The 55,571-nt window shown below is 37.3% G+C and carries 67 protein-coding genes and 1 pseudogene (2 of these 68 running past the window's edge); 45 read left to right on the plus strand and 23 right to left on the minus strand.

Annotation, left to right across the window (positions count from 1 at the left end; genetic code table 11):
• The 3 genes from J4051_RS09105 to J4051_RS09115 all read right to left on the minus strand — a co-directional run.
• Positions 1-1,429: the 5' portion of a SusD/RagB family nutrient-binding outer membrane lipoprotein gene (locus J4051_RS09105; protein WP_208233566.1), read on the minus strand. 161 nt of this gene lie to the left of the window's left edge; 1,429 of the gene's 1,590 nt are visible here — the first part of the coding sequence; it begins with the start codon at positions 1,427-1,429; its stop codon lies off the left edge, out of view.
• 3 nt (positions 1,430-1,432) lie between these two features.
• The gene (locus J4051_RS09110; RefSeq protein WP_208233567.1) at positions 1,433-4,621 is read right to left on the minus strand and encodes a SusC/RagA family TonB-linked outer membrane protein; all 3,189 of its coding nucleotides are present in this window, start codon (positions 4,619-4,621) and stop codon (positions 1,433-1,435) included.
• Between the two features lie 265 nt (positions 4,622-4,886).
• Positions 4,887-6,572: a BamA/TamA family outer membrane protein gene (locus J4051_RS09115; protein ID WP_208233568.1), complete on the minus strand. Its 1,686-nt coding sequence runs from the start codon at positions 6,570-6,572 to the stop codon at positions 4,887-4,889.
• 174 nt (positions 6,573-6,746) lie between these two features.
• On the opposite strand from J4051_RS09115, the gene rpsL reads away from it, so the two are divergent.
• From rpsL to eno, 34 genes are all read left to right on the plus strand, one after another.
• Positions 6,747-7,121 (plus strand): 30S ribosomal protein S12, encoded by a 375-nt coding sequence (rpsL, locus tag J4051_RS09120; protein WP_027126027.1) that lies wholly within the window; start codon positions 6,747-6,749, stop codon positions 7,119-7,121.
• 93 nt (positions 7,122-7,214) lie between these two features.
• Entirely contained in the window at positions 7,215-7,691 is a 477-nt protein-coding gene (rpsG, locus tag J4051_RS09125; RefSeq protein ID WP_208233569.1) for a 30S ribosomal protein S7, read from the plus strand.
• 3 nt (positions 7,692-7,694) lie between these two features.
• Entirely contained in the window at positions 7,695-9,821 is a 2,127-nt protein-coding gene (gene fusA / locus J4051_RS09130) for an elongation factor G (protein WP_208233570.1), read from the plus strand.
• An 11-nt stretch (positions 9,822-9,832) separates the two neighbouring features.
• Positions 9,833-10,138: a 30S ribosomal protein S10 gene (rpsJ, locus tag J4051_RS09135; protein ID WP_129018480.1), complete on the plus strand. Its 306-nt coding sequence runs from the start codon at positions 9,833-9,835 to the stop codon at positions 10,136-10,138.
• A gap of 218 nt (positions 10,139-10,356) precedes the next feature.
• The gene (rplC, locus tag J4051_RS09140; RefSeq protein ID WP_208233571.1) at positions 10,357-10,971 is read left to right on the plus strand and encodes a 50S ribosomal protein L3; all 615 of its coding nucleotides are present in this window, start codon (positions 10,357-10,359) and stop codon (positions 10,969-10,971) included.
• Positions 10,971-11,600: a 50S ribosomal protein L4 gene (gene rplD / locus J4051_RS09145; protein WP_208233572.1), complete on the plus strand. Its 630-nt coding sequence runs from the start codon at positions 10,971-10,973 to the stop codon at positions 11,598-11,600. Before rplC ends, rplD begins: the two co-directional genes overlap by 1 nt.
• 6 nt (positions 11,601-11,606) lie before the next feature.
• Positions 11,607-11,897, plus strand: a complete 291-nt coding sequence (gene rplW, locus J4051_RS09150) for a 50S ribosomal protein L23 (RefSeq protein ID WP_146893505.1) — start codon at positions 11,607-11,609, stop codon at positions 11,895-11,897.
• A 10-nt stretch (positions 11,898-11,907) separates the two neighbouring features.
• Positions 11,908-12,735, plus strand: a complete 828-nt coding sequence (rplB, locus tag J4051_RS09155; protein ID WP_208233573.1) for a 50S ribosomal protein L2 — start codon at positions 11,908-11,910, stop codon at positions 12,733-12,735.
• Positions 12,736-12,745: 10 nt separating this feature from the next.
• A complete protein-coding gene (gene rpsS, locus J4051_RS09160) occupies positions 12,746-13,024 on the plus strand; it encodes a 30S ribosomal protein S19 (protein WP_040248524.1) in 279 nt (92 codons plus the stop codon).
• Positions 13,025-13,032: 8 nt separating this feature from the next.
• Positions 13,033-13,440, plus strand: a complete 408-nt coding sequence (gene rplV, locus J4051_RS09165) for a 50S ribosomal protein L22 (RefSeq protein ID WP_163517580.1) — start codon at positions 13,033-13,035, stop codon at positions 13,438-13,440.
• Positions 13,441-13,448: 8 nt separating this feature from the next.
• On the plus strand, positions 13,449-14,180 hold the full coding sequence (gene rpsC / locus J4051_RS09170) for a 30S ribosomal protein S3 (RefSeq protein WP_208233574.1): 732 nt from the start codon (positions 13,449-13,451) through the stop codon (positions 14,178-14,180).
• 19 nt (positions 14,181-14,199) lie between these two features.
• Entirely contained in the window at positions 14,200-14,625 is a 426-nt protein-coding gene (gene rplP / locus J4051_RS09175) for a 50S ribosomal protein L16 (protein ID WP_208233575.1), read from the plus strand.
• 12 nt (positions 14,626-14,637) lie between these two features.
• Positions 14,638-14,829, plus strand: a complete 192-nt coding sequence (gene rpmC / locus J4051_RS09180; protein ID WP_027126039.1) for a 50S ribosomal protein L29 — start codon at positions 14,638-14,640, stop codon at positions 14,827-14,829.
• A gap of 18 nt (positions 14,830-14,847) precedes the next feature.
• Positions 14,848-15,105 carry a 30S ribosomal protein S17 gene (gene rpsQ / locus J4051_RS09185; RefSeq protein ID WP_013869035.1) on the plus strand — a complete coding sequence of 86 codons (258 nt, stop codon included), beginning with the start codon at positions 14,848-14,850 and terminating at the stop codon, positions 15,103-15,105.
• 2 nt (positions 15,106-15,107) lie between these two features.
• Positions 15,108-15,476, plus strand: a complete 369-nt coding sequence (rplN, locus tag J4051_RS09190; RefSeq protein WP_129018488.1) for a 50S ribosomal protein L14 — start codon at positions 15,108-15,110, stop codon at positions 15,474-15,476.
• A gap of 51 nt (positions 15,477-15,527) precedes the next feature.
• A complete protein-coding gene (gene rplX, locus J4051_RS09195) occupies positions 15,528-15,842 on the plus strand; it encodes a 50S ribosomal protein L24 (RefSeq protein WP_208233576.1) in 315 nt (104 codons plus the stop codon).
• Positions 15,843-15,844: 2 nt separating this feature from the next.
• On the plus strand, positions 15,845-16,396 hold the full coding sequence (gene rplE, locus J4051_RS09200; RefSeq protein WP_208233577.1) for a 50S ribosomal protein L5: 552 nt from the start codon (positions 15,845-15,847) through the stop codon (positions 16,394-16,396).
• Positions 16,397-16,399: 3 nt separating this feature from the next.
• Positions 16,400-16,669 carry a 30S ribosomal protein S14 gene (rpsN, locus tag J4051_RS09205; RefSeq protein ID WP_208233578.1) on the plus strand — a complete coding sequence of 90 codons (270 nt, stop codon included), beginning with the start codon at positions 16,400-16,402 and terminating at the stop codon, positions 16,667-16,669.
• Positions 16,670-16,859: 190 nt separating this feature from the next.
• The gene (gene rpsH / locus J4051_RS09210; RefSeq protein ID WP_208233579.1) at positions 16,860-17,258 is read left to right on the plus strand and encodes a 30S ribosomal protein S8; all 399 of its coding nucleotides are present in this window, start codon (positions 16,860-16,862) and stop codon (positions 17,256-17,258) included.
• 12 nt (positions 17,259-17,270) lie between these two features.
• Complete coding sequence (gene rplF / locus J4051_RS09215; RefSeq protein ID WP_208233580.1) at positions 17,271-17,813, plus strand: 50S ribosomal protein L6; 543 nt, start codon at positions 17,271-17,273, stop codon at positions 17,811-17,813.
• A 10-nt stretch (positions 17,814-17,823) separates the two neighbouring features.
• Positions 17,824-18,180 (plus strand): 50S ribosomal protein L18, encoded by a 357-nt coding sequence (gene rplR, locus J4051_RS09220; RefSeq protein ID WP_208233581.1) that lies wholly within the window; start codon positions 17,824-17,826, stop codon positions 18,178-18,180.
• A 6-nt stretch (positions 18,181-18,186) separates the two neighbouring features.
• On the plus strand, positions 18,187-18,711 hold the full coding sequence (gene rpsE, locus J4051_RS09225) for a 30S ribosomal protein S5 (protein ID WP_129018495.1): 525 nt from the start codon (positions 18,187-18,189) through the stop codon (positions 18,709-18,711).
• Between the two features lie 11 nt (positions 18,712-18,722).
• Positions 18,723-18,905, plus strand: coding sequence for a 50S ribosomal protein L30 (rpmD, locus tag J4051_RS09230; protein ID WP_208233582.1), 183 nt, complete (start codon positions 18,723-18,725; stop codon positions 18,903-18,905).
• 100 nt (positions 18,906-19,005) lie between these two features.
• A complete protein-coding gene (gene rplO, locus J4051_RS09235) occupies positions 19,006-19,458 on the plus strand; it encodes a 50S ribosomal protein L15 (RefSeq protein ID WP_208233583.1) in 453 nt (150 codons plus the stop codon).
• A gap of 13 nt (positions 19,459-19,471) precedes the next feature.
• A complete protein-coding gene (secY, locus tag J4051_RS09240; RefSeq protein ID WP_208233584.1) occupies positions 19,472-20,818 on the plus strand; it encodes a preprotein translocase subunit SecY in 1,347 nt (448 codons plus the stop codon).
• A 7-nt stretch (positions 20,819-20,825) separates the two neighbouring features.
• Complete coding sequence (gene infA / locus J4051_RS09245) at positions 20,826-21,041, plus strand: translation initiation factor IF-1 (RefSeq protein WP_027126052.1); 216 nt, start codon at positions 20,826-20,828, stop codon at positions 21,039-21,041.
• An 82-nt stretch (positions 21,042-21,123) separates the two neighbouring features.
• On the plus strand, positions 21,124-21,240 hold the full coding sequence (gene ykgO / locus J4051_RS09250) for a type B 50S ribosomal protein L36 (protein WP_008269159.1): 117 nt from the start codon (positions 21,124-21,126) through the stop codon (positions 21,238-21,240).
• Between the two features lie 2 nt (positions 21,241-21,242).
• A complete protein-coding gene (gene rpsM, locus J4051_RS09255; RefSeq protein WP_208233585.1) occupies positions 21,243-21,617 on the plus strand; it encodes a 30S ribosomal protein S13 in 375 nt (124 codons plus the stop codon).
• A 105-nt stretch (positions 21,618-21,722) separates the two neighbouring features.
• A complete protein-coding gene (rpsK, locus tag J4051_RS09260; RefSeq protein WP_208233586.1) occupies positions 21,723-22,112 on the plus strand; it encodes a 30S ribosomal protein S11 in 390 nt (129 codons plus the stop codon).
• 175 nt (positions 22,113-22,287) lie between these two features.
• Entirely contained in the window at positions 22,288-22,893 is a 606-nt protein-coding gene (gene rpsD, locus J4051_RS09265) for a 30S ribosomal protein S4 (RefSeq protein WP_208233587.1), read from the plus strand.
• A gap of 20 nt (positions 22,894-22,913) precedes the next feature.
• Positions 22,914-23,906 carry a DNA-directed RNA polymerase subunit alpha gene (locus tag J4051_RS09270; protein ID WP_208233588.1) on the plus strand — a complete coding sequence of 331 codons (993 nt, stop codon included), beginning with the start codon at positions 22,914-22,916 and terminating at the stop codon, positions 23,904-23,906.
• A 141-nt stretch (positions 23,907-24,047) separates the two neighbouring features.
• Positions 24,048-24,536, plus strand: coding sequence for a 50S ribosomal protein L17 (gene rplQ, locus J4051_RS09275; RefSeq protein ID WP_208233589.1), 489 nt, complete (start codon positions 24,048-24,050; stop codon positions 24,534-24,536).
• Positions 24,537-24,687: 151 nt separating this feature from the next.
• On the plus strand, positions 24,688-25,791 hold the full coding sequence (gene carA / locus J4051_RS09280) for a glutamine-hydrolyzing carbamoyl-phosphate synthase small subunit (RefSeq protein WP_208233590.1): 1,104 nt from the start codon (positions 24,688-24,690) through the stop codon (positions 25,789-25,791).
• Between the two features lie 214 nt (positions 25,792-26,005).
• Complete coding sequence (gene eno / locus J4051_RS09285) at positions 26,006-27,301, plus strand: phosphopyruvate hydratase (protein ID WP_208233591.1); 1,296 nt, start codon at positions 26,006-26,008, stop codon at positions 27,299-27,301.
• 101 nt (positions 27,302-27,402) lie between these two features.
• Here the strand turns inward: eno and J4051_RS09290 are convergent, their stop codons facing one another.
• Entirely contained in the window at positions 27,403-28,155 is a 753-nt protein-coding gene (locus J4051_RS09290) for a DUF481 domain-containing protein (RefSeq protein ID WP_208233592.1), read from the minus strand.
• A 250-nt stretch (positions 28,156-28,405) separates the two neighbouring features.
• Here J4051_RS09290 and J4051_RS09295 point away from each other — a divergent pair, with 250 nt between their 5' ends.
• Together J4051_RS09295 and J4051_RS09300 are read left to right on the plus strand one after the other, a co-directional pair.
• Entirely contained in the window at positions 28,406-29,692 is a 1,287-nt protein-coding gene (locus tag J4051_RS09295) for a citrate synthase (protein ID WP_208233593.1), read from the plus strand.
• A gap of 64 nt (positions 29,693-29,756) precedes the next feature.
• The gene (locus J4051_RS09300; protein WP_208233594.1) at positions 29,757-30,671 is read left to right on the plus strand and encodes a dimethylarginine dimethylaminohydrolase family protein; all 915 of its coding nucleotides are present in this window, start codon (positions 29,757-29,759) and stop codon (positions 30,669-30,671) included.
• 662 nt (positions 30,672-31,333) lie between these two features.
• Here the strand turns inward: J4051_RS09300 and J4051_RS09305 are convergent.
• The 6 genes from J4051_RS09305 to rsfS form a co-directional block, all read right to left on the minus strand.
• On the minus strand, positions 31,334-31,600 hold the full coding sequence (locus tag J4051_RS09305; protein WP_208233595.1) for an acyl-CoA-binding protein: 267 nt from the start codon (positions 31,598-31,600) through the stop codon (positions 31,334-31,336).
• Positions 31,597-32,250, minus strand: a complete 654-nt coding sequence (locus tag J4051_RS09310; RefSeq protein WP_208233596.1) for a phosphatidylserine decarboxylase family protein — start codon at positions 32,248-32,250, stop codon at positions 31,597-31,599. The genes J4051_RS09305 and J4051_RS09310 overlap by 4 nt, the downstream gene beginning before the upstream one ends.
• Complete coding sequence (locus J4051_RS09315) at positions 32,240-33,061, minus strand: phosphatidate cytidylyltransferase (RefSeq protein ID WP_208233597.1); 822 nt, start codon at positions 33,059-33,061, stop codon at positions 32,240-32,242. The genes J4051_RS09310 and J4051_RS09315 overlap by 11 nt, the downstream gene beginning before the upstream one ends.
• A gap of 79 nt (positions 33,062-33,140) precedes the next feature.
• Positions 33,141-33,746 (minus strand): LUD domain-containing protein, encoded by a 606-nt coding sequence (locus tag J4051_RS09320; RefSeq protein WP_208233598.1) that lies wholly within the window; start codon positions 33,744-33,746, stop codon positions 33,141-33,143.
• Between the two features lie 108 nt (positions 33,747-33,854).
• Positions 33,855-35,873: an ATP-dependent zinc metalloprotease FtsH gene (gene ftsH, locus J4051_RS09325; protein ID WP_208233599.1), complete on the minus strand. Its 2,019-nt coding sequence runs from the start codon at positions 35,871-35,873 to the stop codon at positions 33,855-33,857.
• Positions 35,874-35,883: 10 nt separating this feature from the next.
• On the minus strand, positions 35,884-36,255 hold the full coding sequence (rsfS, locus tag J4051_RS09330) for a ribosome silencing factor (protein ID WP_163517551.1): 372 nt from the start codon (positions 36,253-36,255) through the stop codon (positions 35,884-35,886).
• Between the two features lie 95 nt (positions 36,256-36,350).
• Between rsfS and J4051_RS09335 the strand changes: the two genes are divergently transcribed.
• Positions 36,351-37,082: a biotin--[acetyl-CoA-carboxylase] ligase gene (locus J4051_RS09335; protein WP_208233600.1), complete on the plus strand. Its 732-nt coding sequence runs from the start codon at positions 36,351-36,353 to the stop codon at positions 37,080-37,082.
• Here the strand turns inward: J4051_RS09335 and J4051_RS09340 are convergent.
• Positions 37,079-37,474, minus strand: a complete 396-nt coding sequence (locus J4051_RS09340) for an SRPBCC family protein (RefSeq protein WP_208233601.1) — start codon at positions 37,472-37,474, stop codon at positions 37,079-37,081. The two genes, J4051_RS09335 and J4051_RS09340, sit on opposite strands and share 4 nt — an antisense overlap.
• A gap of 121 nt (positions 37,475-37,595) precedes the next feature.
• Positions 37,596-38,240 (minus strand): orotate phosphoribosyltransferase, encoded by a 645-nt coding sequence (pyrE, locus tag J4051_RS09345; protein ID WP_208233602.1) that lies wholly within the window; start codon positions 38,238-38,240, stop codon positions 37,596-37,598.
• A gap of 124 nt (positions 38,241-38,364) precedes the next feature.
• Here pyrE and J4051_RS09350 point away from each other — a divergent pair, with 124 nt between their 5' ends.
• On the plus strand, positions 38,365-38,946 hold the full coding sequence (locus J4051_RS09350; RefSeq protein ID WP_208233603.1) for an NUDIX hydrolase: 582 nt from the start codon (positions 38,365-38,367) through the stop codon (positions 38,944-38,946).
• Positions 38,947-39,025: 79 nt separating this feature from the next.
• Here J4051_RS09350 and J4051_RS09355 read toward each other — a convergent pair whose 3' ends face one another.
• Positions 39,026-40,759, minus strand: coding sequence for a M14 family metallopeptidase (locus tag J4051_RS09355; protein WP_208233604.1), 1,734 nt, complete (start codon positions 40,757-40,759; stop codon positions 39,026-39,028).
• A gap of 102 nt (positions 40,760-40,861) precedes the next feature.
• Here J4051_RS09355 and ctlX point away from each other — a divergent pair, with 102 nt between their 5' ends.
• Positions 40,862-41,797: a citrulline utilization hydrolase CtlX gene (ctlX, locus tag J4051_RS09360; RefSeq protein ID WP_208233605.1), complete on the plus strand. Its 936-nt coding sequence runs from the start codon at positions 40,862-40,864 to the stop codon at positions 41,795-41,797.
• A 319-nt stretch (positions 41,798-42,116) separates the two neighbouring features.
• Here ctlX and J4051_RS09365 read toward each other — a convergent pair whose 3' ends face one another.
• Complete coding sequence (locus tag J4051_RS09365; RefSeq protein ID WP_208233606.1) at positions 42,117-44,180, minus strand: tetratricopeptide repeat-containing sensor histidine kinase; 2,064 nt, start codon at positions 44,178-44,180, stop codon at positions 42,117-42,119.
• Between the two features lie 423 nt (positions 44,181-44,603).
• Here J4051_RS09365 and J4051_RS09370 point away from each other — a divergent pair, with 423 nt between their 5' ends.
• Positions 44,604-44,810, plus strand: coding sequence for a hypothetical protein (locus J4051_RS09370; RefSeq protein WP_208233607.1), 207 nt, complete (start codon positions 44,604-44,606; stop codon positions 44,808-44,810).
• A 3-nt stretch (positions 44,811-44,813) separates the two neighbouring features.
• On the opposite strand, the pseudogene J4051_RS19130 reads toward J4051_RS09370, so the two are convergent.
• The 3 genes and pseudogenes from J4051_RS19130 to J4051_RS19140 all read right to left on the minus strand — a co-directional run.
• A pseudogene (locus tag J4051_RS19130) lies at positions 44,814-45,110 on the minus strand (glycosyl hydrolase 53 family protein); the annotation flags it as partial.
• Between the two features lie 67 nt (positions 45,111-45,177).
• Positions 45,178-45,549: a glycosyl hydrolase 53 family protein gene (locus J4051_RS19135; RefSeq protein ID WP_208233609.1), complete on the minus strand. Its 372-nt coding sequence runs from the start codon at positions 45,547-45,549 to the stop codon at positions 45,178-45,180.
• Positions 45,486-45,941 (minus strand): glycosyl hydrolase 53 family protein, encoded by a 456-nt coding sequence (locus tag J4051_RS19140; RefSeq protein ID WP_208233610.1) that lies wholly within the window; start codon positions 45,939-45,941, stop codon positions 45,486-45,488. The genes J4051_RS19135 and J4051_RS19140 overlap by 64 nt, the downstream gene beginning before the upstream one ends.
• Positions 45,942-46,260: 319 nt before the next feature.
• Between J4051_RS19140 and argS the strand changes: the two genes are divergently transcribed.
• The 5 genes from argS to J4051_RS09410 all read left to right on the plus strand — a co-directional run bounded on the left by argS (position 46,261) and on the right by J4051_RS09410 (position 51,736).
• Complete coding sequence (gene argS / locus J4051_RS09390) at positions 46,261-48,039, plus strand: arginine--tRNA ligase (RefSeq protein ID WP_208233611.1); 1,779 nt, start codon at positions 46,261-46,263, stop codon at positions 48,037-48,039.
• Positions 48,040-48,261: 222 nt separating this feature from the next.
• Positions 48,262-49,590, plus strand: coding sequence for a signal recognition particle protein (ffh, locus tag J4051_RS09395; protein ID WP_208233612.1), 1,329 nt, complete (start codon positions 48,262-48,264; stop codon positions 49,588-49,590).
• A 79-nt stretch (positions 49,591-49,669) separates the two neighbouring features.
• Positions 49,670-50,041, plus strand: a complete 372-nt coding sequence (locus J4051_RS09400; RefSeq protein ID WP_208233613.1) for a four helix bundle protein — start codon at positions 49,670-49,672, stop codon at positions 50,039-50,041.
• A gap of 54 nt (positions 50,042-50,095) precedes the next feature.
• A complete protein-coding gene (locus J4051_RS09405; RefSeq protein WP_208233614.1) occupies positions 50,096-50,971 on the plus strand; it encodes a bifunctional 5,10-methylenetetrahydrofolate dehydrogenase/5,10-methenyltetrahydrofolate cyclohydrolase in 876 nt (291 codons plus the stop codon).
• A gap of 30 nt (positions 50,972-51,001) precedes the next feature.
• Positions 51,002-51,736 (plus strand): YwaF family protein, encoded by a 735-nt coding sequence (locus J4051_RS09410; RefSeq protein ID WP_208233615.1) that lies wholly within the window; start codon positions 51,002-51,004, stop codon positions 51,734-51,736.
• 10 nt (positions 51,737-51,746) lie between these two features.
• On the opposite strand, the gene J4051_RS09415 is transcribed toward J4051_RS09410, so the two are convergent.
• The 6 genes from J4051_RS09415 to J4051_RS09440 all read right to left on the minus strand — a co-directional run.
• Positions 51,747-52,172 carry a VOC family protein gene (locus J4051_RS09415; protein WP_208233616.1) on the minus strand — a complete coding sequence of 142 codons (426 nt, stop codon included), beginning with the start codon at positions 52,170-52,172 and terminating at the stop codon, positions 51,747-51,749.
• Between the two features lie 3 nt (positions 52,173-52,175).
• Entirely contained in the window at positions 52,176-52,361 is a 186-nt protein-coding gene (locus tag J4051_RS09420; protein WP_208233617.1) for a hypothetical protein, read from the minus strand.
• Between the two features lie 70 nt (positions 52,362-52,431).
• On the minus strand, positions 52,432-53,193 hold the full coding sequence (gene rluF, locus J4051_RS09425; RefSeq protein ID WP_208233618.1) for a 23S rRNA pseudouridine(2604) synthase RluF: 762 nt from the start codon (positions 53,191-53,193) through the stop codon (positions 52,432-52,434).
• Positions 53,194-53,211: 18 nt separating this feature from the next.
• Complete coding sequence (locus J4051_RS09430; RefSeq protein WP_208233619.1) at positions 53,212-54,039, minus strand: alpha/beta hydrolase; 828 nt, start codon at positions 54,037-54,039, stop codon at positions 53,212-53,214.
• An 18-nt stretch (positions 54,040-54,057) separates the two neighbouring features.
• Positions 54,058-54,426: a cupin domain-containing protein gene (locus J4051_RS09435; protein WP_208233620.1), complete on the minus strand. Its 369-nt coding sequence runs from the start codon at positions 54,424-54,426 to the stop codon at positions 54,058-54,060.
• A 194-nt stretch (positions 54,427-54,620) separates the two neighbouring features.
• A protein-coding gene (locus tag J4051_RS09440) for a YitT family protein (protein WP_208233621.1) crosses the window boundary here: on the minus strand, positions 54,621-55,571 show its 3' portion. The gene runs 21 nt beyond the window's last position; the window shows 951 of its 972 coding nt (coding positions 22-972); the start codon falls outside the window, past its right edge; its stop codon occupies positions 54,621-54,623.

Here is a 55,571-nt window from a genome sequence, read left to right on the forward strand (position 1 = left end):
ATGAAGCTTCTCCGGCTGCTGCCGCTTGTGCAGGTGATAAAGTGTAAGTTTCATCTGGCAGGAATAAAATTGTCGAATTTGGATAGCCAGTTCTTCTGAATTCCGCATACGCTTGGTGTCCTTGCATATAAAGTGCGACGTATTTTTGATTCAGTACATTTTCTTCATTTGCAGGTGGTAAATTGGCCACAAATGTAGCGATATCTCCAGCTGGCACGTTCCATTTTTCCATCGAAGCAGTTACTGCTTTCTCATAGTTTTCTTGGGCAAAACCATTGAGTTCAGAAAGTAAAAATTCAACTTCAGAATATTCCATTAATACTTCCCTGAACGTTGGGCTTAAAACATCACTGCTTGGAAATGAATAAAGGTCAAAACCAATTCTATTGACGTTTCCGTAAGCATAAGGTACCCCAACGTAATCTGAGTAATTCGTACTCGCTGGATAAGTGGCATCCTTGATGGATTGAATGCTGGCACTAATTGGTGCAGCCATACTGAATAAACGTGGGTCTGGCCCAAAATTGCCGGTGACACCTTTCATAAGGTCAACAAATGGCGCAGAAACTCCAAAGTCAGTTCTATCGATAAACGCTTTCCACATTGGGTTTTCGTTTCCTCCAACATTGTCGTAGAATTGAGCGGCACTATCATTATTGCTCGTCATAACTCCATCGGCAATTGCAGCAGTTATAGCTGCATCAGCAGTACTGGCATCCACCTCTTTAAGCATTGTAGCAACTCTTAGGATTAAAGAGTTTGCAAATCTTTTCCACTTGGTAGCATCACCATTAAAAATATTATCACCATTGGAAAATACTGGTGCATTGACATTGATCATATCTGCTGACTCACGAAGTTCTTTTAAAATATCAGCATATATTTTTTCTTGTGAAGCAAAAACCGGAGATAAAATGTCATCTACTTGTAATGCCTCAAATTCTGGATCGTCAGATCCATAAGACCAGTAAGGTACATCACCAAAGGTGTTGGTGTGCTGGTGAAAAATATAAGCCAACATGATTCTTGAGGCTGCTATTTGATTATCATTGTCTCCGAGAGCTGCTGCTTCAGTTTTAGTGTCCTCATTAGTGTTGTATTCTATGATGGTCTTTAAATCTGTCGCTACTAAATAGGCCACATTGTACAAACCAGAAGCTGAGGTTTCACGGTATAAATACCGATCTTCATCAGCATAACTGTTCTGTGCCCAATATTCCATCCAATTCAATGTAAGTCGACCATGATTGAACGCGTCTCTCGAAGCAGAAAGATACTGTTCTGTGGCATGATTGAAAATGGTATTGGTGGGTACCTGTTCAGGACTGTTGTTATTAACATTTGCGTCCTCAATTCCTTCACCACATGATGATACCAGAGAAAACCCTGTCATCAGTGCTAATATTCCTATATATTTTATCTTTTTCATCGTTTAAAATTTTATTTCTAAGTTAAGACCGTAAGTTCTTGTAGATGGTAATGAACCACCTTCTGAGCCTTGAATATTACCACTACCTGCAGTTGCAACTTCAGGATCGAAGTTGTCGTTATCTAAGCCCCATGTGAAAAGATTTCTTCCAAATGCACTAAGTCTTAAAGAGGCAATATCTTTGGTCCAAGATTTTGGGAATGTGTACCCAAGTGTTACTTCTCTTAATTTAACGTAATCGGCGTCAAACACGTTTAAAGCGTCTGCTCCAAAGTAGTAATCAGTTCCCCATCTTTGTGCACTCACTGAGTTTGTGTTTGCTGCTGTATTGCTAACTGTATAATTACCTTCAGCATCATAAGTTACCGTACCTGTAACACCTTGAAGAACGACACCGTCTTCGCGAATATTGTTGGCAGCTGTACTCTCGGCAATACCAGAGTAGTGGCTCCACAAGTTTGTTAAAGATCTGTATTTACCTCCTTTTTGAATATCAATTAAAAAGCTAAAGTTGAAGTTCTTGTAAGTGATGCTGTTTCTGAAGCCCATGTTATAATCAGGCAATACAGAACCCAAGTTTTGAACAGTTTTAGTTTCTTGATAAAGTCCATTTGATCCCACTACGCGGTTTCCGTTATCATCATAAACAAAATCGGTACCTCTAATGACACCGTAAGGTTCGCCAACAACAGCATTTAATGTGACACCGTTGAAAGGGAAACGTGCGAGTTCGAGAGAATTTACGCCTGGTAATAGTTCTAAAAGCTTGTTTTTGTTTTTTGAAAAATTCCAAGTTACTGTCCAATCAAAATCATCCGTTCTTATCGGAGAGACGTTAAGTAAGACTTCAATACCTTTGTTTTCCAATTTACCAGCATTCGCAACTGTCGAGGTATATCCTGTAGCAGCGTCAACTTGAACTGGAGTAATCAAATCTTCAGTAAGTTCGTCGTAATAAGTGATGTCAAAGTTGATTCTGTTGTTAAGAAAGCCCATTTCCAGACCCACTTCCCAAGTAGTCTTGTTTTCAGGTTTTAGATTTGGATTGTTGTTCTTGCTTGGTTGGGAAAAACGAGGTTCTCCGTTAAATACCGGTCTGTCATCAAAAACATTCCTTAATTGGTAAGGATCAGTGTCACTACCTACTTCAGCATAACCCCCTCGTACTTTACCAAAGGCAAGCCAGTTGGCGTTAATTAGCTGAGAAAAAACAACACTACCAGATACTGAAGGGTAAAAGAAAGAGTTGTGTGCCGCCGGAAGTGTGGACGACCAGTCATTACGTCCTGTTACAGTTAAATAATACGTGTTATCGTACCCAAAGGATGCAGATCCAAAGACACTCTCAATCTTTCTTTCAGAATCGTAGTCGTTTACGAAAGGGTTTGACTTAGAGTTGCTAATATTGTAAATGCCATCTACTACAAGACCGCCGTTGGTTTCTCCAGATAATGAGTGGTATTCATTAACTCTTTTGTTGGCACCAACAAAGGCGTTAATGTTTAATTTATCGTTTATGAAATTATTGTCATAATGGAGTAAAGCTTCGTAATTAATCTCTGAGAAATCACGATCAATTTCGTAGTAACCAGACTCTCCTTGAGATCCTATTGCGGTTCTATCACTTCTTCTATCATCATAGTTGTCGGTATAAATTTTACCTGTTACGAAAAGTTCGTCAGTAAAATTATACTTCAATCCTACATCTCCAAAATACCTTGACCTTTTATCTTGTGAAGTGTTTTTATTTATCGTCCAATACGGGTTGTCTGTGTATCTTACAGTAGCATCATTATATGCTGTTCTGTTCCAAGAACGCTGAGTTCCATCAGGTAGCATATATTTTTTTAAACGCTCCATATCCAATGATGTTTGGCCAAATTGGAAAAACTGCTGAATGACACCAGCACCAGTATAACCAATTGAAGGACGATTGAAACCATCAGTTACCGTAAAGTTAATACCGGCATTGACTTCTAATCTATCGGTGATTTTTGCAGACCCATTAAAGTTTAATGATGTTTTGTCAAGTGATGAATTAGGTACAATTCCCGTTTGTTGTGTATTGTTAATCGATAACCTCATTTGAGATTTTTCAGATCCAGTTGAAAAAGCCACACCATTATTATAGGACATCCCTGTATTGAAGAAGTCCTCGCGGTCATATTTAGGATATACCCATGCACGCGGATTCAAATAATCTTCTGGAAATTCAGGATCAAATGCATCCCAATGTAATACTCTACGATTAGGATCGTAAGCTGGTCCCCATGATTCATCGGTGGCGTAATCTACAATGTCGTAGGTTTGTCCATTGATGGTCGCTTGTGCAAAATCTGAGGCTCCACTACCTCCACCGTAAAGTTTTTGAACTTTCGGGATGATGCTGATAGACTCAAAACTGATTCCAGAGTTGAATGTAATTTCAGATTTACCTGATTTACCTGATTTGGTAGTAATAAGAATCGCTCCATTGTTTGCTCTATTACCGTATAATGCTGCTGCAGCACCACCTTTAAGAACGTTCATGGAAGCAATGTCATCAGGGTTGATATCAAAACCAGTATCTCCATAATCGACACCTCCGCCTCCAGTTTGAGTTCCAGTAGAATTATAGTTACTGTTATCCAATGGGATACCATCTACTACAATTAATGGACGGTTGTTTTGGGTGATCGAACCGATACCTCTTAGAACAATTCGCGTTGAACCTCCTAAGTTACCTGATGGCGAACTGATTTGAACACCTGCGACTTTACCGCTTAAAGCGCCAAGTGCATTTGCGTTTCTCGACTCAACGAGTTCTTCACCAGCAATTTGTTGGGTAGAATACCCCAATGATTTTTTCTCTCTCGAAATACCCAATGCCGTTACAACTACTTCATCAAGCATTGCAGCGTCTTCCTGCATAGTAACGTTAAGTGTATTTGACGCCCCAACGGTAATTTCTTGGGATTTTAGCCCGATATAGGTGAAAGAGAGAACATCACCTGTATCAGCATTAATGGAGTATTTTCCATCAAAATCTGATTGTGTACCTGTTGTGGTTCCCTTTACAATAATGTTAACTCCGGGAAGCGGCAGACCTGACTGGTCCGTTATGGTTCCCGAAACCACTTTGTCTTGCGCATACAACGTATGTGCGACTAACACTACCAAGAGTGTTAGAATTACACGAAATTGTGTTCTCATATTTAAATTAATTTGAATTAGCCTGGTTCAAAAGTCCTAATAAAAAGTTAAAAAACCAATTAAAACTTCGGGGAATTTTAAATTAATCTAAATAAAATTATTTACGGTATTGATCTTCAAAGATTTATATTAACTAAATCGATTGAGATAGTACGTTTCGATTACATTGAAGAGAGGAGGGGCTTGATAATGATGTTTTTTTATAGAACATTTGGTTCAAACGAAGCTGGATCAAATCAAGAAGAAATTTTACAGTAAGAAAATATTAAAAAGTTGCCGACAGACTGATATGAATTTTAGAATTTGACAGCTTAATACTTTGATTTTCTGAACTGCCATTACTATAGTTCAATTTAAAAAGCCCAGCTTGTGTGAGCACTCCAAATCCAAAACCTAATCCTAAGAGTTTGCTTTTCAGATCAAGGATCTGATTTTCGTAATAGGCGAGGTCGATAATGGAATTAACATAGAGATTGCTCGAGACTTTATATCGATACTCTGTATTGAATACGGCATATAAATTGGCTGTCAAGCTATTTTCTTCAAAGCCTCTTATGGAGTTAATCCCCCCAAACCGAAATAATTCGTTTTCAATATATGTATCCGAATCTAAAATCGCAGCACTGACCTGACCATAAATACTATTCCTGAGATTAAGATTGACTATTTTAAAACTGTTCAATTCCAGTTTAGTTTGTGATTGACCAATGTCTTCAATGGTTCTTTTGCCCATTCCCGCAGATATGTCAAACTGAAAGTTGACAGGAAACAACTTATCATAGCGTTGTGGTCTTATATGAATATAACTGAGGTTGTAAAATGTCGATTTAAAATCGTTAATAGTCAAATTAAGGTTGTCCAATAAATTGGTAGATGCCTGTGTATTGATGCCCAATGCCAGGCTGTTTTTTGGATCGAATTGATAATCCATTTTGGCAAACTGGGTTGTGGTAACAAAAGAAGAATCCTTTTTGAAAATATTGAGGCCCAGTTGCAACCCTATTGGAGACCCAAATAAATAGGGAAGTTTTGCTTTGACATCAAAAGTCTTTTGCTCACTTTCGTCACTTTTATAGAGCAATCGGAGTGATTCACCGTAATTGAGATTGTTGATCAGGTGGAGATTGAGGTAGCCATCAAACTCTAGTTTATCGGTATCGGTGTTTGTGCCAAAACCCAAGAATCCATCAAACGTATTGCTTTTTTGTTTTTCTACATATATATATAGTAAGGTCGAATCTTTAGTGAAAAGTATTTCAGGATCTTTTATTTGGGCGGCAAACTGTAAATTCTCTAAAGCCTCCGTTTTTTCTCTTATGGTTTTTAAATTGAAGGCTTGCTTGCTTTTAATCTTTAGGTAGCGCTTTACATAAGGTTTTGGGAATTTATCGTAGCCTTTAACAATAACGGTATCGATTGTTCTTTGCAGTTGTGCTACAATGTTTAAGTCGGCATATAAAACACCTGCCTCTTTTCTGATATTGGTAAGTTGAAGTTTAGAAAAAGGATCTCCTGTGTTTGCAATCTCAGCGTTCAATGTTTTAAGGGATGCTTCCAGGGAATTAATTTCAACTTCGAAATAGTTTTCCGTGATGACATTTGATACTAATTTCAGGATTTTTCGATTAAAACCAGTGTCAAAATGAATTCTGGCCGTTGTATAGCGTTTGCCTAAAATATATGTGGCGACAAAAGATGAGTCGTTGACTTTTTTTAAATCGAGAAACTCACTTTCCAAATAACCTAAATGGGATAAGGAATTTGCTATTGAATTGACCTCCAATTCAAGTGAATTAAAGTCGCTAAACCTCTGTTGGTAGCCCAAAGCGTCAAGTATGATTGTTGCATCCTCATTGGCCCCGAGAGCTTTTAACTCTAAAGATTGAGCTAAAAGGTTTGAAGTGGATAGCCATCCGACAAGAAATATGAAAGCGGTTGTTTTTAAGGTCATGTTAAGCTTAAACATCTTCAAAGCTAACGGAAATTTTTGTCTAAAAATATGTACTATGTTAAATAAATGGTCAAAGATTTAAAAATTAATCACTTTACATTTGAAAAAAAGAAATTATTTTCTACCTTTGCAGCCCTCAAAAGCGAGGAGTAAAATAAATTTATATAGAAATATATGCCAACAATTTCACAATTAGTACGAAAAGGAAGAACCAAAATAACCAAGAAGAGTAAATCGGTTGCCCTTGATTCGTGTCCACAAAGACGTGGTGTGTGTACTCGTGTTTACACGACGACACCTAAGAAACCTAACTCAGCAATGCGTAAGGTAGCAAGGGTTCGTTTGACAAACGGAAACGAGGTCAACGCATACATCGGCGGCGAAGGTCACAATCTACAGGAGCACTCGATAGTATTGGTTAGAGGTGGAAGGGTAAAAGATTTGCCAGGAGTTAGATATCACATCGTTCGTGGTGCCTTAGACACCGCAGGTGTTACAGGTAGAACACAACGTAGATCTAAATACGGAACAAAACGCCCTAAAAAGTAAAACAAGTTAGGTGTTATGAGTTATGAGTTATGAGTGCGTTTGCCTCAATCTCTAACCTCTGACGACTAATAACTAAAAACTTAAGAAGAAGACATGAGAAAAAGAGCAGCAAAAAAGAGACCGCTTTTACCAGATCCACGTTTTAACGACCAGTTAGTAACTCGTTTCGTTAACATGATGATGTGGGATGGAAAGAAGTCTGTGGCATTTAAAGTATTTTATGATGCAATTGACATTGTAGAATCAAAGAAAACTGACGAAGAAAAAACAGCCTTGGAAACATGGAAAGATGCTTTATCTAACGTAATGCCTCACGTAGAAGTACGTAGTCGTCGTGTTGGAGGTGCAACATTCCAAATTCCAATGCAGATTCGTCCAGACCGTAAAGTATCTACAGCCATGAAATGGATGATCAGTTACTCACGAAAAAGAAATGAAAAATCTATGCCAGCAAAACTTGCAGCTGAAATTTTAGCCGCAGCCAAAGAAGAAGGTGCTGCCGTTAAAAAACGTATGGATACACATAAAATGGCAGAAGCTAACAAAGCATTCTCACACTTTAGATTCTAAAACATGGCAAGAGACTTATTACTTACAAGAAATATAGGAATTGCAGCACATATTGATGCTGGAAAAACAACAACAACAGAACGTATCTTATTTTATACCGGTGTCAACCATAAATTAGGTGAAACTCACGAAGGATCATCTACTATGGACTGGATGGAGCAAGAAGCAGAGAGAGGTATTACCATTACTTCAGCTGCAACGACTTGTGATTGGGTATTTCCAAAAGAAAATGGAGAGCCAACAGAAGATGCTCAAAGCTATCACTTTAATATTATTGACACTCCAGGTCACGTTGATTTTACGGTTGAAGTAAACCGTTCATTACGTGTTCTTGATGGCTTGGTGTTCTTGTTTAGTGCAGTTGATGGTGTTGAACCGCAATCTGAAACTAACTGGAGACTTGCCGATAACTATAAAGTTCCAAGAATTGGGTTTGTTAACAAAATGGACCGTCAAGGTGCCAACTTTTTAGAGGTTAACAAACAGGTTAAAGAAATGCTCGGATCTAATGCAGTGCCAATTGTATTGCCTATTGGAGACGAGGGTGATTTTAGAGGTGTTGTTGATTTAGTGAGAAATAGAGCTGTAGTTTGGCACGATGAAAACTTTGGTGCTACTTATGATGTGGTGCCTATTCCTGAAGAGATGAAGGAAGAGGTTCGTGAATACAGAGCTTTATTAATAGAAGAAGTAGCGAGTTACGACGAAAACTTATTAGAGAAATTCATGGAAGATGAAGACTCTATTACAGAAGTAGAAGTACATGCTGCATTAAGAGCTGCCGTTATGGATATGGCCATTATCCCAATGATATGTGGGTCATCATTCAAAAACAAAGGAGTTCAATTTTTATTGGATGCTGTTTGTCGCTACCTACCTTCTCCAATGGATAGAGAAAGTGTAATTGGAGTCAATCCAGATACGGAAAAAGAAGAAAGACGTAAACCAAGTGTGAAGGAGCCATTTGCTGCTTTGGCATTTAAGATTGCTACAGATCCTTTTGTAGGTCGTTTGGCATTCTTTAGAGTTTATTCTGGACGTTTAGATGCTGGTTCTTATATCTTGAACAACCGTTCAGGTAAAAAAGAACGTATCTCACGTATCTACCAAATGCACTCCAACAAGCAAAATGCACTTGATTATATCGAGGCAGGAGATATTGGAGCTGCAGTAGGATTTAAAGATATCAAGACTGGTGATACCATGTCTGATGAAAAACATCCAATTGTTTTAGAGTCTATGGACTTCCCAGATCCAGTTATTGGTATCGCTGTGGAACCAAAAACTAAAGCTGATGTTGATAAAATGGGTATGGCTTTGGCTAAGTTGGCTGAAGAAGATCCAACGTTTACAGTAAGAACTGATGAGGCATCAGGACAGACGATTATTTCTGGAATGGGTGAGCTTCACTTAGATATTATTGTTGACCGTATGCGTCGTGAGTTCAAAGTTGAAGTCAACCAAGGTGCACCACAAGTTGAATATAAAGAAGCTATTACCAAAGCGGCACAGCACAGAGAAGTTTATAAAAAACAATCTGGTGGTCGTGGTAAGTTTGCTGATATCCAATTCACATTGGAGCCAGCTGATGAAGGTAAAGTAGGATTGGAGTTTATTTCTGCTATTAAAGGTGGTAACGTTCCTAAGGAATTTATCCCATCTATTGAAAAAGGATTTAAACAAGCTATGGTCAACGGCCCATTGGCAGGCTACGAAGTTGATGCTATGAAAGTAACATTGACAGATGGTTCTTACCATGATGTCGATTCTGATCAACTATCATTTGAATTGGCTGCAAGAATCGGATTTAGAAATGCTGCAAAAGCTGCTAAAGCTGTGATCATGGAACCAATCATGAAAATTGAGGTGATCACACCAGAAGAAAACATGGGTGACATTGTAGGAGATTTGAACCGTCGTAGAGGACAAATGAGTGACATGGGTGACAGAGCTGGAGCTAAAACTGTTAAAGCAACTGTGCCATTATCTGAAATGTTTGGTTATGTAACTACATTAAGAACATTGTCTTCAGGTCGTGCAACATCAACAATGGAATTTTCACATTATGCTGAAACACCTTCTAATATATCTGAAGAAGTGATTAAAGCAGCTAAAGGCGTCGAAGCTTAAATTATAAGAAAATGAGTCAAAAAATCAGAATAAAGCTAAAATCATACGATCACAGTTTAGTAGACAAATCTGCTGACAAGATTGTGAAAACAGTAAAAAGTACAGGCGCAGTTGTAACGGGACCAATTCCATTACCAACACACAAGAAAATTTTCACTGTACTACGTTCTCCACACGTCAACAAGAAAGCTAGAGAGCAGTTCCAATTAAGTTCATACAAAAGACTTTTGGACATCTATAGTTCTTCATCAAAAACTATTGATGCTTTGATGAAGCTTGAATTGCCAAGTGGTGTAGAAGTAGAGATCAAGGTATAGAGACGCAATTTTTTGCGTCTGAACAAAGAAAGGCGCAATGCATCGCGCTTCAACATGTCCTAAGCTGCGGGCGAGGGAAAAACGGTAAAAATACATTCAGGGCTGAAGTATTTTCGGCCCTGAGTATTTTGGATCCGTACGGACAAGTCGCGACTTGTCCGTACAAGCAAGCAAAAATTAAATAGTAAGTAATTAATAATAATCAATAAATAATAATTATGTCTGGGTTAATAGGAAAAAAGATCGGTATGACCAGCATCTTTGATGAAAACGGGAAAAACATTCCTTGTACAGTAATCGAAGCTGGACCATGTATCGTTACCCAAGTCAGAACCGAAGAGGTTGACGGGTATAGTGCTCTTCAACTTGGTTTCGATGACAAGACAGAGAAAAGCGCCACAAAAGCTGAAGCAGGTCATGCTAAGAAAGCCGGTACTTCTGTTAAAAGAAAAGTCGTTGAATTCCAAGGGTTTGGAGGAGATTACAAATTAGGTGATGCTATCACTGTAGAACATTTCATCGAAGGTGAATATGTTGACATTGCAGGTACATCTAAAGGAAAAGGATTTCAAGGTGTCGTTAAGCGTCACGGATTTGGTGGTTCAGAAATGACCCACGGTCAGCAAAGTATGGGTAGAGCTCCTGGTTCTGTTGGTGCAGCTTCTTATCCTGGAAGAATATTCAAAGGAAAGAAGATGGCCGGAAGAATGGGTGGCGAAAGAGTGAATGTTGAAAATTTAAGAGTTTACAAGGTAGTTCCTGAAAAGAACTTATTGGTGGTCAAAGGATGTGTTCCTGGTCATAAGAACTCTTATGTAATTATTCAGAAATAATGAAAGTAGCAGTTGTAGATTTAAACGGAAAAGACACGGGTAGAAAGGTTGAGCTTTCTGCAGATGTGTTTGCTATTGAGCCTAATAATCATGCGGTTTACTTAGATGTTAAGCAATTTCTTGCTAACCAACGTCAAGGAACGCATAAGGCTAAGGAAAGAGCAGAAATCTCTGGAAGCACACGTAAGATAAAAAAACAGAAAGGTACAGGTACTGCACGTGCAGGATCTATCAAGTCTGGAATTTTTAGAGGTGGTGGACGAATGTTTGGTCCAAGGCCAAAAAACTATAGCTTCAAATTGAACAAAGGCCTTAAGCGTTTAGCGCGTAAATCAGCCTTAACAATGAAAGCTAATGACGAGGCAATCGTGGTAATGGAAGACTTCAATTTTGACTCCCCAAAAACCAAAAACTTCACTAACGTATTGAAAGCGTTGGGTGTTGAGAATAAAAAGTCTTTGTTTGTGTTGGGAGCGTCAAATAATAATGTATATTTGTCCTCACGTAATTTAAAAGGTTCTGACGTTATAATGAACTCAGAATTAAGCACTTACAAGATTTTAAATGCAAACAAATTAATCCTTTTGGAGAGCTCTTTAGAAGGAATTGAATCGAATTTAAGTAAATAAGGAAACATGAGCATCTTAATTAAACCTATAATCACTGAAAAAGCGACAGCTAATAGCGAGTTAAATAACTGCTATAGCTTCCAAGTGAATACGAAGGCGAACAAGGTTGAAATAAAAAAAGCGGTGGAAGCTGCTTATGGCGTTTCCGTTGAAAAAGTTCGTACTATAAATGTCCGTCCAGATAGAAGAACCCGTCACACAAAGACAGGTATTCAAAATGGTAAAACAAATGCTGTCAAAAAAGCAATTGTACAACTGGCGGAAGGGGAATCTATTGATTTATACACTAACATGTAATTAAAGACAAATGTCAGTAAGAAAATTAAAACCGATCACACCAGGTCAGCGATTTAGAGTAGTAAATGGTTATGACGCCATTACTACTGATAAGCCGGAAAAGAGCTTGCTCGTTCCGAACAAAAGATCGGGTGGTAGAAACAGTCAAGGAAAAATGACCATGCGCCAAATTGGTGGAGGTCATAAAAGAAGGTATCGTATCATCGATTTCAAACGTAACAAAACTGGAGTTCCAGCAGAAATTGCATCTATCGAGTACGATCCAAACAGAACGGCATTTATCGCTCTTTTGAATTATCAAGATGGTGAGAAACGTTACATTATTGCTCAAGCTGGTATGAAAGTAGGGCAGAATGTAGTTTCTGGAACTGAGAATATTGCTCCAGAAATTGGAAATGCAATGACATTGAAGCATGTACCGCTTGGTACTATTATTTCATGTATTGAATTGCGTCCGGGACAGGGAGCTATTATGGCAAGAAGTGCTGGTTCATTCGCCCAATTAATGGCGAGAGATGGAAAATTTGCATCCGTGAAATTGCCTTCTGGCGAAACACGTTTGATTCTTGTAGAATGTATGGCGACAATTGGCGCGGTATCTAATCATGATCATCAATTGATTGTCTCTGGTAAAGCAGGTCGATCAAGATGGTTAGGAAGACGTCCACGTACAAGACCGGTAGCAATGAACCCTGTCGATCACCCAATGGGTGGTGGTGAAGGACGTGCTTCAGGTGGTCATCCAAGATCAAGAAACGGAATTCCAGCTAAAGGTTATAGAACACGTACTAAAACCAAAGCGAGCAACAAGTATATTGTAGAACGTAGAAAGAAATAATTGAGATAATATGGCACGTTCATTAAAAAAAGGACCTTACATCCATTATAAATTGAGTAAAAAAGTTGAAGAGAATGTAGCTTCAAATAAAAAGACGGTAATCAAAACGTGGTCTAGAGCCTCTATGATTTCACCAGATTTTGTTGGACAAACAATCGCTGTTCACAATGGTCGTCAATTTGTACCAGTTTATGTAACTGAGAACATGGTAGGTCACAAGTTAGGAGAATTTTCACCAACCCGATCTTTTAGAGGTCACGCAGGTGCAAAAAATAAAGGTAAAAAATAAGTAGAGCTATGGGAAGTCGTAAAAAACAAATGGCAGACGCTATTAAGGAAGAAAAAAAGCACATCGCTTTTGCTAAACTTAATAACTGTCCTACATCACCGAGAAAAATGCGCTTAGTTGCGGATTTGGTTAGAGGACAAAAAGCTGAGATGGCTCTAAATATCTTAAGATTTAGCCCGAAAGAAGCATCTCGTCGTTTAGAGAAGTTGGTGCTTTCAGCAATTGCCAATTGGCAAGCAAAAAACGAAGATGCAAGCATTGAAGATGCTGACTTGTTCGTTAAAGAGATCAGAGTAGATGGTGGCGCAATGTTGAAGAGACTACGTCCAGCACCTCAAGGTCGTGCACACAGAATTAGAAAACGTTCCAACCACGTGACCGTGGTTATTGGAGCAAAAAATAACACACAAGCTTAAATAGAGATATGGGACAAAAGACAAATCCAATCGGAAATCGTTTAGGAATTATCAGAGGATGGGAATCTAACTGGTATGGTGGCAATGATTATGGAGATAAACTTGCTGAAGACGACAAGATTAGAAAATATATCCATGCTCGTTTATCTAAAGCAAGTGTGTCGAGAGTAATTATTGAGCGTACGCTTAAACTTGTAACCGTTACTATCACAACTGCAAGACCAGGTATCATTATCGGGAAAGGTGGTCAAGAGGTAGACAAGTTAAAAGAAGAGCTTAAGAAAATTACTGATAAGGAAGTTCAATTGAACATCTTCGAGATCAAGAGACCAGAATTGGATGCCTTTTTAGTGGCATCTAGCGTTGCTCGTCAAATCGAGAATCGTATTTCTTACAGACGTGCCATCAAGATGGCTATTGCTGCAACAATGCGAATGAATGCTGAAGGAATCAAGATTCAAATTAGTGGTCGTTTAAACGGTGCTGAAATGGCACGTTCTGAGCACTACAAAGAAGGAAGAATTCCATTATCGACGTTTAGAGCCGATATTGATTATGCTTTAGTTGAGGCACATACTACTTACGGTAGATTGGGTGTTAAAGTGTGGATCATGAAAGGTGAAGTATATGGTAAAAGAGAGCTTTCACCGTTAGTTGGTTTATCCAAAAAACAAGGTGGCAAAGGAGGATCTGATTCGCCAAGACGTGGTGGGAATAACAAGGCCCGACGTAGAAAGTAATTTTTAAAGTAAAAGAAAAATGTTACAACCTAGAAAGACAAAATTCCGTAAGCAGCAAAAAGGCCGCATGAAAGGAAATACCGGTAGAGGACATGAACTTTCAAATGGAATGTTCGGAATAAAATCGGTACACGAAACGGGAATGTTTTTAACATCTCGTCAAATTGAAGCAGCTCGTATTGCAGCTACACGTTATATGAAAAGAGAAGGGCAACTTTGGATCAAAATATTTCCAGACAAGCCTATCACCAAGAAACCTCTTGAAGTACGTATGGGTAAAGGTAAAGGTGCTGTAGAATATTGGGTAGCGGTAGTAAAACCTGGTAGAGTTATGTTTGAAGTAGGTGGCGTGCCAATAGACGTTGCAAAAGAAGCATTACGTTTGGCAGCTCAAAAATTACCTGTAAAAACAAAATTCCTAATCGCCAGAGATTACGGTGTTTAATATATAGATATTATGAAGCAATCAGAAATTAAACAGCTTTCTACAGCTGAATTACAAGATAAGTTAGGTGAAACTAAAAAGAGTTATGCTGACCTGAATATGGCTCATGCTATCTCACCGTTAGAAAATCCGATTCAATTACGCAACGTGAGACGTTCTGTAGCAAGAATTGCAACCGAATTAACTAAAAGAGAAGTACAATAATTTGTATTCCGCTGAAAGATGGAAAAAAGAAATTTAAGAAAAGAACGTATAGGAGTTGTAACTAGTAACAAAATGATGAAATCCATCGTTGTTGCCGAAGTTAAAAAAGTAAAACATCCTATGTATGGAAAATTCGTGTTAAAAACGAAAAAATACGTTGCACACGATGAGACAAATGACTGTAACATTGGAGATACGGTAAAGATCATGGAAACAAGACCTTTAAGTAAATCTAAATGTTGGAGACTAGTAGAAATAATTGAAAGAGCTAAGTAATTATGTTACAACAAGAATCAAGATTAAAAGTAGCTGATAACACTGGAGCAAAGGAAGTATTGACTATCCGTGTTCTAGGTGGTACTAAAAGAAGGTATGCTTCTCTAGGTGACAAGATAGTTGTTTCTGTAAAAGATGCAACACCTAATGGTAACATCAAAAAGGGAGCTGTTTCTACAGCTGTTGTTGTACGTACCAAAAAAGAGGTAAGACGCCCAGACGGATCATATATCAGATTTGATGATAACGCTTGTGTACTTTTAAATCCGCAAGGAGAAATGAGAGGCACGCGTGTTTTTGGACCTGTAGCAAGAGAACTTCGTGATAAGCAATTCATGAAAATTGTATCATTGGCACCTGAAGTGCTGTAAAGACGCAGAATGTTGCGTTCCAACAGCTAAGCATTTCAAAAAAAGATAAAGATGACGACAAAGTTTAAAATAAAAACAGGAGATACAGTACAAGTCATTGCCGGAGACCATAAAGGTACAGAAGGTAAGGTTGTAAAAATCTTAAAGGAAAAAAACAAGGCAATCGTTGAAGGCGTGAACATGGTTAAGAAACATACTAAACCAAGTGCACAAAGTCCTCAAGGTGGCATTGTAGAGAAAGAAGCACCTATTCATATTTCCAACCTATCACTTTTGAACAAGAAAGGTGAAACAACACGTGTTGGTTATAGAATGGAAGGTGATAACAAAGTGAGATTTTCTAAAAAATCAAATGAAGTAATTTAGTTATGGCATATATTCCAAGATTAAAACAAGAGTATAAGGAAAAAGTAATTTCCGCTCTTACAGAAGAATTCGGATATAAGAACGTAATGCAAGTTCCTAAACTTCAAAAGATAGTATTATCAAAAGGAGTGGGTGCTGCAGTTGCCGATAAAAAATTAGTAGATCATGCAGTGGACGAATTGACTAAAATTTCAGGTCAAAAAGCGGTTCCTACAGTATCTAAAAAAGATATCGCATCGTTTAAATTACGTAAAGGTATGCCAATTGGCGCTAGAGTTACATTACGCGGAGAGCAAATGTATGAATTCCTAGACCGTTTGGTGACATCAGCATTACCACGAGTAAGAGACTTTAACGGTATTAAAGCTAAAGGCTTTGACGGTAGAGGAAATTACAACTTGGGTATTACTGAACAAATTATATTCCCAGAGATTGATATTGATAAAGTCAACAATATTTCTGGAATGGATATTACCTTTGTGACTTCAGCTGATACAGATAAAGAAGCAAAATCGCTATTAACAGAATTGGGTTTACCTTTTCAAAAGAATTAAGATATGGCTAAAGAATCAATGAAAGCCCGTGAGGTGAAAAGACAAAAAATGGTAGCTAAGTATGCTGAAAAACGTAAAGCTTTAAAAGAAGCTGGCGATTATGAAGGCTTACAGAAATTACCAAGAAATGCATCACCTGTACGTTTGCACAACCGTTGTAAATTGACCGGAAGACCAAGAGGGTATATTCGTACTTTTGGGGTTTCTCGTGTGACGTTTCGCGAAATGGCAAACCAAGGCTTGATACCAGGTGTGAGAAAAGCATCTTGGTAAAAACGCAATGCCTTGTGTTTCTGACACAAGCAATGGCCTTGCGTTTTTAACACAATGCGATTCATCGCATTGTAGAGATGCGATAAATCGCATCTTAGATGTTCAACATTTTATTTGCACATCTTAGTAAGAGTATAAACTGGGCAAAGGTTTGGAGAGAACCAAAAACCAAGTCCGCAATTTAATATAAATGAATACAGATCCAATCTCAGATTATCTAACGCGGGTTAGAAATGCAGTTATGGCCAACCACAGAGTTGTTGAAATACCTGCATCCAATCTAAAAAAAGAAATCACTAAAATATTATTCGACCAAGGATATATTTTAAGTTACAAGTTTGATGACTCTTCAGTACAAGGCACTATCAAGATAGCCCTTAAGTACAACAAAGAGACTAAAGAACCTGTTATCAGAAAAATTCAAAGATTAAGTAAACCAGGTTTACGTAAATACGCAAGCTCAAGTGAAATGCCAAGAATCCTTAACGGACTTGGAATTGCAATTGTTTCTACTTCTCACGGAGTAATGACAGGAAAGCAAGCGCATCGAGCGAATGTTGGTGGTGAGTTATTGTGCTACGTTTACTAAAAAAGGGAAGATATGTCAAGAATAGGAAATAATCCAATAGCAATCCCAGAAGGGGTTACAGTAGACGTCAAAGACAACGTAATTACCGTAAAAGGTAAGTTGGGTGAATTAGCTCAAGAATTTTCAAACGTTGAAATTACAGTTAAAGATGGTGAGGTGTCAGTTGCACGTCCATCAGACAGTAAAGAAGCAAGAACTAACCATGGTCTTTACAGATCATTGGTTAATAATATGGTACACGGCGTATCAGAAGGATGGACCAAACAATTGGAATTGGTAGGTGTAGGTTATAGAGCCACAAACCAGGGACAAAGATTAGATTTGGCTTTAGGGTTCTCTCATAATATCGTTTTATCAGTAGCTCCTGAAGTTACAGTAGAGACGATTTCTGAAAAAGGAAAGAATCCAATCGTAAAGTTGACTTCACATGACAAACAATTGGTAGGACAGGTAGCAGCGAAGATTCGCGGATATAGAAAACCTGAGCCTTACAAAGGAAAAGGAATCAAGTTTGTAGGAGAAGAATTAAGAAGAAAAGCAGGTAAATCAGCATAATCGTTTAGTTATGGCATTGACAAAAAATCAAAGAAGATTAAGAATAAAAAGCAGAATCCGAAAGGTTATTTCTGGAACAGAAACGAGACCTCGTTTGGCTGTATTTAGAAGCAATAAAGAAATTTATGCTCAAATTATAGACGATGTAACTGGTAATACTATTAGTGCTGCATCTTCAAGAGATAAAGATATTAGTTCTGCAAAAGGAACCAAATCAGAAATTGCTGCCCTTGTTGGGAAAGCGCTTGGTGAAAAAGCATTGAAGGCTGGTGTAGAAACAATCTCTTTTGATAGAGGTGGTTATCAATATCACGGAAGAGTAAAATCGTTAGCAGAAGGTGCTAGAGAAGCAGGACTAAAATTTTAAGACATTATGTATCGAAAATATAAAAACGCAGAATTAGTAAAGCCAAGTGGTTTAGACCTTAAAGATCATCTTATAGGGGTTCAGAGAGTTACTAAAGTTACTAAAGGTGGTAGAGCATTCGGTTTTTCAGCTATTGTTGTAGTTGGAGATGAAGCAGGTGTTGTTGGACAAGGTTTAGGGAAATCTAAAGATGTTGCAACTGCAATTGCAAAAGGAATAGAAGATGCCAAGAAAAACTTGGTAAGAATTCCACTTCTTAGAAAGACTTTACCTCACGAACAAAAAGGTAAGTACGGCGGAGCACGAGTTAATATTATTCCAGCTACCGAAGGTACTGGAGTTATTGCTGGTGGAGCTGTAAGAACGGTTTTGGAGGCAGTTGGTATCCAAGATGTATTATCAAAATCTCAAGGATCTTCAAATCCTCATAACGTAGTTAAAGCAACTTTTGATGCCTTGTTACAATTGAGAAGCGCAAAATCTGTTGCTAAGGATAGAGGAATTTCACTTGAGAAAGTATTTAACGGTTAATCAATACAATAATGGCAAAGATTAAAGTAAAAAAAGTAAAGAGTGCTATCAACCGTACGCTACAACAAAAGAGAATATTGGAATCTTTAGGTTTGCGTAAAATGAATCAGGTTGTTGAGCATGACGATACGCCAAGTATCCTTGGAATGATTAATAAAGTTCAACATTTAGTTTCTGTAGAAGAAATAAATTAACAATATGCTTTCAATTTTATTAAAGGTTTAATGAATTATTCAATCTGACCTTAATATAAAATAGAATTGAACAGATTAAACAAAATAATACAGCATAACAATGGATTTAAGTAATTTAAAACCGGCTGAAGGGTCAGTTAAAAATCAAGGAAAAAGAATAGGTAGAGGACAAGGTTCTGGAAAAGGTGGTACCGCAACTCGTGGTCACAAAGGTGCTAAGTCACGTTCTGGTTATTCTAAGAAAGTAGGATTTGAAGGAGGGCAAATGCCACTTCAAAGACGTGTGCCTAAGTTTGGATTTACAAATATCAATCGTGTGGAATATCAAGGTGTGAACCTCGATAAATTACAGCAGTTGGTGGATGATAAAGTCATTAAGGACACTGTTGATTTGGTGACACTTTTAGAACTAGGTATTGTGAACAAGAATGATCTTGTTAAAATATTAGGTCGTGGTGAATTAACATCAAAATTAACCGTAACTGCTCATAAATTTACTGCTTCAGCAAAAGCTGCTATTGAAGCTGCAGGAGGAGAAGCTGTAACTTTATAAGATTGTTTAGAGGATGAAATTTATAGAGACTTTAAAAAATGTTTGGAAAATAACAGAACTAAAAGATAGAATCATGCTTACGCTTGGTCTACTTTTAGTTTATCGTTTTGGTGCTCAAGTCGTTTTACCAGGTATTGATGCAAGTCAATTGGGTGAGTTGGCCAGTAATACGGATCAAGGTATTTTAGGGCTTCTTAATGCCTTTACAGGTGGAGCTTTTGCAAATGCTTCTGTATTTGCCTTAGGGATCATGCCATACATTTCAGCTTCAATTGTTGTTCAATTAATGGGTATTGCAATTCCTTACCTTCAAAAATTACAGAAGGATGGAGCGAGTGGCCAAAAGAAGATAACTCAAATTACACGTTGGTTGACCATCGCTATCTGTTTGGTGCAAGCACCTGGATACTTGGCAAGTTTACCAGCTTTGGGTATTCCTACATCAGCGTTTTTATTGGGAACAGGAACGATGTTCTATGTGTCTTCAGTAATTATATTGGTTACAGGGTGTGTCTTTGCAATGTGGTTGGGTGAAAAGATTACCGATAAAGGTATTGGTAATGGGATCTCATTATTAATTATGGTTGGTATTATTGCCCGTATGCCTGCATCTTTTGTTCAGAATTTTGCTTCAAGAGTAGAAGGTGGTGGAAACGGTGGAATGATGATGGTATTAATTGAATTGGTAATTTGGTTTGTGATCATTTTACTATCGATCATGTTGGTCATGGGTGTTCGTAAGATTGCCGTCCAATATGCACGTCGTACTGCCTCTGGTGGATACGAAAAGAATGTGTTTGGATCAAGACAATTTTTACCATTAAAATTGAACGCTTCTGGTGTAATGCCAATTATCTTTGCACAGGCAATTATGTTTGTTCCTACTTTAATTGGTAAAGGATTAGGTGAAGGTCCTGTTGGACAATGGTTACAAACTAATTTCAATGACTTTTTTGGTCTTTGGTACAATATAGTATTCGGATTGTTGATTATCGTATTTACGTATTTCTACACCGCGATTACTGTACCAACCAATAAAATGGCAGATGATTTAAAACGTAGTGGTGGTTTTATACCTGGTATTAGACCAGGAACTGAAACTTCTGAATATTTAGATAAGATAATGTCTCAAATAACCTTACCAGGTTCTATATTTTTGGCAATGATTGCTGTGTTCCCAGCGGTTGTAGTTAAACTGATGGGCGTACAGGATGGTTGGGCATTGTTCTTTGGTGGTACATCATTACTGATTATGGTAGGAGTGGCAATTGATACCATGCAACAGGTGAATTCATACTTATTGAACAAACACTATGACGGCTTAATGAAAACCGGCAAAAATAGAAAAGCAATAGCTTAATATTATTATGGCAAAACAAGCAGCAATAGAACAAGACGGATCAATTATTGAAGCATTATCAAATGCTATGTTCCGTGTAGAATTAGAAAATGGACACATTGTAACTGCGCATATTTCTGGTAAAATGCGTATGCACTACATTAAATTGTTACCAGGAGACAAAGTAAAATTGGAAATGAGTCCTTATGATTTATCAAAGGCTCGCATAACATACAGATATTAGATTGCGGATTGGCAATTTGGGGTTTCAATTATGAAATCAACAATCGTTAATCATCAATCGTTAATTATTAATCATTTATAAAATGAAAGTAAGAGCATCAGTTAAAAAAAGAAGTGCCGATTGTAAATTGGTGCGTCGAAAAGGAAGACTTTACGTCATTAACAAAAAGAATCCTAGATTCAAACAAAGACAAGGATAGATATGGCAAGAATTGCAGGTGTTGATATACCAAAACAGAAAAGAGGAGTAGTCTCTTTAACTTACATCTATGGGATAGGTGCAAGTAGAGCAAAAGATATCTTAGCCCAAGCTAAGGTTGACGAAAGCACAAAAGTTCAAGATTGGACTGATGATGAAATCAGTAATATTCGTGAGGCCGTAGGCGCTTTTACTATTGAAGGCGAATTACGTTCTGAAATTCAATTAAACATTAAGCGATTAATGGATATTGGATGTTACAGAGGTATTCGTCATAGAGTTGGACTTCCATTAAGAGGTCAGCGTACTAAAAACAACTCTAGAACTAGAAAAGGTAGAAGAAAAACTGTTGCTAACAAGAAAAAAGTAACTAAATAATAACAAGACATTAGTCATTAGTAATGAGACGTTAGATGAATCTGTCTGAAATGTAAAAGTCTAGGATTCTAACAACTAAAAGCTAACAACTATAAACTAAAAATTATGGCAAAGTCAAGTACAAAAGTTAAAAAACGTAAAGTTATTGTTGAAGCAAATGGAGAAGCGCATATCGCTGCCTCATTCAACAACATCATTATTTCTTTGACAAACAAAAAAGGTGATGTCGTTTCTTGGTCATCAGCTGGTAAGATGGGCTTTAGAGGTTCTAAAAAGAACACTCCGTATGCAGCTCAAGTAGCCGCTGAAGATGCTGCAGCTGTAGCAAGAGAAGCTGGACTAAAGAAAGTAAAAGTTTATGTAAAAGGACCAGGTAACGGAAGAGAATCTGCTATCCGTTCCATCCATAATGCAGGAATTGAAGTAACAGAAATTATTGACGTTACACCAATGCCACATAACGGATGTCGTCCTCCAAAACGTAGACGTGTATAATTTATACGCCAAATAGAATTAATATCAATCACATAATGTGGTTGATATTAGTTTTTTATGTGTAAATTTGCAAACTGAAAAAAAATAATAATCAAGTATCAACGAGAGATCACTGTTTATCGAAGGATAGATTAAGACCTTAATTCATAAACACTCTCATAATTTAATTTAAGAAATGGCAAGATATACTGGTCCTAAAACTAAAATAGCCCGAAAATTCGGTGAAGCTATTTATGGAGATGATAAAGCTTTCGAGAAAAGAAACTATCCTCCAGGTCAACACGGTGCAAACAAGCGTCGTGGAAAAAAATCTGAATATGCTCTCCAGTTAATGGAAAAGCAAAAAGCTAAATATACTTATGGTATTTTAGAAAAGCAATTCAGAAACATGTTTAAAAAAGCAACTGCTGCACGAGGTATTACTGGTGAAGTATTGTTACAATTATGTGAATCTCGTTTGGATAACGTGGTTTACAGATTGGGATTGTCGCCTTCACGTAGTGGTGCGCGTCAATTAGTTTCTCACAGACATATCACTGTTAACGGAGATATTGTGAACATTCCTTCTTACCAATTAAAAGTTGGTGACGTCATTGCTGTAAGAGAAAAATCGAAATCTCTTGAAGTCATTCAAAATGCATTGTCTAATTCTAGCAACGTGTATGAGTGGATGACATGGAACAGTGAAACTAAACAAGGTACTTATGTTTCAATTCCTGAAAGAGTTCAAATTCCAGAAAATATCAACGAGCAATTTATCGTCGAATTATACTCTAAATAATAACTGATACAAAACGCACTATGGCAATATTAAATTTTCAAAAGCCCGACAAAGTCATTATGATTGATTCAACTCCCTTTGAAGGGAAGTTTGAATTTAGACCTTTAGAACCAGGCTATGGATTAACAGTAGGTAATGCTTTAAGAAGAGTTTTGTTATCTTCTTTGGAAGGGTTTGCTATTACATCTGTGAGAATTGAAGGTGTTGATCACGAATTTTCTACAATTGCTGGCATCGTTGAGGATGTTACTGAAATTATTTTGAACTTAAAGCAAATTAACTTTAAGCGTCAAATTGATGAAATTGATAACGAAACTGTTACTATTTCTATTTCAGGACAAGACCAAATTACTGCTGGGGATTTTCAGAAATTCATCTCAGGATTTCAGGTGTTGAACAAAGACTTGGTCATCTGTAATCTAGATGCTAAAGTAAGCATCAATATGGAGTTGACTATTGAAAAGGGTAGAGGATATGTTCCTGCAGAAGAGAATAAAAAAGCATCTGCACCAATCGGAACCATCTTTACAGATTCAATTTTCACACCAATAAACAATGTGAAATACGCGGTTGAGAACTTCCGTGTTGAGCAAAAAACGGACTACGAAAAATTAATTTTCGAAATCATTACTGACGGATCAATCAATCCTAAGGATGCATTGACTGAAGCAGCTAAGATATTAATACATCACTTCATGTTATTCTCTGATGAGCGTATCACCTTAGAAGCTGATGAGATTGCACAAACAGAAACTTATGATGAAGAGTCACTTCACATGAGACAACTATTGAAAACCAAATTGGTTGATTTAGATCTTTCAGTACGTGCACTTAACTGTCTTAAAGCTGCAGAAGTAGATACTTTAGGCGATTTAGTGTCATACAACAAAAATGATTTGATGAAATTCAGAAACTTCGGAAAGAAATCTTTAACTGAACTAGAAGAACTAGTAGGTGGAAAAGGTTTGAACTTCGGAATGGATTTAAGCAAATACAAATTAGATAAAGACTAAACAATTTTAGATTTTACGATTTACGATTTCAGAATAGGGGAATTCGTAAATCGTACATCCTAAATCAAAAATCAATTAATCACTTCATAGTTTTGCTCCTCAAAATGGGTTGAAGCAAGATGGAGGTTATAAACAAATGTCATGAGACACGGAAAAAAAGGAAACCATTTAGGTCGTAAAACCGCACACAGAAATGCAATGTTGGCAAATATGGCTTGTTCTTTAATAGAACACAAACGTATCAACACTACAGTTGCAAAAGCAAAAGCTTTAAAACAATTTGTTGAGCCAATGATTACAAAGTCTAAAGAAGACACCACACATAACAGACGTATTGTGTACAGTAGACTTAGACAAAAAGAAGCGGTTGCTGAATTGTTCAGAGATGTTGCACCAAAAGTAGGTGATCGTCCAGGAGGATACACACGTATCATCAAATTGGGTAATCGTTTAGGTGATAACGCTGATATGGCAATGATCGAATTAGTAGATTTCAACGAGATCTACAATGCTGATAAACAACCTAAGAAAAAATCAACCCGTAGAGGTCGTTCTAAAAAATCTGATACTCCTGTTGCACCAGTTGCTCCAGTTGTTGATGATAAAGCAACCAACGAGGAAGAAGAATAAATGGGCATACATTTATAAATATAAAAAGGATAAACGTTTTAGTTTATCCTTTTTTTTATGCAATTTTGCAAGGTTTTTAAAACGCCCTGAAAGGTTTTAAATCCTTGTAGGTCTATACAACAGAACAACTTAACAAGTAATATTTTTTATTTTGAAATATACTAAAAAACACAAAGCCATCATTCTTCTTTCAGATGGCACTATTTTCCACGGTAAATCAATAGGAAAGGAAGGTTCAGCCTTCGGAGAAATTTGTTTCAACACTGGTGCCACTGGCTATCAGGAAGTTATTACAGATCCTTCATATTTTGGACAGCTCATGGTGGCAACCACGGCGCATTTAGGCAACTACGGGACCCATAAGGATGAAGTAGAATCTGATGCCATCCAAATAGCTGGATTGATCTGTAAGAATTTTAGTTATAACTATTCGAGACCGGCAGCAGATGCTTCTTTGGAGGAATTCTTGGAGAAGGACAATTTGTTCACTGTTTCCGACGTAGATACCCGTGCTTTAGTAAGTTATATTAGAGACAACGGGGCTATGAATGCCGTTATTTCTACTGAAGTAGACAATATAGAAAATTTAAAGAAACAATTGGCTGAAGTTCCTGAAATGGAAGGTCTTGAACTGGCATCAAAAGTGAGCACAAAAGAAGCTTATTTTGTAGGTGATGAAAACGCAACCTACCGTGTTTCTGCACTCGATTTAGGAATCAAAAAGAATATTCTTCGCAACTTGGCCAAAAAGGATGTGTACATTAAAGTGTTTCCATACGATGCCACTTTTGAGCAAATGGATGCTTTTAAACCTGACGGATTTTTTATTTCCAACGGTCCTGGAGACCCTGAACCATTAAAAAGCGCTATCACTTTGACCCAAGAGATCATGAAGCAAAATAGGCCGCTTTTCGGAATCTGTCTGGGGCATCAAATTATTGCTTTGGCCAATGGCATTTCAACCTATAAGATGAATAACGGGCATAGAGGTATTAACCATCCCGTAAAAAATCTTATTACTGGAAAAGGAGAGATCACTTCTCAAAACCATGGATTTGCCATCAATAGGGAAGAAGCGGAAAACCATCCGGATATTGAAATTACACATGTTCATTTAAATGATAATACCGTTGCAGGTCTCCGGATGAAATCAAAGAACGTGTTCTCTGTACAATACCATCCAGAAGCAAGTCCTGGCCCAAATGATGCAAACTACCTGTTTGATCAATTCATAGAAAATATCAAAAACAAATAGTATTAAAACCTCAAAAAACCATCGGCTTTTTTGAGGTTTTCTTATAGCGCAATCATTATCGCTGTTTTTATATGTAATTCTGAAGGTTAAGCGGAAGTTTGGACGAACTATTTCGTAAATTTACATTGAACAAACCATTCAGGTTTTGAAAACCTGAATGGTTTAATGGAGATATCACCAATAAAAAATATCAATAACAATAAAATATATAACAATGAGTATCATCATCAACATTCATGCAAGACAAATTTTTGATTCACGAGGTAATCCAACCGTTGAAGTCGATGTCGTTACAGAAAACGGCATTTTGGGACGCGCAGCGGTGCCTTCAGGAGCGTCTACGGGCGAACACGAAGCAGTAGAGCTGAGAGATGGCGGAAAGGCTTATATGGGCAAGGGTGTGCTCAAGGCGGTTGAAAATGTCAATGCCATTATTGCTCAGGAACTTTTGGGTACTTCAGTCTTTGAACAGAATAAAGTAGACCAGATGATGATTGATTTGGATGGAACCAAAAACAAATCTATATTGGGGGCCAACGCCATTTTGGGTGTCTCTTTAGCGGTTGCCAAAGCGGCAGCAGGTGAGTTGGGCATGCCATTGTACAGATATGTAGGCGGCGTTTCGGCCAATACACTTCCTTTACCAATGATGAACATCATCAATGGTGGGTCACATTCTGATGCACCTATCGCTTTTCAGGAGTTTATGATTATCCCTGTTAAGGCAAATAACTTCACGCATGCCATGCAAATGGGAACAGAAATTTTCCATCATCTTAAGGACGTACTTCATGGTAGAGGATTAAGTACAGCTGTTGGAGACGAAGGCGGATTTGCGCCAAACTTGGCAGGTGGTACTGAAGATGCTTTGGATACGATCAAAACAGCCGTTGAAAAAGCGGGTTACACTTTAGGTGACGATGTGATGATTGCTTTAGATTGTGCTGCAGCTGAGTTTTATGTGGATGGTAAGTACGATTATAGCAAGTATGAAGGCGATTCTGGAAAAGTAAGAACGAGTACAGAACAAGCGGATTACTTGGCAGAATTGGCGTCTAAATACCCAATCATCTCTATTGAAGACGGGATGGATGAAAACGATTGGGACGGCTGGAAATATTTGACAGAAAAAATTGGCAAAAAAGTGCAATTGGTAGGTGACGATTTATTCGTGACCAATGTCGAACGTTTATCAAAGGGAATCGAAAATGGTATTGCCAACTCAATCCTTATTAAAGTCAACCAAATTGGTACTTTGACAGAAACTATTGCTGCGGTGAATATGGCGCATAATGCTGGCTATACCTCAGTGATGTCACATAGATCAGGTGAAACTGAAGATCACACGATTGCAGATTTGGCAGTGGCTTTAAACTGTGGACAAATAAAAACAGGTTCAGCATCACGTAGTGATCGTATGGCGAAGTACAATCAATTGCTGCGTATTGAAGAAGAACTTGAGAATGTGGCCTATTTCCCAAAGGAAAAAGCATTTAAGATTAAGAAATAAGCTTACGATACCTAAATAATTTAAAAACCCAAACACTAATTTGTTTGGGTTTTTTGGTTAATGGCTCAGCCCAATTCCTACAATTGAAATAGTATCAGGTTTTAAAACGTATATAATAGCCCATTCGTTAATTCGTATTGTGATTTTGGAATGGTGACCACAGGGTAGGCATCAAAGTTGTAAATGAACGTGGTTTTAAAGGCAAGATCCTCCCATATCTTAAAAAGCACACTTGTAGTACTTGATAATCTGTAATCCTTTAGCTTATCCACTCGGGGTTGAAAATAACTGGTGCTGATAATTCCAAGGGTTTCGGTGGGGTAGAGGCTGAATGATAAATAGGCGCTTCCACGGATATCTTTGTTGATTCTATTCGTTGCAATTTCTGATGCTTTTTCATATTCATACATAATTAAAGTCCCCAAATAAAACCGATAATCGTCATTGGTGCTTAACTTGAATCTTGGTCCAGCACCAATAAGTCCTCTAAAATCTATTTCGGAAATCGCGTCATACTGAGCTTGCGCAAAGCCCTCCATCTTAATTTTTTCGGTAATCGTATAATTATAGCGCAAATGTTGGGTGCCTTTATTGACGAAAGATTCGCCCGCTGCCTTCTCAAATTTTAAATCATTGATAAAAAGCCATAATTCCTTCTTGTTATTATATTGAAGGTCTGCTTTGGTTGCAATTTTAAAGATGTTGTTCTTGTTTTTGATGAGGCTCGCATCCAAACTTACGGAGCCTGTCCATTTTGCAGAATCGGTCTTTTTTCTTAAAGTTTCTACATTGATCACCTGTGCTTGGGAATAGCTATATACCAATAAAAAGAGCAGACAATTAATTAGTCTCATAATGATCTTAATTTTAAAATAATAATTTTACTTTTCCTTAGAAAAACAGTGCAATACTTGGTGACATTCTTTAAAGAACAAATTTAAAAAACCAAATGAAGAACAGACCAAAATAGCCAATGTTTTGTATAGTTTTTATAAATATAAAGATTGTTAAAATGCTTGTTAAGTTGCTTTATATATCGTCATATATTTCGTAATTTCGTGACATCCATCAAATAAAAACTCAAAATAAAACTTATACATCCCTATGTCAGATAAAGCTACGATAGAAATACAAGGTAAAAAGTACGAATTTCCATTAATTGTAGGCACCGAAAAAGAGGTCGCCATTGATATCAGCAATTTAAGAAGTACAACAGATAATGTCATAACATTAGATCAAGGTTATAAAAATACAGGTTCTTGTGAAAGTGCCATCACATTTTTGGATGGTGAAAAGGGAATCTTAAGATATCGTGGATATTCTATTGAAGAATTGGCCGAAAAAGCCGATTTTCTTGAAGTGGCTTTCCTCTTGATTTTTGGTGAATTACCAACTAAATCACAATTGGAGAAATTCCATGCAGACATTAAGGCGCAATCAGTGGTTGATGAGGATATACGTAAGATAGTAGATGCATTTCCTAAATCTGCGCACCCAATGGGTGTTATTGCATCCCTTACCAGTGCACTAACAGCGTTTAATCCGTCTTCGGTAAATGTTGATTCTGAAGAGGATATGTATAAAGCTATTGTGAAAATCTTGGGTAAATTCCCGGTTTTGGTAGCTTGGACTTTCCGTAAAAAGAACGGTTTGCCTTTAGATTATGGTGATAAAAACCTAGGTTATGTGGAGAACATACTTAAAATGATGTTCAAACAACCTAATGAGGACTATAAAATCAATCCTATTGTTTTAAACGCGTTAGATAAATTGTTGATTCTTCATGCAGATCATGAGCAAAACTGTTCTACCTCTACGGTAAGAATTGCCGGATCATCTCACGTAGGTTTGTTCGCATCTCTTTCTACAGGTATCTCTGCACTTTGGGGTCCGCTTCACGGTGGCGCCAATCAGGCCGTATTGGAAATGTTGGAAGCTATTAATGTTGATGGTGGCGACACTGACAAGTATATGGCCAAAGCTAAAGATAGAGAAGATCCTTTCCGTTTGATGGGCTTTGGACACCGTGTATATAAGAATTTTGACCCAAGAGCTAAAATCATTAAAAAAGCAGCTGACGAAGTTTTGAACGATTTGGGTGTGGAGGACAAAATTTTAGATATTGCGAAAGCTTTGGAAAAGGAAGCTTTGAAAGATTCCTATTTTGTGGAGCGCAAGCTTTATCCTAATGTTGATTTTTATTCTGGAATCATTTACAGAGCCATGGGCATCCCAACTGATATGTTTACCGTAATGTTCGCCTTAGGCCGACTGCCAGGCTGGATTGCACAATGGAGAGAAATGAGATTGAACAAAGAGCCAATTGGAAGACCAAGACAGATTTACATTGGTGAAACTTTAAGACCTTTTAAAAATATAGATAAGCGTTAAAAGAATTCTATTAATGCAATAAAGCTTCATTTTTTCAAATGGAGCTTTTTTTATACTTTACGACATGCTAAAACTGAATATTAAAAACGAAACATCGAGGCTGAGGGCTGTTGTTTTGGGCACCGCCATTGATAATGGACCAACGCCCAAAGCAGAAGACGCTTACGACCCAAAATCATTGGAGCACATCAAGGCTGGAACTTATCCTATTGAAGCGGATATGGTACTTGAAATGGCGGCTGTTGCTAAAATATTTGAGAAATATGAGGTTAAGGTCTATCGTCCTGAACTGATCAAGGATTTCAATCAAATTTTTGCAAGGGATATTGCTTTTGTCATTGACGACAACTTTATCAAAGCAAATATTCTTCCGGATAGAGAAAAGGAGTTGGACGCCATTCAGTATGTCATTGATCAAATGGATCCTACAAAGGTTATTAGTCCTCCGGAGGAAGTCCATATTGAAGGTGGCGACGTGATGCTCTGGAACGACCATATCTTTGTAGGCACCTATAAAGGCAGCGATTATAGAGATTATATTACCGCTCGTACAAATATGGAGGGCGTCAATTTTATAAAGGAAATGTTTCCTCATAAAATTGTCAAGGAATTTGATTTGGTGAAATCGAGAATTGAACCCAGAGATAATGCCTTGCATTTAGACTGTTGTTTTCAACCTGTGGGAAAAAATAAAGGTATTATTTATAAAAGTGGTTTTAGAGAGGAAAGTGACTATATGTATTTGGTCAATTTGTTTGGGAAAGAAAATCTATTCCATATCACGCGTGAGGAAATGTACCATATGTATAGTAACGTGTTCTCTATTTCAGAAGATGTGGTCATATCAGAGCGGAATTTCACTCGTTTGAATGATTGGCTTCGATCTAAGGGTTTTATTGTGGAAGAAGTACCTTATGCCGAAATATCCAAGCAGGAAGGTTTGTTGCGTTGCAGTACGATGCCTTTAATCAGGGATTAATCAATCAAAATTAAATTAAGATAAAACGGGAACATTACAGATGGTTGGTAGTATTCCCGTTTTTTTATTTATAAATTTTCTTTATTATGTCATTATTGGGATGGAAACGAGAAATGAAGCACATAAAGTCAAAATAAAATAATAGCTTATATTTTCAGTAAAATAAAAATAGAAGAACAGGATGGTGTTTAATAGCGAATAAACAAGGAATGTGTTAACTATAAAACTATTGCGTTCGTCTTCATAAAACAATAATGCAGAAAAAACAATAATGCTACTAATAATAAAATAAGAAAGAACTTTTACGATCTTTTTACTTTTCGTTTCATCAAAAAGGCTTTTGTCTAAAAACAATTTAACGGGAAAAAAATAAAAAGCTAGAGGTAATGCAATCAGCAAATAAGAAAAATTAGGTATTACATTCTTACTGCTGAGAAAGCGCAGGACAGCAAGGATTAATATGAAAATATAATCTCTTTTTAAAAGTGTTTTAATAGCCATAATCTTTAATTGGAATGAATAGTTTGGGTTCTCGTTTCTTGGGTACATGCAAAGGAATAGTATTACCAATGCAGTCATCTAAAAACTCGAACGCAATAAATATATTTGAATAAAATATGATAAACAATGCCTATATGAAAATACTTTAGAAAGTAATCAGTCTATTTCCCGTACAGGAAATAATGATTGACCAAATCAATATAAATGCGTTTCGCCTCGTCTGGGGTCACACTTTTTACTTGAAAAAGGGCATTGGTCTTAAAAGCAGTGATGATAGGTTTCTTGCCTCTTGGGGTCTTGTAGTTATTGGTTGCCTTTTTGTAATAGGCGTAAAGACGAAGTAACAGATCTGCAGGGAATGGTTCTGTGTAGCTGTTGATACGCTCTACAGCCTCATTAAATTCAATATCTAAACTATCTGAAGTCATTTTGTTTCTGCAATTACACTCATGCCACCTTTAACTTTTTGATTAAGTGTCACTCTTATATCAGCATCTAAAGGTAAAAATAAATCTACTCTCGAACCAAATTTTATAAATCCAGAATCAGCACCTTGTTGAATTTCGTCATCTACTTGCGCATAATTGACAATACGTTTTGCTAATGCGCCAGCAATTTGACGGTATAAAACTTGACCGAAAAATTTGTTTTCAACCACGACGGTGGTACGCTCATTTTCTTCACTGGCTTTGGGATGCCATGCCACCAGAAACTTTCCTGGATGGTATTTACTAAAGACTACTTTCCCACCTATTGGATAGCGCGTGACGTGAACGTTTATTGGCGACATAAAGACAGAAACTTGAATGCGTTTGTCCTTAAAAAACTCTTTCTCAAAAACTTCCTCAATGACCACGACCTTTCCGTCAACTGGCGACAAAACATGATGATCGTGAAGCTGACCAATACGCTTCGGATTTCTGAAAAACTGGAGAATAATTAGGAAAAACGCTATGACCACGAGCATTAAGGTCGTTCTTAGCCATGATATCGCGACAAAGTAATCAATGCTCATGATGACTATCACAACAACTGCGATAGAAATCATCACTATTTTATGGCCTTCTTTATGTAACATAGGGGAACAATCTTAAAAATAAATAAAAAAATGGTGCAGCAAAAATAATACTATCCAATCGATCTAACAAACCGCCATGTCCTGGCATGATGACACCACTGTCCTTAACACCAGCCTGTCTTTTGAACTTAGACTCTATTAAGTCGCCCAAGGTTCCAAAAACACTCGCAATAATGCTCAGGATGAGCCAATGTGTAAAATCTAAGGTGCCTGTAAATGTAGCAATAAAATAACTAGCCACACAGGCGAAAAAGAGACCGCCCATAAACCCTTCAACAGTTTTCTTTGGGGAAACACTTGGGAATAGCTTCTGTTTTCCAAAATTTTTACCTACTAAATATGCCCCGGTGTCGTTTACCCAAATCAATATAAATGCACCTAACAACAACATTGGTGTAAACTCTTTGTCATTATTGGCAATCAATATTAAAAAGATAAATGCACTAGTGAGATAAAACGTAGTAAGAAGATAACGTTTGGTTTCAAACAGAGGAATGGTTTTTTCTGAAAATAAGTCCTTGATTAAAAAAAGCTGAACAAAAATGGTAAGTACATGAAGTATTTTTATGGTTTCATTAAACCCTAAATCTGTTTCAGGAATAACAGCCCAAATGCTAAAAGCCAAATACATCACTGTAAAAACAATATAAGGCGCTTTACTTTCTAATTGGATGAGCTTTTTAAATTCGGCCATACAGATAAGCCCAAAAGCAAAAAATAGAACCACCAACATATATTGCCAGTAAATGGAAAGTATAAGCAATGAGATATAAATAGCGCCAGAAACGGCTCTTGTGCTAAGTTCGTTCATCAGATAATTAAATTGTTTTAATTAGCAGATGAGACATTTTGGATGAATTTCTGAACATAGAATAAAGTAAAAGGGTTCATTATAGATCTTCTAGTAGCAACAAATATAGGTTTTTTGAGCTACTTCCATAACTAAGAAAGTTTTTATCTTCTATGGCTTTGAAATGTTTGATAGTTGTAATGTTGGTAGGAATTTTATCTCTGTTCTTATTTTTAATACCTCTAAGGCCTTCGCCAATGTTTTCAACAAACTGACTCGTTGTGGCGTAGATTACAAAATTGGGAGGTAAATCCCGCAACTGTTTCTCTGCAATTTGATTGGAAGAGATCAGTAGTGATCCGTCATCGGCGATTAGATATTCGCAAGTGGATAAGAAATAGTCACTTTCAGAGGGGTTTCTTGTGGCCTTAAGACCAAAATCCTTAAATAAGTCCTTGAGTCGTGAATCTAATAAAAAAACACTCTTATCTTCCCAGCTATTTTCATGAAGAATATTTTTAAAGGATTTATGGATTTCTTCCATATTCTCACAATACAGAAATTTACCCCCATTAGCTTTAAAATTTATGGTAAATTTTTCGTCTATAGGCAGCTTGATTTCAGGCATGTATTTGCCTCTCTCTTCGCTTTTTATGTGATCTTCTGGCGTATTCTTTAGGCCGAAAATTTTACGAAATAGACTCATGTATGGGTTGCTATTAACCTGATTACACTAATGATTAGCTCAAATATAAAAAAACTTAAAGTAACATAAGATTAATTTAAGTTTTTTATATGAATTTGAAAAGGGATTCTAAATTAGTGGCTCATCCTTTTTGACGTCTTCCACAGGCACTTCAACGCTTTCAATTTCAGGAGTGGGTTCATTAGCTTTTTTCTCACGTTCCAGAACATCCTTCTCAAATGGACGTGTGCCAAAAATGCGCTCGAGGTTATCTTTGAAAATGACTTCTTTTTCAAGTAACTCTTCCGCTAATTCAGTCAATTTATCTTTGTTTTCCTCCAATATTTTGATGGCACGTAAGTATTGGGTTTCAATGATTTCTGAGATTTCCTTATCAATCAACTCAGCAGTTTGCTCACTGTAAGGTTTGGTAAATCCGTATTCCGATTGTCCAGAGGAATCGTAGTATGTTATATTCCCGACCTTATCACTTAATCCATAAACCGTAACCATGGCGCGTGCTTGCTTTGTAACCTTTTCCAAATCACTTAAAGCACCAGTCGAAATCTTGTCGAAAATAACCTTCTCAGCAGCACGGCCGCCAAGGGCTGCACACATTTCGTCCAACATTTGCTCTGTTCTCACGATCAGGCGCTCTTCAGGTAAATACCAAGCAGCACCTAAAGAGCGGCCTCTTGGTACAATAGTTACTTTGACCAATGGCGCAGCATGTTCCAGCATCCAGCTTATTGTGGCGTGACCAGCTTCGTGGAAAGCAACCGCGCGTTTCTCATCTGGAGTGATAATCTTATTTTTCTTTTCTAGACCGCCAATAATTCTATCCACAGCATCTAAGAAATCTTGTTTGTGAACAGCCTTATTGCCTTTACGAGCGGCAATCAATGCGGCTTCGTTACACACGTTAGCAATGTCTGCACCAGAGAATCCTGGAGTCTGTCTTGCGAGAAAATCGATGTCTAAATCTTCGCCTTTTTTGATGGGTCTTAAATGCACCTCAAAAATCTCCTTACGTTCTACGATATCCGGAAGGTCCACAAAAATCTGTCTGTCAAAGCGACCAGCACGCATTAGGGCTTTATCTAAAATATCAGCTCTGTTGGTTGCAGCAAGAACAATAACGTTGGTATTGGTTCCAAAACCATCCATTTCAGTCAATAACTGATTCAGCGTGTTTTCACGTTCGTCATTAGAACCTGACATGGCATTTTTTCCTCTGGCACGTCCAATAGCATCAATCTCATCAATAAAAATAATAGATGGCGATTTTTCTTTTGCTTGTTTGAACAAATCTCTAACTCTTGAAGCTCCAACACCTACAAACATTTCCACGAAATCTGAACCAGATAGAGAGAAGAAAGGTACTTTAGCTTCGCCAGCAACTGCTTTGGCCAATAAAGTTTTACCAGTTCCAGGAGGTCCTACAAGTAGTGCCCCTTTTGGAATCTTACCACCTAATGAAGTATATTTTTCAGGAGTTTTCAAGAAGTCTACAATTTCCTGAACTTCCTCCTTGGCACCTTCTAAGCCTGCAACATCTTTAAAAGAAGTCTTTATATCCGTATTTTCATCAAACAATTTTGCTTTGGATTTACCGATATTGAATATCTGCCCTCCAGCACCACCGCCAGCACCACCAGACATACGTCTCATGATAAAAATCCAAACCCCAATGATCAGAACAAATGGTAGGAGTCCTAAAAGAAAGTCGCCCCAAACGTTATGTTCTGTTTCAAAGGTAACTTCGGTATTACTGAGATTATTTTCCTTAATAACGTTTCTGATTTCCTCTTGAAAAAGCGCCAGATCACCAAATTCAAATTTATAATTTGGACTCGGAGTTACAGAGGGTAAAATGTTATTAGGTTTGGTGCCCTTATGAGTTTCTGTCATTAAAGCTGCATCTGTTATATAGACTTTTGCTTCTCTGTTATTGACAATTTCAACTTTGGCAACATCTCCATTTTTTAAATATTCAAAAAACTGAGCAGGCGTTGTACTTTTAGCGTCCTGTCCTCCAAAACCACCTGAGAATATCTGTACCGCAAAAAATGCAGCAATTACCATCCCATAGATCCAGTACGGACTTAATTTTGGTTTCTTGTTTAAGTTTTTATTTTCTTTTGACATTAATCTTTTTTTAGTAACTGGTTTCTATTACGGTTGTTTTTGCGTCGCCCCAAAGGCCTTCTATATCGTAGTATTGTCTAATATGTTTTTGAAATACGTGTACCACTACATTGACATAATCCATTAGAACCCATTCTGCATTGTCACTCCCCTCAACATGCCAAGGATGATCTTTAAGTGTTTTGCTGACTTTCTTTTGAACAGCATTCACAATGGCGTTCACTTGTGTGTTTGAGTTTCCTTCACAAATAATGAAATAGTCACAAACCGTATTTTCAATATCCCGTAAATCGAGAATTTTTATTTCTTTTCCCTTGACGTCTTCAATACCTTCTAAAATAGTAGAAATCAGTGCGTCTGAGTTATTATTTTCTTTCGCCATTAATTTATTTTAAATTTGTGCAAAGTTATTGCTTTTTTTAATTCTTTTAAGCCTTATAATCTCATAAGAAAATTATAATTTATTGAAGCTTACACATGCGTATAATCAAACTTGATGCCATTGACTCCACCAACACTTACTTAAAAAGGCTTAGTGGTGAGGGTACTGCTGAAGATGGTTTGGCCGTTGTGGCCAGTTTGCAGACCAATGGAAGGGGCCAAATGGGAACGGTTTGGAGCTCTCAAGAGGCCAAGAACCTTACGTTTAGTGTGTTTAAGGACGTTTCTTTTATCAATGTAAGTCAACATTTCTATATCAGTATGGCAGTATCCTTGGCCGTTTATCAAGCCTTAACATGCTTGGGAATAACGAAAATAAAGGTGAAATGGCCCAACGACATTTTGTCAGATGATAAAAAGATTGCAGGAATTCTAATTGAGAATGTCATCAAACTTAATGTGATTACAGGATCGGTGATTGGAATAGGGCTCAATGTCAATCAAACTGACTTTAAAGGTTTGCCAGGGGCATCATCCTTATTATTGCTGTCGGGACAAGTCAATGATTTGGATGAGATTATGGATGCTGTCTTAAAACAGATTGATGTTTATTTTCAACATTTAAAAGATGAAAACTTCAAAACCTTAAAGTCACAATACGAATCACATCTGTTCAGAAAAAATAAACCTTCAACATTTAAAGATGCTGAAGGCTCTGTGTTTTCAGGATATATTGTTGGGATTTCAGATTTTGGTAATCTATTGGTCAAAATCGAGGGCAACACTATCAGAAGTTTTGATTTTAAGGAAGTGGTCCTGTTGTATTAAACGGCTTTTGTCATATTCTTAACCAAGGTTTCAATGAATTTTGAAATTGGCCCTTTAATCATCATTGCCATCATTGGGTTGAAGTCGCCTTCAAAGGTTAATTTAACATCACTCTGATTGGTTCCAGTTTCTTGAATATCGCCAGTCAATGAAAAATCCAATTTTCCACCTGCAGCGCCAAGAACGATTTTATTTGGTGCGTTGCTTTCTTTTTTCTTCAATACAATCTCAGGCATTCCTTTTAATGCGAATAAAAACTTATCATCGCCCAAGACTTCAAATTTGCTGATGTTATCAGGCATTAATTGTTCGAAATTCTTAACGTCTGATAGGAAATCAAAGACTTCTTGTGGGCTTTTCTCAAGGCTTACTTTTGGTGATTCTAAATTCATTTTTGTTTGTTGTTTTGTTCCGTAGGTGATAAAGCTGCGTACGGGATAACTAATTATATTTTTGTTGTTAAGTCGTTTCTCTGTCAAACCGATTCTACGACTAATGACTTTATATTTTAAATCAAGAAGCATTCCATTCACTTGGATTGGCATTCCAATCTGCTAAAACTTCTTGTTCTTTGGCGGTTATATATTTGGTGTCTAAGGCTTGTTCCAAAAGAGATTCATAATTGCTTAAGGTCTGTAAGGTAACGTCAGCTTCTTTAAAATTGTTGTTGGCCACTTCAAATCCGTAAGAAAAAATGGCGACCATTCCTTTTACGTTGACACCAGCCTCCTCGAGCGCCTTAACGGCATTGAGGCTGCTTTTGCCGGTGCTGATCAAATCTTCCACCACCACAACACTCTGACCTTTCTCAATATGGCCTTCAATTTGATTTTGACGTCCATGACCTTTGGGTTCGGGTCTGACATAAACAAATGGCAGTCCCAAATACTCCGCTACTAAAATGCCAATGCCAATGGCGCCGGTTGCTACGCCTGCAATAACATCTGGCTTGCCATACTGCTGTTCAATATGTTTGGCCATGGTTTCACGAACGAAATTACGGATGGGTGGATAGGAGAGCACAATGCGGTTGTCACAGTAAATTGGCGACTTCCAACCAGATGCCCAAGTGAATGGCTCATTTGGCTGTAATTTAATTGCGTGAATCTGCAATAGCAGTTCAGCAGTTTTTTTAGCGGTTTGTTTATTAAGAATCATGGGGCAAAATTAAACAATTTTATAGATTTTAAATTTAAAAATTTACTGAAAAATTTTTTCAAAACCACTGCTGTGAATCAAATTATTATATTTTTACAAATTCAATACTTCATTAATATAAAAGATGTATAAAGTTTTTGTCAATGACAAACCTATTATTCTGACAACGAAAGTCAAGAAAGAAAAGCATTTCAAAAATTATTTGATGAGTACGGTCAATATAGGAAAAGTTATTAGAGAACTGAATTCTACCGACTTGGAGGGCGTCCGGATCATTGGGAAAAATGAGGACAAGTTGTTGAAATCATTTCTCAAAAAATTACCAAATGTGATAGCCGGTGGCGGTAAGGTATTTAATGATAAAGGCGAAATTCTTTTTATATATAGAAACGGTAAATGGGATTTGCCCAAAGGGAAAATAGAGGGAAAAGAAAGCATTGAAGAAACCTCTTTGAGAGAAGTTGAAGAAGAAACCAAAGTCAACGGATTAGAAATCGTCAAGCCTTTAGAAACTACCTATCATATTTTTAAAAGGAATGGCAGACACCAACTGAAGATCACCTATTGGTTTGAAATGACCTCCACTTATGAAGGCGAATTAATTCCCCAAGAGGACGAAGGCATTACTAAAGTAGAATGGCTGAATCCGAAACAAATTAAGAAAGCTATGGAAAATTCGTATGCGAATATTAAACTTTTGGTTTAAAACTTCAAATTAGAATCTCATCAAATACAATCTGCAGGAATTCTTTGCTGTATTGGTCGCTTATTTCGTCAAGGGAACGCTACTTCACTCTATATACAGGATACCGCATATGCGCCAACTCATAATAATCACTTTGCTTATGCAGCCAATCCAATTGTGCATACCAGCTTTTGGCAAAATCAGGTTCCGATTTCTTTTTAGTTTCGAAAGCGGCAAGTAATTCAGGATTATTCTTTAATAATTCTGCTGCAACGTCCTCAAATGCATATGGCGAAAAGCCTTCTTTTTGTTGCAGAATCGTATCGAAAAAATTCCAGTTAAAAAACGAATCAGGGGCTTGTGGCTCTAAGGTTTCCAATAAGTATCTAAAGGCATTTTGATCTGTAGAAATATAATAATCACCTTTTTTGAATGCTATGTCTTGAATTGATGAAATGACTTTTGTGCTGTAATGTTGGTAATGTCCCTCATAAGCTTGACTTCTGGTTTGGTACGTGTCAATTTTATAACTTTCAACAGTAATGGTGGTGTCTTTTTCAAATGTTACCATTTTAATCTGGTTTAGTTTCAATAAGTCAATGACATTCCACCAACCTTGAGGGATGATATAAGCCGTTGGGACGGATACTTCAACTTTTGGCTTGAAATAGTTTTTATAGACCACCTCTTTTATGAACGGTTTGCTTCGGTCATATTTTAGGCGGTTTCCTCCTGTCATTTCACTCGGAATCATCTTGCCTTCATAACCTTTAAATTTCAGAGTGGTCGTTTTTGTCGTGTCAACCGTCCAATCCAAGGGATAGGTTTTTGAAGCCTGAAATTGTTTAATAGCATCGGCACGTAGTTGCTTTATCTTATCATGATCAGTTTCCATGATGTCCAACATGCTTTTCATCAAATCGTAAGTGCCTTCCACCCGTGGTTTGTATGGTTTGAGCATATGTGTTTCTACCATCATTCCTAAACTGTTGAACAATGCCGCATAGCCAGTAGAATAGCGAGGTGAATCCATAAACTGTGTAAACCCAGCCTCAGGTACTTCATTAAAAACATTGACGTAAGGTGTGATATCCCATTTTTTATCGGATAATTTTTCTTCCAGACTTGGCATCATTTCCTGATGAAGGTAAGTGCCTAAGTCGCCGCCAAGTTTATTGTGTTGCGTGAATAAATGGGTCAGAGTATATTGGTAATCGGCGCCATTACTCACATGGTTGTCGATAAAAACGGCAGGCTGCACCAGATGATAAATAGTGGTGAAACTACGTGCATTTTTGGTATCTGCTTTTATAAAGTCGCGGTTCAAATCATAATTTCTCGCATTCCCTCTAAAACCATACGCCTCAGGTCCAATTTGGTTGGTGCGGGTGGTAGAATTTCTATTTAAGCTCCCGCCAACATTATAAATAGGTATGGTTACTAATACAGTATGCTTTGGCACTGCAATTTTACCCTGTGCAAGATCTCTGAACAAAAGCATTGTGGCATCAATACCATCAGGCTCTCCTGGATGGATACCGTTGTTGATCAGCATTGTTTGCTTAGTTTTTCTGATGGTTTCAAAGTCGAAAACTTTATCAGGATTGAAAGTCACTAAATGCAGGGGTTTGCCAGAATCTGTAGTGCCTATACTGTCCAAATGGATTTGAGGATAGTTATCTGCTAAAAGTTGATAATAAGCAATCACTTCTTGGTAAGTGCCCGTTTTAAGTCCGTTGCTTTTTTCAAAAACAGTCAAGTAATCCTTGGACGGATTCTTTTCTTGAGCAATGATAGAAAGACTTATAAAAAAGAAAATAAAAATGGTTTTCATCAGGAGTAATTAGCGATTAAAAGCTGCGCATATTTAAAAGCGCAATAGCTTCCAAATTTAATCAATTTAAACTAATTTTGCGGGCATAAAATCGACTTCACTATGCACCAAACCACAAATACAATTTTAATGATTCGTCCTGTACATTTCAGGATGAACGAACAAACAGCGGTCAATAATTATTTTCAGGAAGACTTGGATCTAAAGAACTCTGAAATCAATACAAAAGCTCAAGCCGAATTTGATGCCTTTGTAGAAAAGCTCAGGGACGTCGGTGTTAACGTTATTGTGGAAGATGATGATAAATTGAACGATACGCCAGATTCTATCTTCCCGAATAACTGGGTGAGTTTTCATGAAAACGGTGATGTGGTGCTCTATCCAATGTTTGCTGAAAACAGACGTAAGGAACGACGTGAAGAGCTTCTCGATCGTTTGGAGGAAGAGGGATTTGAAATTGAGAATATAATGGACTATACCAGTGCCGAAGAAGATCATTTCTTTTTGGAAGGTACTGGCAGCATTATCATGGATCGGGTTAATAAAAAAGCATATTGTGCGCTTTCTCCACGGGCAGATGAAGAGTTGTTTATCGAGTTCTGCGAAGATTTTGACTATTTTCCAGTCATTTTCACAGCGTATCAAACAGTGGATGATGACCGCTTGCCTATTTATCACACCAACGTTATGATGTGTGTTGCAGAAACTTTTGCTGTTATATGCTTGGATAGTATTGATGATAAGAAAGAGCGCAAAAGTGTTGTTGAACACCTTAAAAAAGACGGGAAGGAAGTTATTGCGATTACTGAAGACCAAATGCACAACTTTGCCGGCAATATGTTGCAGGTGAGAGGCACCGATGAAAAGCGTTATTTGGTGATGAGTAAAGCGGCACATGATAGTTTGACAAGTTTGCAAATTGCCAAAATTTCCATGCATTGTGAGATGTTGTACAGCGATTTGGAAACTATAGAAACCTGTGGTGGCGGAAGTGCCCGTTGTATGATGGCGGAGGTGTTTTTGCCGAAAATGAGTTAGAATTGAAAAATAAAATGTTCTTAGCCTAAAACACTGAACACTGCCTGCCCGTCCGTAGCATTTGCGAAGGCGGGAACACTGCCTGCCCGTCCTCAGTTATAACGACGGTTGGAAATTGAAACTGAAGTTGAAGTTGAAATTGAAGCAGTCAATTCTATGTAATTATGGATAAACTTTGAACCCGAACTTTAATTCTGAAAATCTAACCGCAAAGGGCGCAAAGTGCTTTCCTAAGGACGCAAAGCAATTTAATTTGATGCAGCCTTCTATTTAATCATGCTCAAAACTTGAACCTGAAACTCGAAACTAAAAACCTTTTTTAGCTTTTCTCTTCCGTATTCATCTTAGGAAGTTCCACATAAAATTTGGTGCCAACATTCGGAGTGCTTTCCACCCAAATACGACCATGGTTAAGCTCTACGAGTTCCTTGCAGATCGTCAAGCCCAAGCCCGTGCCTTTTTCGTTTTTGGTTCCAACAGTGGTGAAATTATTGTTTTGAAATAATTTTCTGAGGTTTTCCTTTGGAATGCCAACCCCTGTATCTTCCACGCAAATCAAGGATTTTCCATTGTGCTCTTTGTTTGAGATGGTGATAATATCTCCGACACGACTGAATTTTACGGCATTGGTGATTAAGTTTTGTATAATAATTTCTACCATACTTCGATCAGCATAGATAAAATCACGTTGGGATTCGTCAATCACAACAATACGCTTTTGTTCGAGTTTTTGTTCTACCAAACTGATTTTGCTATGAAACACTTCTTGGATGTCGAAATGTTCAGGATTCGGTTCCAAATTTTGCATTTGGGATTTCGACCAGTTTAGAAGATTGAACAATAGTAAGGACGCATTGTCGGCATTTTCACTCAATTCTGGTATCAACTCATTAAATTCCTCTCTACTGATACTGTCTTCCTTAAGTAGATCTAAAAATGCTTTGATTGAGGATATAGAGTCTTTTAGGTCATGTGATACAATGCTGAACAAGCGATCCTTGACGTCATTGATTTCTTGAAGATGAAGTTTCTGTTCCATAATGGCTTCATTTTGAAGTTGGATCTGCTCATTTTTTTCTTCAAGTTCCTGTGTGTATTTAATGGTGCTTTTTCTTTTTAGGTAAATCAAAAGTAAAAAGGTCAAAACGATTAGAAATGCAACAATCAAACCATAAGAAAGAAGCTTTAAGCTTTTGATTTGATTGGTATTGCTTTCGGGTTCTTTGCTGCTGGTTATGGCCGTCGACTCGATATTGGATTCATTCTCAAGAGCATCTTCAATGGAGTCGGTATTTATCGGTAACTGAGGTTGGTTTTCCCGATCTAAGGTCTGTTTTAAACTATAATACTCACGTTGCCAACGGTAAGCGTTTTGAAACTTCCCTTTGGTAGAGTCCAAAGCCATTAAAAGCTTGTAGTTTTTAAGAAGTTCTTCGTTGTTTCCAACGCCTTTTGCCAAGTTGTGGGCTTCGTAAATCTGACTTTCCGCAAGTCGGGTGTTTTTCTGTTCAAGATTAAGATGTCCGATTGAATTCAGAGCTCGCAAAATCCCTTCTTTATCATTTATTCTCCTATTGAATTTAAGACCCTCTACAAGGTATTCAGCGGCCTTGTCATAATCTTTAAATTTAAGATATTCTTCACCAATACGTGGTAATATTTCACCTCTTAAAGATTGGTCGGTTTCAGGATTGAGCATCGCTAAAACGGTTTCATAATATTCGATTGCCTTTCGGTGTTCTTTGCGTTTAGAATACAATTTGGCAATATTTTTTGTAGAGATTTTAATGCCAGTGCTATCTTTTAATCGTTCCCTGACGTTTAAGGCTTTTAGGTTGAATTCAAGCGATTTATCTATTTGATTCGTATTATAATACGCTTTTGCCAAATTGTTGTAGGCCAAACTAAGGTCTTCGTTCAGGTTTTGATCTTCAAATATTCTGATTGCCGATAAGGAATTCATCAATCCAGTTCTATAATTCCCTCTTTTTATCTCTATTAGACCAATACTGTTGCTCACTTGTGCGACACCCAAAGCGTCATTGATCTCTGTGTATAATTTTTTTGATTTATTGAAATGGTCAATAGCATTGAAATAGTCATTCTTATTGGCATAAATAAGGGCTTGAAAATAATTGGCTGCCGCGATGCCTTTAGTGTAGTTTATCGTTTTTGAAAGTAGCTCAGTTTCTGAAATGTATGAGAGTGCTTTTTGATAATCTTGGGCTTTGTAAAGCGCTTTGATAAGATGAATTGAGGTGTCTACCTTAGAGGAATCCTGTTTTTGAAAAGCTAATTGTATAGCAAGGCTGTCTATCTCTTTGGTTTGTGCAAAACCAGATAAGACAGCAAAAAAGGCAGCTAAGGTAATTAACCGTTTCATTTTCTTGCAATTAGTTATAAATTGTAATGCGATGTGATTTGAGCTTGCCTTGAGGGAGAGGATAGGCACGTTCACAAAATACAATAACAATGCTGTTAAGGATTTTTAAATATAATGTATCAACGTTTTTGGGACCTTGATTAATAGCTTCCTCAAAAATGGATAAAAGGGTTTTAATAATCTAATTTTCGGGTTTTAATACCAATAAATTAGATGAAGTGATGCGCGTTATTTTTTGAATAATTTAGATATCGGTTGAAAGGTCAATATCTTGGGAAAACGACACTTTCATCGTTGAAATGCACAATCATGATCAATGTAATATGGTGTCCAATTAAAACATTGCAAATCATTAGTTTATAAGATAATATAAAAATTGAAATGTTTATTGATTATCTTACAATATAATTAATTGGCAGAAAAATGAATAAAACAATCAAAACAATTTTGATGGTTGTAGGAGCGGTCCTACTCGTGTATGGCATTTACACCTTAATTGCTCCAGAAGCTTCTATTGGAATTGGTGATTTAAGCATTGATGTTCAAGATAATACGGATGCATATACGACCATTGGTCTTGGTATAGTGGCTTTGGTGTTGGGGTTTCTTGGAGGTCAGAAACTAAAATAAATGCTAATGGTGTCTAAAAATATCAAAGATTGGTAGCACCTTATGGTTAAATTCAAACATGCATTGATTTTCCCAAGCGCTACCATTTGTTGAGGTGTCTCCATTATCATTAAATGCCACACAGTCTGGTGCCCAATAGCAAAAGCCAATGCCTTTTTGGTTTGGAATGGATTTAATCGTGGTGACAAGCCATTTAAGATAGGCTTTCTGACCAGCTGGTGTTGTGGGAAATTCTCCCAGGATTTGACTACTGTAGCCAATAAAGTTCGTGCTGTGATCATCCCACTCCAAAGTAATTGGATAGGCAACTTCACCGTTAAAATATCTTTATTAAAAGTAGTTGCCAAGTTATTAAGGTTCGTATTTATTAAATCCAAGTCTTTAAGTTTGAAATTGTGGGTAAATAAGAAAGTCCGATAATATCAAACTCATTATGATAAGGATTGAGTTCCTCAAAAAAGTAAATTGCACTTTCAACGTTCGAATGGTGGAGCATGATTTGAATGCTGTTGCTCCTGTCAACTTCTTTGATTCCCTTTATAGCTTGTTTTACCAAGGCTGCATAATTGGGCCAATTATCATTGTGTTCATCCCAAACCTTACCGTAATTCCATAAAAAACCACTGTCCGTTTCATTGTCTATCTGTATGACTTTTGGGAGTGTGTTTTGTATTTTTAATTCGAGTACGACGTTTTTGGTATATTCATAAACGGCAATTTTAATTTGATCAAAATCCATGTTCTGCCATGCTTAAAGGGCGTTTGAGGACCTGGATCGGCCCAAGTATCCGAATAATGGAAATCCAAAAGAAAATCCATTTTCTTGTTTTTAATTTTGAGTGCATAGGCTTTGATATCTGATAGGCTGTTTTGTACATTCTGTGGTGTGTTCCATAATTTGAGGCGGACGAGGTTGGTTCCATTTTCAGAAACAAAATCCAATAGATTGATGGGATTGCCATTTTCATCCTTATATTCTACATCATAAGTTTCCAGTTCTGATTGAAATGACAAATCCATACCTTTGTAAAAATGAGGTTCTGCCGGAGATAAATCATCGGAAGAGTCATTGGAATCGCTGCATCCTGTAATAAGAAATAGGAAACTCAGAATGTAGAATGTTTTTTTCATATGGTGATTTGATATTCAAAATTATTGCATATCCGCAATTAATCGTAAAATTGAGATTGCTCATTTAAAATCCGAATAAGCCTTGCCCCGCTCGGTAGATATCGGGAGGGTCAAACAAAAAATCGGCATTGTATTTTCAGTTTTTAATTCTTAGGACTAAAAACGGATATGCAAATTCAAATTTAATCAAATTTAAAAAAGTCAACCAGATGCTATTTTAATCGATTCTTTAACTTATTGCTTTTCCACAACAATACAGCTTTTGCATCCAAAAAATTTAATTAAAATCTTATCTTTGCACACTTAAATTGAACAGCAGATGAATCTTCAGGAAACCTTATCACATCAAGTAAAAAAAGCAGTAAATGATATTTTTGGTGCGACCTTAGAGTCGGTAGAGCTACAGTCAACCCGTAAAGAGTTTGTAGGTGATGTCACTGTGGTGATTTTTCCAATGCTGCGTGTGGTAAAAGGAAATCCAGTCCAGATTGGTGAGCAAATTGGCCAACATCTTTTGGAGAACATCAATGAGGTAAAATCCTTCAATGTCGTGAAAGGATTTTTAAATGTTGAAATTGAGGATGCGTATTATCTTGATGTTTTTCAATCTATAAGAGACCAGAAAACCTACGGATTTGTAACTTCTAAACCAGAAGAAAAGGCTGTTATGGTGGAATACTCTTCACCAAACACCAATAAGCCTTTGCATTTGGGGCATATCCGAAACAACTTATTGGGGTATAGTGTTGCTGAAATCTTGAAAGCTTCTGGGAAAAAAGTTTATAAAACGCAAATTATTAATGATCGGGGGATTCATATTTGTAAGAGTATGTTGGCTTGGCAACGTTATGGAAATGGAGAAACGCCTGAATCTACTGGTTTAAAAGGAGATAAACTGGTAGGAAATTATTACGTGAAATTTGATCAAGAATACAAAAGTGAAATTCAGGAATTAATAGATCAAGGAAAAACTGAAGAGGAAGCTAAAAAGCAAGCCCCTATAATAATTGAAGCACAGGAGATGCTCCAGAAATGGGAAGCGGGCGAAAAGGAGACCGTAGCGCTTTGGGAAAAAATGAATGGTTGGGTTTACAAAGGATTTGATGAAACCTATAAGAATTTGGGAGTTGATTTTGATAGTCTGTATTATGAAAGTCAAACCTATCTCTTAGGGAAGGAATTTGTTGCCGAAGGGTTAAAGTCTGGTGTGTTTTTCGAAAAAGAAGATGGTTCGGTTTGGTGTGATTTGACAGAGGATGGTTTGGACGAAAAAATTGTGCTCCGTTCGGACGGCACCGCAGTTTATATGACCCAAGATATTGGTACCGCCATTCAGCGGGTGAAAGATTTTCCCGATGTTGGAGGTATGGTTTATACTGTTGGGAATGAGCAGGAATACCATTTTCAGGTCTTGTTTTTAATCATTAAAAAACTCGGATTTGAGTGGGCCAAAAACCTATTTCATCTAAGTTATGGGATGGTCGATTTGCCTTCGGGGAAAATGAAGAGTAGGGAAGGTACTGTTGTTGATGCCGATGATCTGATTGTCGAAATGGCACAAACTGCTGAGGAGATTTCAGAAGAATTGGGCAAGCTGGAAGGCTATTCAGATGCTGAAAAAGAAGAACTTTACAAATCTATCGGTCTAGGTGCTTTAAAATATTATATCTTGAAGGTCGATCCAAGAAAACGGATTCTTTTCGACCCTAAGGAATCTATCGATTTTCAAGGGAATACAGGGCCGTTTATTCAATATACTTACGCCAGGATCCAATCGATATTAAGAAAATCAGATTTAGGAGCTGCTATTGACACGCATACCATAACGCTTCACGAGAAGGAAAAAGAATTGATCAAGCAGTTGTTATTGTTTCCTGAAGTGATTCAAAATGCGGCAGATAATCACAGTCCAGCATTGGTGGCAAATTACACCTATGATTTGGTGAAAGAGTTCAATTCCTTTTATCAAAATGTGTCCATTCTTGGAGCTGAAAACCATAACGAAAAGGCTTTTAGGGTCGCTTTGTCAAATAAAGTCGCCGTGACCATAAAAAATGCATTTGGATTATTGGGTATTGATGTGCCTGAGCGAATGTAATTTAGTGTAACCCATAACTTAAAAGCCAAGCGTATTAAGTTATGAGGGTTATTACGATGGCTATCAGGATTAGCGGTATTAGAAGCTCAATGTCTGACAAGCTTGCCAAGATGATATTTATTAAGTCCTTAGGTTTTATAAATACACATCAAATATGTAAATTTGCAACTCAAAATTTAATTCTTGTAGTTTTAAACACTGCAAACAGAAGACTGAAAACATATGTTTAATAATTTAAGTGAAAAGTTAGATAAGGCCCTACACGTCCTCAAAGGACATGGAAGTATTACGGAAGTCAACGTTGCTGAAACCTTAAAAGAGGTGCGCAGAGCATTGTTGGATGCCGATGTCAACTTTAAAATTGCCAAGGAATTTACCAATACGGTTAAGGAAAAAGCATTGGGTCAAAATGTATTGACCACTTTGCAGCCAGGACAGTTGATGGTAAAATTGGTCAAGGATGAGCTGACTGAACTTATGGGTGGCGATGTTGAAGATATCGATCTTTCAGGAAATCCAAGCGTAATTTTGATGTCTGGATTACAAGGTTCTGGTAAAACGACGTTTTCTGGTAAGCTTGCCAACTATCTTAAAAACAAAAAAACAAAGAAACCTTTATTGGTAGCCTGTGACGTTTATCGTCCGGCTGCGGTTGACCAACTTCATGTGGTGGGAGATCAAATCAATGTTGAGGTTTATAGTGATAAAGGAAACACAGATCCTGTAGCCATTGCAAAGGCAGGTATCGCACATGCAAAAGCAAACGGTCATAATGTAGTCATTATTGATACCGCCGGACGTTTGGCTGTTGATGAGGCGATGATGACGGAAATTTCCAATATCCGTGATGCTATTCAGCCACAGGAAATTTTATTTGTGGTAGATGCCATGACAGGTCAAGATGCTGTTAATACCGCTAAAGCCTTTAACGATGTCCTAAACTTTGACGGTGTTATCCTTACCAAATTAGATGGTGATACTCGAGGTGGTGCGGCCATTTCCATTAAATCTGTAGTTAATAAACCAATCAAGTTTATTGGTACAGGCGAAAAAATGGAAGCCATTGATGTGTTCTATCCATCACGTATGGCAGATCGTATTTTGGGGATGGGAGATGTTGTGTCTCTTGTTGAACGTGCCCAGGAGCAGTTTGATGAAGAGGAAGCACGTAAACTTCAAAAGAAAATCGCTAAAAATCAATTCGGTTTTGATGATTTCTTGAATCAGATTCAGCAGATTAAAAAAATGGGAAACATGAAGGATCTTATAGGCATGATCCCAGGTGCTGGAAAAATGATGAAAGATGTTGACATTGATGATGATGCATTTAAAGGTATTGAAGCCATCATCCATTCCATGACACCATTAGAAAGAACAAATCCATCAGTTATCAATGCTAGTAGAAAGAAACGTATTGGTAAAGGCTCTGGAACTTCTGTGCAAGAAGTCAATCAGCTTCTAAAACAATTCGACCAAATGAGCAAGATGATGAAGATGATGCAAGGTGGCAAAGGAAAAGCAATGATGCAGGCGATGAAGGGGATGAGGTAGTATTCAGTAGGCAGTCATTAGTTGACAGTCGCAGTCTCAGTCTCAGACCAGTTTTTTATAATTAATAAACAATTGTGATATGGATTTCAAGAAACTGTTAGCGTATCAAAAGTCCTTTGATTTAGCTATGGATATTTTTGAGGTTTCTAAAAGTTTTCCGAAAGAGGAGACGTATTCGCTAATTAATCAAATAAGAAAAAGTTCTCGGTCAGTAACTGCGAATATTTCTGAATCTTATAGAAAGCGTTTATATCCACGACATTTTGTAAGTAAACTTACCGATGCAGATGCTGAAAACTCTGAAACCTTCGCATGGTTGGAATTTGCTTTGGCTTGCAATTATATAGATGATTCTACATTTCAGGATTTAAACATCAAATCTTTAGAAATAGGAAAACTAATAAATTTTATGATCAATAATACAGGGAAATTCGGAGTTAAGCCAGAATGATATTTTTAAACAATCAAACTGAAAACTGCGACTGCGACTGAAAACTATTAAGGAATGATAATCTTAGATGGAAAAAAAATAAGCAATGACATTAAGAATGAAATTGCCGAACAGGTAAAGAGAATGAAGGAAAACGGGGAGAAAGTGCCTCATCTCGCCGCAATTATTGTTGGGAATGATGGTGCAAGTCTGACGTATGTTGCCAGTAAAGTCAGAGCCTGTGAACGTGTGGGATTTGAATCTACAATGGTGCGTCTTTCCAATACCACAAGTCAAGTAGAACTCTTAGACAAGATTAAAGAATTGAATGAAAATTCAGATATTGACGGCTTCATTATTCAACTGCCATTGCCAAAACAAATTGATACGCAAAAAGTTCTTTTGGCTGTGAACCCTGATAAGGACGTGGATGGTTTTCATCCTATGAACTTTGGCAAAATGGCTTTGGACATGTCGACGTTCATTCCTGCGACACCTTTTGGGATCTTGGAATTGTTGGACAGATATAACGTTGATACTCAAGGAAAACATACTGTTGTCATTGGTAGAAGTCATATTGTTGGACGGCCAATGAGTATTTTGATGGGAAGAAAAGGGTTCCCAGGAAATTCTACGGTCACTTTAACGCACAGTCATACCAAAAATATCACGCAAATCACTTCTCAAGCAGATATTATTATCTCAGCTCTTGGGGTGCCAAATTTCCTGAAAGCAGAAATGGTAAAAGATGATGCGGTGATTATTGATGTTGGAATCACCCGTGTTCCTGACGATACTACCGAAAAAGGATATCGTATCACTGGGGATGTTGATTTTGAAAACGTCAGCAAAAAAGCGAGCTTTATAACGCCAGTTCCTGGTGGTGTTGGCCCGATGACGATTGCCATGTTGCTTAAAAACACGCTTCTGGCGAGAGAACGTCAAATGTAAATCTCCATAAAAAAAATATAATAGGGCCTTATGCAAATTTCAGTTTTAACAGTGCCCTTAGTAATACAACGTGTAGTGATGGGAAGCTTGGAACATTGGCTTCCCATTATTTTTGCGATTTTTTTTGGGTTTGTGACGATACGGTATGCAAGAAGAAATCTGAGTGTAAAGAAACAATTTCGACTTATTCACTTTATAGCCATTGGCGTCTCTCTAACAGTAATTGGCTTTCATCTTCATAAGCTGATTCTCGGGGACTATAATATCCAAAAAGATTTACCCTTATACCTATGTAGCCTGTTGGCGATATTAATTCCTGTGTTCACGTTTTATCGTAAATTTTGGATGTATGAAATCTTGGTTTTTTGGATTATTGCTGGCACCTTACAGGCTGTGATGACTCCGGATATTGCCACAGGTTTTCCAACTTTTGATTATATCAGATATTGGGTGGTTCACTTGGGACTTTTAGTAGTTATAAGTTATGCTACTTTTGTCTTTAAAATGATGCCCAATTTCAGAAGTTTGTTCAAATCATTTTTCGTCTTACAACTGTATTTTTTAATAATAATGTTGGTGAATTACCTTTTAAATGCCAACTATTTTTATCTCAATGAAAAGCCACAATCTGCATCTCTACTGGATTATTTTGGTGAATGGCCGATGTACATTATCGTCGTACAACTTATTTTAATACCCTATTTTTTAATCATTTATCTTCCTTTTTATTTATATAAAAAGAAATGTGGAGAATTGCAGGAATAATATAGGTAGTCTATTTGGCAAATAATTGCCCCATATCCTTAAAGGCTTTAAACTCTAAAGCGTTTCCTGAAGGATCCATAAAAAACATCGTAGCCTGTTCTCCAACTTGACCTTCAAAACGGATATAGGGTTCAATTACAAATTCAATACCTTTAGTGGTAAGATGTTTGGCAAAATCCTGAAAAGATTGCCACGGCAACACGACGCCGTAATGTGGCACAGGAACATTTTTGCCATCTACACTATTGGAGTGTGATTCTTCTGTGGATTTCGGTTTATAGTGAATGACCAATTGATGACCGAAGAAATTAAAATCCACCCAATAATCCGAACTTCTGCCTTCTTCACAGTTTAAAACATCCCTATAGAAAACTCGGCATTCCTCAAGATTATGAACTGGAATGGCAATATGAAATGGAGATAATGATGTGGACATGATTTAATTTGTTGGTTCGTCTTTTCTGTACTTTAACATAGAAACACCGGCTAAGAAAAAAACGACTCCTAAAATGGCTAGTGCCCAAGGACTTAATGAAGTGAAGTTGTTTCCGAAAATTCCCAAGACACCTAATATCAAGGCAATCATTCCTCCAATGGTCAATACTAATGCTAAGATTCTAATCATATATTTTAATTTAAGTTGTTATAAGCTATAGAATTATTTGGATTAAGTTTAGATCTATTCGTTGATACCTTTAAGGCCTTTTTCTTCGAGCAGAAGGTTTTTCTTCCGCCATCTGTTTTGCCGAACTATCTAAAAGCGCATTCATTTCTTTGAATTCTTCTTTCGTTAATTCTCGATAAGTACCAACAGGCATATCCAATTTAATGTTCATGATCCGGACGCGCTTTAAAGTTTCTACTTCATAATCTAGATATTCACACATTCTACGGATTTGTCGGTTTAGGCCTTGAGTCAAAATAATTCTGAATTCATAAGTACCCAGTTTTTGGACGGTACATTTTTTAGAGATCGTATCTAAAATAGGCACGCCATTAGACATTCGCTCAATAAACGTTTGTGAAATGGGCTTATTGACCGTCACAAGATATTCCTTTTCATTATTATAACCAGCTCTCAGTATCTTGTTGACAATATCACCGTCATCGGTTAACAGAATTAAGCCTTCACTGGGTTTGTCTAATCGACCAATCGGAAAAATACGTTTGTGATAGTTGATATAGTCAATAATATTGTCTTTTTCAACACGCGTATCTGTGGTGCAGACGATCCCTATGGGCTTGTTGAATGCTAAGTAAACAAAACCTTCGTTAGTATCTTTAACTGGTTTTCCATCAACATGAACAACGTCATTTTCTGATATTTTTGTTCCCATTTCAGGAACTTTTCCGTTGATGGTCACACGACCAGCTTCAATGAGTTTATCGGCTTCCCTGCGCGAGCAATAGCCTACTTCACTTAGAAACTTGTTGATACGTTTGAGATTTTCTTCCATAATGTAAAGATAATAATTTTAGGTATCAATGAACGCGTAAATATGTTCAGCAACTGAGGCGTCAAGTAAAGAATGACCTAAACCTTTGGTGGTAATGAGCTGACTGTTTTTAAAACTATTTTTTATTAATAAAGCATCATTATAGGGAATTATACGGTCGTCTTGGTCGTGAATTATCAAACCTTCAGATTTAATAGTTGCGAGAAACTTAGCCGTTGATAGAGTGTCAGATGGACTGCCAAAACGTTTAATGATGGTCTCTTCCAATTGCGAAACAATCCGGTGATTATAACCTAACATATCTGTATAGCGTTTCATGACATCCTGAAATTCAGAAGGTGCTCCCAGCAGAATGATTTTCTTTAATTTGTCAAATTGATATTTATGCTGAAAAAAGGCGGATGCCATTCCGCCAATAGAATGACCGATAAGAATGTCAGGAGAAAACCGTTTGGCAACGACATTAATGAACTCAGCATATAACATGGCGTCAAATGCGCGTCCTCCAGATTTCCCATGAGCAGGAGCGTCAAGAGCAATGACATTAAAGCCTTTCTTTTTGAGTTCCAAGATCAGCTTTTTCCATCGCGCAGAATTGCTTTCCCAACCATGGGTCAATAGAATGGTTTGTTTTTTCCCCAACCATCTATAAGTCATAATAGGATAATGCTCATATTTAAGTTCTTCTTGATAGGCCGTATGCAAAAAATCCGACTGCTCCTCGTTTATGCGTCCAGCTCGTGGTGTGGTAAACAAATACATGGCCTTATCTGCGGCATAAGGTTTTGAAACATAGCTCAGCATATTATAATATGACCCAATTAATTTGATAAGCACTTCCTTCATGAAAATTTAGATATGGGATTATTGCTCTCTATTTACAAGATCCATTGAGAATGCTGGAAGACAAATAGCAAGGTATTCGCAAGGTTCCGTGTAAGGATTTGAATATTGAACACGGGTGTTTTTTTCTATTTTTATAGACTCACCTGCCGATAAAATGACGGTTTCATCCTCGATAATAAATTGTTTTTTACCACTGACGATAAACGTATATTCATCAAATTCGGGTGTTTGAAAAGGTTCACTCCAGCCGGCTGGTGCAATCATGTGTGCTACACTTAATTGGGAGTTGCCGTCTGTAGCTCTTCCAAAGTGTTCTTTTATGATTTTTCCATCGGTTGTGGGAACCACAAATGGATTCGTTTGTATAGTATAAGGTTTATTTGCCATAATTTTGTTTTTTAGTTGGTAGTTAGTAGTGGGTAGTTCGAAATTCAAAGTTCAAAGTTTCCCGTCGTCGCTGAAAGCTCCGGATGCGCAGGCAAGTTCCAAATTTTAAATTCCAAATTTCCAATCGTAAATCCTCAATCATAAATCGTCATCCGTCACTCATACCTCATCACTAACCTCTGCCCACTTCTCTCTCACTTCAAAGGTTTCCGCTTTATCATACCGCCTCTAATATCTTTAACAAGCCCCATGATAATAAAGGCTTTTTCATCAATTTTATCTATTTCTGTATGTAGTTTTGCGAGTTCCAGCCTAGTTACTACCGTATAAATAATATCTTTATCATAGCTTTCGCCGTTGCCTTCGTAACCACCTTTTCCTGCATAAATGGTGCAGGCACGTCTTAATTTTTCGACAATCATCTTGCGCAGTTCTTGGTGCCTTTCTGAAATAATCGTTACCCCAACATATTCCTCAACGCCATCCACGACAAAATCGACTGTTTTTGCTGCGGATAAATAAGTCAATATTGCATAGAGTGCAATCTCAATGGATAAAATATAGGCACCGAACGAGAAGATGATAATATTGATTAACAGTAGCACATCTCCAATCGTGATTGAAAGTTTCTTGCTTAGCCAAATGGCCAATACCTCGGTGCCATCAATAACACTGCCACCTCGCATGGCCATCCCTATTCCCAATCCGAGAAAGAAACCTCCAAACACCGCAATTAATAAACGGTCTTCGGTAATGGTTGGATACTCTACATAATGTACTACAAGGGCTAATATGGCAATGGTAATGATGCTCCTTACTGCAAATTTAATACTAAAAGTTTTTGCCGCAAGAATTAAAAATGGGAGATTGACTAAAATCAATAGAAAGCTCAAGTCAATTTGAGTGATGTTTTCTAAAAGCAGCGAAATACCTGTAGCGCCACCATCAATAAAACGGTTGGGCAGTAAAAAGCCCTTCAACCCGAAACCGGCCGAAAATACGCCAATAAGGACATAAGTGTAATCCTTGATGAAGTGCTTAATCTCTACTTTGATTTGACGCGCTAAAGGAATTGCCTGCCTGTCTCTGATTTTTGAAGATGAATGTTCATGCTCAAGTTTTTTCCGAGCAATCGCAACTAATAA

It is taken from the genome of Gelidibacter pelagius, from assembly GCF_017581925.1.
In the GTDB taxonomy this organism is placed as follows: Bacteria; Bacteroidota; Bacteroidia; order Flavobacteriales; family Flavobacteriaceae; genus Gelidibacter; species Gelidibacter pelagius.

Excerpts from the sequence above, each read along its gene's own strand:
- rpsM (WP_208233585.1), top strand. The coding sequence starts at position 21,243 with ATGGCAAGAATTGCAGGTGTTGATATACCAAAACAGAAAAGAGGAGTA.
- rplX (WP_208233576.1), top strand. The coding sequence starts at position 15,528 with ATGACGACAAAGTTTAAAATAAAAACAGGAGATACAGTACAAGTCATT.
- rplR (WP_208233581.1), top strand. The coding sequence starts at position 17,824 with ATGGCATTGACAAAAAATCAAAGAAGATTAAGAATAAAAAGCAGAATC.
- rpsL (WP_027126027.1), top strand. The coding sequence starts at position 6,747 with ATGCCAACAATTTCACAATTAGTACGAAAAGGAAGAACCAAAATAACC.
- J4051_RS09405 (WP_208233614.1), top strand. The coding sequence starts at position 50,096 with ATGATAATCTTAGATGGAAAAAAAATAAGCAATGACATTAAGAATGAA.
- rplV (WP_163517580.1), top strand. The coding sequence starts at position 13,033 with ATGGGAAGTCGTAAAAAACAAATGGCAGACGCTATTAAGGAAGAAAAA.
- rpsK (WP_208233586.1), top strand. The coding sequence starts at position 21,723 with ATGGCAAAGTCAAGTACAAAAGTTAAAAAACGTAAAGTTATTGTTGAA.
- rplN (WP_129018488.1), top strand. The coding sequence starts at position 15,108 with ATGTTACAACAAGAATCAAGATTAAAAGTAGCTGATAACACTGGAGCA.
- J4051_RS09335 (WP_208233600.1), top strand. The coding sequence starts at position 36,351 with ATGCGTATAATCAAACTTGATGCCATTGACTCCACCAACACTTACTTA.
- eno (WP_208233591.1), top strand. The coding sequence starts at position 26,006 with ATGAGTATCATCATCAACATTCATGCAAGACAAATTTTTGATTCACGA.
- rplB (WP_208233573.1), top strand. The coding sequence starts at position 11,908 with ATGTCAGTAAGAAAATTAAAACCGATCACACCAGGTCAGCGATTTAGA.
- ykgO (WP_008269159.1), top strand. The coding sequence starts at position 21,124 with ATGAAAGTAAGAGCATCAGTTAAAAAAAGAAGTGCCGATTGTAAATTG.
- ftsH (WP_208233599.1), bottom strand. The coding sequence starts at position 35,873 with ATGTCAAAAGAAAATAAAAACTTAAACAAGAAACCAAAATTAAGTCCG.
- rpsQ (WP_013869035.1), top strand. The coding sequence starts at position 14,848 with ATGGAAAAAAGAAATTTAAGAAAAGAACGTATAGGAGTTGTAACTAGT.
- J4051_RS19140 (WP_208233610.1), bottom strand. The coding sequence starts at position 45,941 with ATGAAAAAAACATTCTACATTCTGAGTTTCCTATTTCTTATTACAGGA.
- J4051_RS19135 (WP_208233609.1), bottom strand. The coding sequence starts at position 45,549 with ATGGATTTTGATCAAATTAAAATTGCCGTTTATGAATATACCAAAAAC.
- rpsS (WP_040248524.1), top strand. The coding sequence starts at position 12,746 with ATGGCACGTTCATTAAAAAAAGGACCTTACATCCATTATAAATTGAGT.
- J4051_RS09315 (WP_208233597.1), bottom strand. The coding sequence starts at position 33,061 with ATGAACGAACTTAGCACAAGAGCCGTTTCTGGCGCTATTTATATCTCA.
- rplP (WP_208233575.1), top strand. The coding sequence starts at position 14,200 with ATGTTACAACCTAGAAAGACAAAATTCCGTAAGCAGCAAAAAGGCCGC.
- J4051_RS09340 (WP_208233601.1), bottom strand. The coding sequence starts at position 37,474 with ATGAATTTAGAATCACCAAAAGTAAGCCTTGAGAAAAGCCCACAAGAA.
- rpsG (WP_208233569.1), top strand. The coding sequence starts at position 7,215 with ATGAGAAAAAGAGCAGCAAAAAAGAGACCGCTTTTACCAGATCCACGT.
- argS (WP_208233611.1), top strand. The coding sequence starts at position 46,261 with ATGAATCTTCAGGAAACCTTATCACATCAAGTAAAAAAAGCAGTAAAT.
- rpsH (WP_208233579.1), top strand. The coding sequence starts at position 16,860 with ATGAATACAGATCCAATCTCAGATTATCTAACGCGGGTTAGAAATGCA.
- fusA (WP_208233570.1), top strand. The coding sequence starts at position 7,695 with ATGGCAAGAGACTTATTACTTACAAGAAATATAGGAATTGCAGCACAT.
- J4051_RS09310 (WP_208233596.1), bottom strand. The coding sequence starts at position 32,250 with ATGTTACATAAAGAAGGCCATAAAATAGTGATGATTTCTATCGCAGTT.
- rpsC (WP_208233574.1), top strand. The coding sequence starts at position 13,449 with ATGGGACAAAAGACAAATCCAATCGGAAATCGTTTAGGAATTATCAGA.
- infA (WP_027126052.1), top strand. The coding sequence starts at position 20,826 with ATGGCAAAACAAGCAGCAATAGAACAAGACGGATCAATTATTGAAGCA.
- rplF (WP_208233580.1), top strand. The coding sequence starts at position 17,271 with ATGTCAAGAATAGGAAATAATCCAATAGCAATCCCAGAAGGGGTTACA.
- J4051_RS09110 (WP_208233567.1), bottom strand. The coding sequence starts at position 4,621 with ATGAGAACACAATTTCGTGTAATTCTAACACTCTTGGTAGTGTTAGTC.
- rplC (WP_208233571.1), top strand. The coding sequence starts at position 10,357 with ATGTCTGGGTTAATAGGAAAAAAGATCGGTATGACCAGCATCTTTGAT.
- J4051_RS09350 (WP_208233603.1), top strand. The coding sequence starts at position 38,365 with ATGTATAAAGTTTTTGTCAATGACAAACCTATTATTCTGACAACGAAA.
- rpsE (WP_129018495.1), top strand. The coding sequence starts at position 18,187 with ATGTATCGAAAATATAAAAACGCAGAATTAGTAAAGCCAAGTGGTTTA.
- J4051_RS09270 (WP_208233588.1), top strand. The coding sequence starts at position 22,914 with ATGGCAATATTAAATTTTCAAAAGCCCGACAAAGTCATTATGATTGAT.
- rpsD (WP_208233587.1), top strand. The coding sequence starts at position 22,288 with ATGGCAAGATATACTGGTCCTAAAACTAAAATAGCCCGAAAATTCGGT.
- J4051_RS09305 (WP_208233595.1), bottom strand. The coding sequence starts at position 31,600 with ATGACTTCAGATAGTTTAGATATTGAATTTAATGAGGCTGTAGAGCGT.
- J4051_RS09435 (WP_208233620.1), bottom strand. The coding sequence starts at position 54,426 with ATGGCAAATAAACCTTATACTATACAAACGAATCCATTTGTGGTTCCC.
- J4051_RS09370 (WP_208233607.1), top strand. The coding sequence starts at position 44,604 with ATGAATAAAACAATCAAAACAATTTTGATGGTTGTAGGAGCGGTCCTA.
- rplQ (WP_208233589.1), top strand. The coding sequence starts at position 24,048 with ATGAGACACGGAAAAAAAGGAAACCATTTAGGTCGTAAAACCGCACAC.
- J4051_RS09290 (WP_208233592.1), bottom strand. The coding sequence starts at position 28,155 with ATGAGACTAATTAATTGTCTGCTCTTTTTATTGGTATATAGCTATTCC.
- J4051_RS09420 (WP_208233617.1), bottom strand. The coding sequence starts at position 52,361 with ATGATTAGAATCTTAGCATTAGTATTGACCATTGGAGGAATGATTGCC.
- rpmD (WP_208233582.1), top strand. The coding sequence starts at position 18,723 with ATGGCAAAGATTAAAGTAAAAAAAGTAAAGAGTGCTATCAACCGTACG.
- ctlX (WP_208233605.1), top strand. The coding sequence starts at position 40,862 with ATGCACCAAACCACAAATACAATTTTAATGATTCGTCCTGTACATTTC.
- rplW (WP_146893505.1), top strand. The coding sequence starts at position 11,607 with ATGAGCATCTTAATTAAACCTATAATCACTGAAAAAGCGACAGCTAAT.
- J4051_RS09115 (WP_208233568.1), bottom strand. The coding sequence starts at position 6,572 with ATGACCTTAAAAACAACCGCTTTCATATTTCTTGTCGGATGGCTATCC.
- ffh (WP_208233612.1), top strand. The coding sequence starts at position 48,262 with ATGTTTAATAATTTAAGTGAAAAGTTAGATAAGGCCCTACACGTCCTC.
- pyrE (WP_208233602.1), bottom strand. The coding sequence starts at position 38,240 with ATGATTCTTAATAAACAAACCGCTAAAAAAACTGCTGAACTGCTATTG.
- secY (WP_208233584.1), top strand. The coding sequence starts at position 19,472 with ATGAAATTTATAGAGACTTTAAAAAATGTTTGGAAAATAACAGAACTA.
- J4051_RS09410 (WP_208233615.1), top strand. The coding sequence starts at position 51,002 with ATGCAAATTTCAGTTTTAACAGTGCCCTTAGTAATACAACGTGTAGTG.
- rplO (WP_208233583.1), top strand. The coding sequence starts at position 19,006 with ATGGATTTAAGTAATTTAAAACCGGCTGAAGGGTCAGTTAAAAATCAA.
- rsfS (WP_163517551.1), bottom strand. The coding sequence starts at position 36,255 with ATGGCGAAAGAAAATAATAACTCAGACGCACTGATTTCTACTATTTTA.
- J4051_RS09365 (WP_208233606.1), bottom strand. The coding sequence starts at position 44,180 with ATGAAACGGTTAATTACCTTAGCTGCCTTTTTTGCTGTCTTATCTGGT.
- rplE (WP_208233577.1), top strand. The coding sequence starts at position 15,845 with ATGGCATATATTCCAAGATTAAAACAAGAGTATAAGGAAAAAGTAATT.
- J4051_RS09355 (WP_208233604.1), bottom strand. The coding sequence starts at position 40,759 with ATGAAAACCATTTTTATTTTCTTTTTTATAAGTCTTTCTATCATTGCT.
- rluF (WP_208233618.1), bottom strand. The coding sequence starts at position 53,193 with ATGGAAGAAAATCTCAAACGTATCAACAAGTTTCTAAGTGAAGTAGGC.
- J4051_RS09430 (WP_208233619.1), bottom strand. The coding sequence starts at position 54,039 with ATGAAGGAAGTGCTTATCAAATTAATTGGGTCATATTATAATATGCTG.
- J4051_RS09415 (WP_208233616.1), bottom strand. The coding sequence starts at position 52,172 with ATGTCCACATCATTATCTCCATTTCATATTGCCATTCCAGTTCATAAT.
- J4051_RS09320 (WP_208233598.1), bottom strand. The coding sequence starts at position 33,746 with ATGAGTCTATTTCGTAAAATTTTCGGCCTAAAGAATACGCCAGAAGAT.
- rpsJ (WP_129018480.1), top strand. The coding sequence starts at position 9,833 with ATGAGTCAAAAAATCAGAATAAAGCTAAAATCATACGATCACAGTTTA.
- rplD (WP_208233572.1), top strand. The coding sequence starts at position 10,971 with ATGAAAGTAGCAGTTGTAGATTTAAACGGAAAAGACACGGGTAGAAAG.
- rpsN (WP_208233578.1), top strand. The coding sequence starts at position 16,400 with ATGGCTAAAGAATCAATGAAAGCCCGTGAGGTGAAAAGACAAAAAATG.
- J4051_RS09295 (WP_208233593.1), top strand. The coding sequence starts at position 28,406 with ATGTCAGATAAAGCTACGATAGAAATACAAGGTAAAAAGTACGAATTT.
- rpmC (WP_027126039.1), top strand. The coding sequence starts at position 14,638 with ATGAAGCAATCAGAAATTAAACAGCTTTCTACAGCTGAATTACAAGAT.
- J4051_RS09400 (WP_208233613.1), top strand. The coding sequence starts at position 49,670 with ATGGATTTCAAGAAACTGTTAGCGTATCAAAAGTCCTTTGATTTAGCT.
- J4051_RS09300 (WP_208233594.1), top strand. The coding sequence starts at position 29,757 with ATGCTAAAACTGAATATTAAAAACGAAACATCGAGGCTGAGGGCTGTT.